Here is a 55565-nt window from a genome sequence, read left to right on the forward strand (position 1 = left end):
TGAGCAGAGTACTTTTGCCCGCACCGTTCAGGCCAGTTAGAGCATAAATCCGTCTCGGCAGCAGCTCCAGGCTCTCTATTGACAGGCTGAAGTTCTCTCCTTGAGTGAACAGGATATCTTTGAGAACAAGGACCGGTTCCATCAGGTCACCTTTGCTGTAACAAGTTCAGAAACAGATTAACCACCAGAGCCACGCTTAACAGAACAATGCCAAGGGAGAGGCCAAAGGCAAATTCCCCCTTGCTGGTCTCTAGCGCGATCGCTGTGGTCATGGTGCGCGTCACACCACGAATATTGCCCCCGAGCATCATCGCCACGCCGACTTCGGCGATCACCCGGCCGAACCCGGCAATCACGGCGGCCATCACCCCGAAACGGATCTCCTTCAGCAGTTGATTCGCGGCCTGAAAGCGCGATGCCCCTAAGGTGATGACCGTGCCCATGATTCGCGGATCAGAGCCATTGACAGCGGCCAGCACATAATTAGCCACAATCGGCGTGGCCAACACCGTCTGCCCGGCGATCATCGCCCAGGGAGTAAAGAGCAGCCCCAGACTACCGAGCGGTCCCTGCCGGCTGAAGACACCAAAAAGAACGAGTCCGACCACCACCGTCGGCAGCGCCATCAGGGTGTTGAGCAGGGTGATGATCAGGCGTCGGCCACGAAAGCGATCAATCCCCAACCATAGGCCAGCCGGAATCCCGACCAGCGCGGCGAACAGGATTGAACAGCTCGACGTATAAAGGGAGGTCCAGACAGTAAGCTGGACCTCCCGATCAAAACTGAAAATCAGCCCGACGGCGGTAATAAATGAGTCGGCCAGATAGCCCAAAGTAACTCCTTATTGGACGTAAAACAGTTGTTCGCCGCTTCTGTGGTAGCCGGTGATCAAAGCCTTGCCCTCAGCTGAGGTCAGAAAGTCGATAAATTTCTGTGCCAGTTTAACCTTGACGGCCGGGTGCCGCTTCGGATTGACCATAATAACACCATAAGGGTTGAACAGTCGTTTATTCCCTTCGACGACGATGTGCAGTGGGGTTTTTTCTTTAAAGGCCAGATAGGTGCCACGATCACTCAGGGTATAACCCTGACGCTCACCGGCCATGATGATAACCTGACCCATTCCGAGTCCGGCGTCCAGGTACCAGGAGCCGGCCGGGGTAATACCAGCCGCTTTCCAGAGTTGCTTTTCACGGGTATTGGTCCCCGAATCATCACCACGCGAGACAAAAGTTGACTTGCTGCTGGCAATTTTACGCACGGCGGCTACGGGATCGCTGGTCCCTTTGATCTTGGCCGGATCACTATCAGGGCCGAGAATGACAAAATCGTTATACATTACGTCACGCCGACCAACCCCGAACCCCGCGGCGACAAACTTGTCTTCCTTGCTGCGGGCATGCACCAGGACGACGTCAACGTCGCCGGTTTCGCCGAGCTTGAGTGCTTTGCCGGTGCCGACGGCGATCACATCGACCTTGCAGTCGTTGGCTTTTTCAAACGGCGGGAGTAGGTAGGCAAGCAGCCCTGAATTATCGGTCGAGGTGGTGGTCGCCAGACGCAGGTGCTCGGTGGCGAAGGCGGGTGTGGCGAGGAGCAGTAACAACAGGAAAATCGATAAACGACGAAACATGGAGGTTCTCCTTCGGATAAGGCCCCGGCAAAGCTGCCGGGGCCGTGCTTGATACAACCATAAAAATCAATAATAGAACTGCGCCTGCAGGCGGAAGATGGTGTCATCCTTGTTGGCCGAACGGTTATCCGAAACCAGGGTGATGTCGGACTGAAGTTTTAGCGCCTGCTTGGCGAAGTAATAGTTGGCACCCAACTGGGTTTCATGTTTATCGAACTTGGCCGAAGCGTTGGCGTCGGTTGATTTGATCGCCGAATAGCGTGCGCCCAACTCCAGAGTTTTTGGAATAACCTGATATCCGGCCTGAACATAGTAGCCGTCGGCTGTCCAGCTGGCCCCGAGCTGCGGAGCAGCATTGAGGTTGTAGTACTCAGCGGCGAAGCTTGCGCCCATCCAGCGCGCGTTGACGTTGGCGGTTAATTGCCGCCAGGTCAGATCGGTACCATAGGCTGCGGTGAAGGTCGTCGGCGTCAAGCCGTCAAGATTAAGGGCCACGTCCATCACGTCGTTATCAGTACCGAACTTTGTGCCGACATCGTTCGGTCCGACCTTCTCCCAGGCAAAGGAACCGCCGATATTCAGCAGCGGTTTGTCAGTCGCCCAACCGGCTTCGTCCATCTTGTAAGCGCCAAAGGGGTTGATGTCGACGCGGCCGGCGAGCATGTTATTATCGTCTGCGTTACTGACGTTCGGACCGTTGCCATTAAACAGACCGATGCGGTAATCGATCAGCTTGTCGGCAAAGCTGCCTGCGGCCTGGATACCCTGGTCACGGCCGAGGTTGAAGGTATCATTGGCCAGCGAACGCTCAGGAAAAAGCTGCTTGCCAGCGCCGGTCAACTCCTGGCGCGCCTGCGGTGGCTTGAACTGGCCAACCTGCAGGGTCAGAGTCGGCGCAAACTTGTATTTAACGAAGACATCTTCAGTGCGGAAGCCGCTCGAAACGTCCCCCTGCAGCTTGTAGCCAAAGTTTTTACTGAACACGTTGCCGTCAACCACCAACTTGAAGCGCCGGATATCGAAATCACTCTTGTTATCTTTTGCCGCATCATCCGTGTTGGTAAAACGGTAGATCAGCTGGGCGTAACCGCCGATATGCATCCTGGAGATGCCGTCCGAGCTGGTTGCAGTCAACCCCTTGCCCGGGGTGTATGCGACCGGGCTGCTCTTACTCACCTCTGCGTAATCGGCAGCCGTAATCACGCCCTTGTCTTTAAGAATGTCCTCCAGCGTCCGCGCCTGAGCATTCATCGCCGGCCAACACAGGAAAACCATCAACCCGCACAGGGCAACCCCCACCAATTTTTGCACTTTCATCTGTTTTGTCCTCCAAATATTAAATAACACGTAAGTCGCTCAAGCCAGTCCTGAGCCATTTATCAACAGCAGGTATCTGTTGAATTTTTCATATGTCTTTATTGCCGCCGAATACCTAAACCAGATCCTATTATCGCGACTCCAAATGAAACCGCACCGGTAACAACACCTCACATGCTACCGGTTGATTGTTGGTTGAAGCAGGGACAAACTTCGCCCGCCTGACCGCAGCCAGGGCCGATTCATCAAACCCATAGCCGGCCGATTCGACCACCTCGGCAGATTGCAATTGTCCGGTCCTGCTCAGCCTCAGCCTCAAGACAACTCGCCCTTCGCGGCCCAGACGCCGGGCATGCAACGGATAGACCGGTCTTATGCTGCCCAGTACCCGAGGCCCGTTAGCGGCACCGAAATGGGTTAGCAGCGGCGACTCCACTGTGCCGCCACTAACCGCCGCTGAGCCATTCGCCGTTAAAGCGACGGGACTGGAGGCCTCCAGCATTGACCTGGGCATTGACCTGGGCGTTGACCCGGGCATCGACCCTGCCGTCACCAGCTGTCTCGCCGCCGGAGAGAACTTTGCCGGAGGTGGTACAACTCTCGGAGGTGGTACAACTCTCGGCGGTGGTACAACTCTCGGCGGTGGTACAACTCTCGGAGGTGGTACAACTCTCGGCGGTGGTACAACTCTCGGCGACACCGGTTGAACACGATGGACGATTTGAGGCGCCGATTTCATCGGGATTAAGGTCCGCCTTGCTGCCGGCCGGGTCGTTACAGACGAACGGCTCGGAGGCAAGCCCTGCAGCCAGAGAGCTGGTTGCTGGCTTGCACTTTTAAGGCGCACGGCAAATATCTGTGACCGACCAGGGAACAACCTATTCAGCGGCGACCAAAATACCAGCAATAATCCTGCGTGCAGAACCAAAGAACAGAGCAAAAAAAACAGCAGTCCCCGATGCCGCCTGACTGGGTTCAACTTCAGTTTCAGAAGCGACTGCCGCTGACCTGTCTCAAAGGAGAAGGCATAAGGTTCTATATGTGACTCAGGTCTCCGATCTGCAGAAGAAAGTCTCATCGGCGACCTCCACTTCGAGATACCGGGTTGACGGCGCATTGTCCTCAAGCCTCATTTTTGCATCCACGCTGGAGCTGTAAGTTCAATGACAAGGTCATTTGTTTCAATAGTTCTTCAACTGCTGCCGCGAACAGGTCCGCCATACCATCCCTCCCTGTTCGCGCACAGCTTCCAGCAACAGTACCGATTGCCCCTCCAACAATACCGTTTTAATCTTCTCACCGAGCACAACCTCTTCACCGTCGGATGGCGTCAGTCCATCCAGGGTACGTACGCAGTCGACCAACGGGTGAGCGCGCAAGGCAGAAATCTTAATCCGCTCCGCCGGCATTCCGAAGCGCAGCTGCCCCTTGAGTCGTCCGTCGTTCCCCCCCAGACGCAGCCCGACACCTGCTAAAGCCCCAATCACCCCCTGACCTGTACCACCATGCTCGGAAAGGTGGATGTCCGTTTGGCGGGCCAGGGTATAGGCCTCATTCTTGGTCAATACCTGCTTTTTGGCTGCCCGACCAAAGGCGAGCAGAGCCGACTCATCACCCAGGTCGGCGGGAATCATTACACATAGACCAGGGTCGGATTCCGGAGCAGATTCCTGCAACAGGAAGCGTCCGGCATAATCAATAAATTGTTCCACTGGGCAGTTTTCATTGAGGGAAGCGGCGAAGCACATGGCGCTGTTGTGCGAGGTGTAAGGGATGTCGGGGTGAACCAGCAACTGATGACGCGTCACATAGCTGCTGCTGCCCCAGCCTTGTTCTTCAAGCTGAAGCGCCAGCATTGAAGCAAGCTCGCCGGTGCCGCGACTCTCGAGGTTATCGGTATCATCGATACAAACCAAAAGATTCATTGTCTCCTCCCATTCGTGGCGGGGCTGAGCACGCTATAAGCCCTCAACCGACGTAAAACCGGTGGGATTCCCATGGCCCCGATACCACCAAAAGCCATGGCAGCAACAGCCTCAAGTAATGAATGGCGCCAGACAATGGCCGGATCCATGCCGATCAATAAATCTAGCCCGGCGGTCCCAAAAAATTTACTCGCCCCGGCTACCGCACCAACCAGAGCACAGAGCAGAACGCTGCCGAACAGCCACGGCAGAAGCAAGGCACCAAGGTCGACTGCCAGTGCCGGCAACAGGAATTTGCTTATCACCAGGGGCCCACCTTTGCCCATCCCTAACAGAGCTGCGGCCATCCCGGCCAACAGGCCAGCGATACTGGCCGCACCACGAAACTGCACACAACCACGCGCCAACAAGAGGAAAAAAGCGGTAAAAAACATGGCATGACCTGAGATCCCCAGGTGCCAGCGCAAAGCGGCCTTGGTGATGATCAGCAACGCCGCACAGAAGCCGAGAAAAAGTGATTCTTTGAGGGATATTTGATTCATGACTACGTCTCCTGATCATCCGGCCAACAGGTCCGGCGGGGAAAACGCCCAAATTCGCGGGTCCGGGCGGCACAAGATATATTATCCGCAATCTCAAGCGCCCGAACGACAACCGGCGCCACCAGACAGTGCAGCAGATCGCCCCAGTGCCCAGGCCAGAGCTGATCCCGTGGTCTGATTCTGGCCCCACGTAACCTTTGGGCCTCGTAAATTGCAGATATTTCCGTCAGCAAAAGGGGTAAAAATTTGAGCGAAGTTGTCAGGACAAAGGCACTTCGCGCCGGCAGGATCTTCCCCAGGGCGTTCAGCATGCGACTGCCCGAATCTCCTGAGAGCAGGATCAATCCAGGCAAAAAGACCAATAACAACTGCCAACTGATCCTCAAACCAGGCATTAACCCCTGCGCCATGCCATAGCGCAACACATAGAGAGCGGTCACCATGCCACCCTGCCACAAACAGACTCGCCCCCCCCGCACCAGGACCTGGCGGTCCAGTCGATGGACAAACAACAACGCCAGGTTGGCCACACTCAGACAACCGAGGGCTACCGGGTCCTGAGTGAGAATTGCTCCGAGAGACAGGAAGAAACAGAGACCAAGAGCCACCCCGGCAGAGAGTCGCGGAGGACTCTTCGGTTGCTTCCTGCGCAGTTGTTGAAACAGTAAGCTAGTGCCGGACAAGACGTCCTCCTGTTATCCCCAAGGTGACATGATTCCACTCACCATCCTGTGGCGGGTGATGACTCGTCCAGAGAATTGTCGTCCCGCGTTCTTTAACGCACAGCTGCAGAGTTGCCATCACCTGTCCCGCCGTCACCGGGTCAAGCCCCGCCAATGGGTCGTCAAGCAACAGCAGTTCCGGTTCCCGGGCCAGTACCGACGCCAGGGCGACCAGATGCTGCTGGCCGTAGCTGAGGTGATGAGGTGAACGCCCGGCCAGATGTCCAAGCTGGCAACCATCGAGGACACGATCAACCAGGATTTTCACCCTCTCACGCCGCATGCCGCGCCGCCGCAGGCTGAACGCGACCTCATCGAAAACAGACGTTTCAAACAACTGCCGGCGCGGGTTCTGGAAGAGATAGCCAATGCGACTATGCGGCCAGTCCACTACTGGCGGTTGGCCACAGATTCGGATGCTACCGCGACAAGGACGTATGAGCCCTGCCAAACAACGCAGCAAAGTTGTCTTTCCCGCCCCGTTTGGAGCACAGAGCAGGGCTTGCTCACCACCCTGCAGCAGCAGATCAACCTCCTGCCAGGCAGGAGAGGCGTCCATGGCGGCGACCGTCACCCCCCGCGCCTCCACCACTGGTGGACCATCCCCTGTCAGCAGCGGATTAGACAGGCACCCCGGATGAAACGGCGGGTCGAACACCTCATCCGACAGCCGACCTGTGGCCTCCAGCCTCCACTGCCGGTCTATCACTGTCCTGAGTGGCCCGGGTCGGTGTTCACAGAGCAAGACGGATAGACCTTGAGTTTTTAACCTGGCGATGATCGCCGCCAGGCTTTGCAATCCCTCTTCATCGAGTTGCCCGGCTGGCTCATCGAGAATCAGCAGCGCCGGGTCCATGACCAGTTGAGCCGCCAGCAGCAGGCGATATTTCTGGCCCATCGACATGCGCACGGTTGGATGATCAAAGGGCAGGTCGAGACCGACAGCATCAAGTGCGGCGCGAACCCGCCTCGGCATCTCGGTCGCCGGTAGGCAGAGATTCTCAAGGCCGAAGGCGACTTCGGCGCCAATACTTTCAGTCAAAATCTGGGTTTCCGGGTTCTGCAACACCAGCCCGACTGCGGTACGTGCTGTTCCGGGGACGCTGGGAAGAAGTAGACTTCCTTCCTGCCGGCCGGGGGGCAACAACTCTTTTAGAGCCAGAGCCAGTGAGGTCTTTCCCGAACCGCTGGCACCGCTCAGCCAGTGACACTCGCCTTGCGGAATTTCCAGGGAGACGTCTCGCAAGGTCCAGTTCGAGGCGCCGGACCAGGCGTAAGAAAACCTTTCCAGCCGAACCACAGTTGTCCCTTCAATCACCCTGTTCAGAAGTGATACTCCGCACCTGCATACAGGGTGCGCCCAGGCTGGGGTAGCCCATAACTCTGTTCGTAATTTTCATCCAGCAAATTGTCAGCTCCGACGTAGAGATCCAGCCGCTGCTTCAACAGTTGCTGGTCGAACTTGGCGTTCAACACCACATAGTCATTAAGACGCTTCTTCTGAGTGCCGGTATTATCATAAAAATATTGCTGCGCCACATAGAGCAGAGAGGCATCGGCAGTCAACCCGAAGGGGAAGAGATAACGCGTTTCGAGGGTGGCCTTATCACGGGGCCGGTACTGTAATTCATCTTTACCGCTTCCGGCAGAGCGATCTTCGCTGTGCATATAGCTGTAACTTCCACGTACAAGAAGATGTTCCACGTAACGATTTTCTATTGTGATTTCAGCCCCTTCAAAGCGGTACTGCTGAAAATTTTCGTAATGATCGGTGATATCATTCTTTTCAATAAAATTCCTGGCATCAATCAGAAATCCGGACAATGACAGGTTGGTAGCACCAGGAAGTTGCTGGTCGATTCCAGCTTCGTAATGCTGGCTACGCTCGGCAGACAATGTCTCGTTGCCACGCGTGACATCATAAAGCTGGCTGATCGAAGGGAAGCGCACCTTACGACTATTGCTGGCATGCAGGCGCGTTTCGGAGGAGAGGTCGTAATTGAGACCAATCAGGTAGGAACCGAGCTGCTCGGTTTTACCATTATCACGGCGTTGTAAATGATCCGCCCCGCCCAGAACCAGACCGAGTTTTGGTAACAACTGGAGTTCATACTGCAGGGCCGCTGAATAGAGCTGTACATCGCGCTGCAGATCGAAAGGTGTTGTCGTCAGCGTGCTGCCGCCACCACCGCCACCACCACCACCGCCACCGCCGCCACCGCCACCGCCGCCGCCGCCGCCCGTAGAAGCCGCGATCTGGAACCCATCTGCATTCCAGTGACTTCGTTCGCCAAGCAGTGCCAGAGTGGTTATACCTTTGGTCTGCCAATCTCCCCGGAGTTGGAGATTAACGCCGGTATTATCGGTGGTGGAGTCACTGCGCGAAGCGCCGCTGGCCACCTGGGTCGTAAATGCAGAATTGTCGTAGCGGTTCTCCAGCATTCTCAAGCGGTTAAAATAAACCCAGCCCCGGCTGCTGAAAGTCCCGGACAGTTGCTGGTCATAGGCAAGCTGGCCAGCGATACCTTCAAGGTCATCGACCCGATCAAACTTGGCGTTTTTGCTGAAAGGGTCAGTTGCGCTGGCGTTCGTTACCGGCGGAACACCATATTTGCCCTTGCGGTATTGGAGACTCGCTGCCAACTGGGTCTTTTCCGAAGGGGCCCACCCGAGGTTGGCAAAGAGGTTCTGACGCCGATTATCACTATTCAAACGCTCTCCGCCATTCTGGGCAGGGGTGGGGAGGAAATCGTCAGAAAGCTGAAAGCTGCCCCCCTGATAGACGCTGCCGCTGACGAAAACATCAACATTATCGCTGCCAGCTCCCAGCGAGAAGTGGGAGAGCGAGTTATTGTCCTCCGCAACCTCAGTGCCAAGGGCTCCATGCAGGCCCGGCTGGCCCTTTTTAGTGATAATGTTGATCACCCCGCCATTACCTCCCTCTCCATAGAGAACCGAGCCGCCGCCGGTCGTAACCTTAATTGACTGGATATTCTCGACGCCGAAAGTGCTCGGATCAAATTGGCCATCGAAGGTCGAATTAATCGGGATCCCGTCAAGTAGCAGTTGAACGTGACGAGTCCTGAAGCCACGGATGTCGATACGCGGTGTCCCCTGATTGCCGGTCTGCACCAGCACTCCAGGGACCAGAGTTAATGCCTCATCCAGAGTACGGGCACCGCTCGCCTTAATCTCGGCAGCCTGAATGGTGTGGACAGTTCCGACAGCTTCGACCCCGGCCTGGGGTGCGGAAACAACGACCTCGCCCAGCGTGTAGAGCTGCGGCACAGACTGATCGGCCAACAGGGGGGACGCCATGCAACAAATAGCCAAGCCCACCACCACAGCAATTAGCAAACGGACACTAACCATAACTTTCATTTTCACCTCCTAAATTACCAATAAATCCAAAGTATTAAATACAGACCGTCACTGTAAAATTAATGGCGGTGCAACCCGAACGGCCGATTAAGGGCGGCCACCGATTCTTAGCAATTGAAGTTTCCTCCTGCTATTCAACGCCGATAATCACGTTCGATGCTTCGATAATTGCGCAGGCCTCGTCCCCTTCGACCACACCAAGGCTGCCAACTCCACCTGCCGTCACTGTGGCCGAGATAGTGTCCCCACCGCCAATATCAAGGACCACCGCTCCCATGACCGCGTCAGTTCTGACACTGACGATTCTTCCAGACAGCTGATTCCTCGCGCTGATGCGCACCGACCCGAGGTCACTCGAGATTAATACCGAGGACGCCTTGATCACGGCATAGACATCTTCACCTTCGACAAGGCCGAGGGTGTCAACGCTCTCAGCAGTGATAATCGAATAAATGCGATGCCCCGATTTAAGTTCAAGACACACCTCCGCAAGAAGATTTTCGACTTTGATGTCTCGAATAATCCCGTAGCAGACGTTCTTGGCGCTGATCCGCATGGAGATTCTACGCATGAGATTCAAGGCACGATCTAGATCGTCCGCATTCTTGCCAATATTGAGCAGGGCCTTACCGTGCTCTTTCTCGACCATACGGAACATCTGGATCAGGCTTCGCCCTTCCTCGGTCAAAAATGTTCCCCCGCCGGTGCGTCCCCCCGTCACGTTAACTGTCAGAGGTTTATCAGCCAGATTATTCATGCTGTTGACCGCATCCCAGGCGCCTTTATAGCTCATACCCGCAGCTTTAGCGGCTTTGGTGATCGAACCATGCTCGGCAATTTTCTCCAGCAACTCGATCCGCCGGCTCTGAAGAAACGCCTTGCGGTTCTTGTTCAGCCATAAGGGGGCTGCGAACTCGACCATTTGATCCGCCTTCTTTTCCATGATGTCCTTTCATTAGCAGCCAGAGCGCTGTATAGACTACTACATAACGCATGATACATCAAAACCTAACAACACTGCCTGAAGACTTATTGTGCAAAGTCAGCCGCCTGGCATAAGTTGTTGTGCCTGGATGAGGGTATTCACACCTGCGAGCGGTTCTTAGACTGGAATCTCGTCAAACTGCATATCCAGCAAATTGATCGACAGCATCCTCTTGCCTAATGGTCGTCCCTGCTCTAACAATAATTTACAAGCTTCGGCTACCTGCAGACTGGCAATCACGGCTGGCGTAAAGGACGGATTTCCCAGCCCGGCTTCAACGCCTTTACCGCCGCTCCAGTTTGCATAGAGCTTTTGCAGTGTTCCATCACCGGGGTAGACGGTGACAACCTGCCCATACCAGCCGGCAATCGCACCATGCACCAGCGGAAGCACCATTTGGCTGCATACATCGGCCAGCTCGAGCCTGGTCGGGATGTTATCAACCGCGTCAATCACCAGGGCGACTCCGTTTAACATGTCACCACCATGCTCAAGATCGAAAGCCGCTTTTATCGGGGTGACTCTGACAGCCGGATTAATTGCAGCGATTCGTGTCACTGCCGCTTCGGTCTTGGCCACACCAAGCGAATCAATGGTCGAGAGCAGTTGGCGATTCATATTGTGCTCTTCGAACACGTCGGGATCGATGGCGACAATCTGACCGACGCCGAGCCGTGCCAACTCTTCCAGAATATATCCCCCCAACCCGCCGCAACCGACCACCGCAACCTTGCTCTGAAACAGCTGCAGTTGTTGCTCTGTCGAGATCATCTGTTGATTACGCTGATAGCGGGTAGGAAGGTAGCCACCCTGCAGGATCAATTCTTCGGCTGCAGCACAATCCAGTTCAAAATGGGACATCATCTCACGTTGGCCAACCCAACTCAGCAGATGGCCTTCAGCTTTTTCGGCCAGAAATCGTTTAACGCTCATCTCAACCTCCACCGACCAGGGGAAAGATCGCCAGGAGATCCCCCTCAGTTAGAGGTTGATCCATTTTGGCATGAACCGCATTGAGGAGCAGGATTCCGACCTCACCTGCAGGAATATTCAATTCCCGGACAACATCGCCGATCAGGGTTTGATCCGGAAATTCCCTGAGTTCTACCTTGAAGCGCCCAGTCTGAAATGAGGCGAAGAGCTTGACGGTCACTTGCATTTTGTTTCTCCCTGCCCCCTGACTCTGATGATACGACGAAATAGTTATTGGCGTGCGTGCTCAACCTGTGAATTCAACCTTGAGAAGAATCTCAGCGTCAGGGTCAGCACCACGAACCCGCTTAATCAAACTGGTGAAATCCAGCGGCAAATCGCCCCAGAAGGCGGCACCTCTCCCCGCTAAGAAGCCATCATCCTGCGCGCTCAAAAAATTATCCAGCTCAGCGCTGGACAGACAAACACCATGACCGAGAAAAATTGCCCCCAGTTCTGTCATCACCAAATTAAACAGTTTAATCCTGATACGGCCGATGCCGCTTTCGATCCGCTGCTGGTCCTTACATGAGATATCTCCGCGCATGGCGGCAAGATGACTTCCACGGCGCATCGTGGTGCCAACCAGACCTGGCATGGCCGAAGAGAGTGCTAACGTAGAGCCATCATTGACATACGAGGTTTTCAAATCGTCTATCGGTTTAAAATCCAGGAACAGCGTCGTAATTCTCTCAACAATATAATCTTCAGCGATACCGAACTGGTCAGTCAACAGATCCGCGACACTGCAACCGGTCTGAACTTGCAACCAAACCCCCTGTTGCAGAAACAAAGAGAAGGCAGGCAACCGCTCAAGGGGCAGAATCAAACGTAATGATTGTTTCTCAGTCATAAACCCTGACCTTCAAGTGCGTTAAAAAGACTGTCTCTTTAATCGATTTTCAGAAAAAAAGGGGAGACCTGATCCAGGCCTCCCCTTCAGCTTAGTTGTTATTACTACCAGTTGTAAACTTCGTCCAGCTCCTCATCGGTCACACCGAAGGTGAGGTTGTGTGGTGGCAACTTTTCAGACTGGAAGAAGCTCGGCAGACGATCATCGGCGGGACCGAAGCCGGCGGCCTTGTTGAACTCACGCTCCACGGACAGAACATTCTTGCCCAAGGCAACCACGTCGTCACCGGTCATCTCAATCCCATAGAATCCGCCCAGCAAATCGAGCAGGGATTGGAAGGTCTCCGGTTGGTCAAGAATCGGGAAGGCGATGAACAGGCAGAGCCCGGTGGAATCGATGGCGGTGGTTGCAATCTGCAAGTTACGCGACAACTCAACCTGGCCTTCAGGTTTCAAGGGATCGACATCGCCGCCGACCTTTAGGATGTTGGTAGCAACGGCATAACCAGCAGTGTGATCAGCGCCCATGGTGCTGGTCGCATAGGTCACGCCGATCCCCTGGACGGTACGCGGATCATAGGCAGGCAGCGCCTGATTCTTGACCACAGGCACACGCGTAACACCGAAGGCCTTGCCGACCATCCCGGCGCCGCCGCCGAGGATACGTCCCAAGGGAGTCCCCTTGGCAACTTCATCGCGCAGCAGGCTGACGGCACCTTTGCCGTCGCCAAACTCAATCACACCACCGTCCATGGCGACGCCGATGGCGACACCCATCTCAATCGTATCGACGCCGACGTTGTCGTCCCAGTAATCAAGAGTCGCGATGGTATCCAGATCGCTGATACCACAATGACCACCGTGGGACCAGACAGTCTCGTACTCGGGCTGTTTGGTCAGGTAGTTACCGTCTTTATCGTTATAGATACCGGAGCACTGAATGACGCAGCCACGATGGCAACCGTGAGTTGCTTTTCCACCGCGTGAAATCTCAAGTTCAGCCTGGGACTCGCCGCTGATCTTGGTCGCGCCTTCAAATTGTCCGCTCTTGAAGTTACGGGTCGGATAGCCGCCAGCTTCGTTAAGGACGTTGGTCAAGACGTTGGTCCCGTAGGCTGGCAAGCCTTCACCCGAGACCGGGTGCTTACGGATCCCTTCAACGAAGGCGCGGTTAGCTGTTTTGAATCTCTCAGCGTCTTTGGGTGCACGGTTCGAACAACCGGCATCATCAAGAATGATAACCTTGACCTTCTTGGAGCCCATAACCGCGCCGACACCGCCGCGACCACAGTGACGGGTCGGGCGCAGCTCAGGATCGGTACAGGCGATGGAAGCCGAAGCCATCAAGCGCTCACCGGCAGTTCCAATCGACATGTAAGCAACCTTGTCGCCGTATTCCTTTTGCAACTTGGCAATCAACGGATAGTTGTCGAGCAGTTTATTGCTGTTGTCGACACTGATTTCAACCCGGTCCTTATTGATATGAATTTTGTAAAGGTCATCCCCTGCGGGTTGTCCCTCAATGACGATCGCAGCGTAGCCAAGACGCGCAAGCACCTGAGCCGCCTGACCACCGGCGTTCGACTCTTTGATGCCACCGGTCAGCGGGCTCTTGCAGCCGACCGAGATACGCCCGGAGATGGCAGCAGCAGTTCCACTGAGCATACCTGGAGCGATAACCAGTTTGTTTTCAGCACTTAAGGGATGACAATCCGGCGGAACCTCTTTACCAACGATCATCGAAGTCGTTGCCCGCCCCCCCAGAGCAGCATATTCCCCGGCGGCTTCAGTACTTTGTTGCGGCCCACCGGCAGCACTCATATTAATTCTTAAAATCTTGTCCATTCTCTTCTCCCTATAAAGTGTAAAAGAGGTTGCACGAAAAACTCCTTTCCATCAGGGAGGCAGAATCATTTCCAATTCTACCCATAGGTCCTTCGCCATGAGGAGATCCCTTTTAGGCAACCGGACTCGGAGCTGTAGGTTTCAAATCATCAGTCGTTAAGACTGTGAATCTGGTTGTTCTGCAATGCAAGTGCCACTTTATAGAACAATGGTTGATATGTGAAAATAAAATCTCAAGTGCATAAATCAGCCGGAAATTAACCGTTTTAATTCTAGCCCTGATACGCATATTGGCAAGCTGCTGATAGAAATTTTGTCAGTATTTACAGGACAAACAAGGGAACAGAAGGCAGAAGAGCTGGGGAGATTATGAACACTGGGGAGGATTTCTACACCACGGGGATAACTTGCTCCCCAAAAACCTGGCCTATATAAAGACGAGAAGATACCAAATATATTTTCTCTATAGCTGAACAGCAGATTTTTGGTCTGCTGGTATTGATCAGGCATGACCTTGTGGGTTTCTCGCCCGATCCCTGATTCTTTGTAGACGCCAAAGGCTGAATGTGCCAGATAGGCATGATAGCAGTTGGTCCGCAGGCGCCCTGCCTTTATCGAAGGCCCATGCAATAAGCGACATGAGTGTATGAGTTCGCTTCCCTTAAAAAAGTGTCACGGCAACCTTTCTGCCGCTGCACGACAGTCGGGTATCAGCCGAATAACCCTGTACTGTAAGCTGAACGAGGGCCACTGACAGTAACCAGGCAGCATAAGCTGAAAGGAAGAAATATCCTGAAATTGAGATAAACTGACTGTGATAGCTTTGAGCAAAAATTTAATTGTCCCTGCCCCGCCGCAATCGGAGCAATACCGCCTATCTTCAGACACTTCTCGCGAGGATCTATCCATGATGCGAAAACGCCACGAAATCGAATCGAAATTAAAGGGTGAGACGCTGGTCAGCAAGGGGCTGATGCATCGTCAGGCAATGATCCCCCAACTGCGTATCGTCCCTGATCTGCACGTCATCAAGATTGGTGGACATGGAGCCATCGACTACGGTCGAGAAGTTTTACTGCCGCTGCTGGAGGAGATCGGCGAGCTGTCGAAGCGCCATCATATTCTGGTTGTCACCGGCGGCGGAGCCCGCGTCAGGCATATTCTGGACGTCGGTATCGATCTGGGGATGCCGACCGGTGTGCTGGCCGAACTGGCCGGCAAAATCAGTGAACAGAACGCCGAGATCGTTGCATTGCTCCTCTCCAAGTGGGGCGGCTCACGGGTCAAGACCGGTGACCTGCTCGAACTGCCAACCCTGCTGCATCTGGGATTACTGCCGGTGATGCACGGCACGCCCCCTTATGGATTATTTGAACATCCACCAGCGCTGGGCCTGATTCCTCCGCACCGTACCGACACCGGGGCCTTTTTGATGGCAGAGGTGCTGGGAGCGAAAAGCTGCATGCTGGTCAAAAACGTCGATGGTCTTTACAGCGCCAATCCCACCATCGACCCACAGGCTGAATTTATCGCAGATATTGAAGTGACAGACCTCATCGCAAGAGACCTGGAAGATCTGGTCCTGGAGCGCAAGCTGCTTTACCTGCTGCAGGACGCACGGCACATCAAAGAGGTTCGTATTGTCAACGGCCACCAGCGCGGTAACATCGAAAAAGCAATTTTGGGAGAAAAGGTCGGAACAAGAATTCACACATGAACCAAAGGAGATCGTCACGATGCCAGGCAAACTGTTTTACCGGGAACGCAAAAAATATGTCGATGGCTCACATACATCACGCTACCAGATTGTTGCCGTTTATGGGGTGGACCTAAAGATGGTCGCCAAACATCTGCGTATGAGTGAAATAAAATTTCTTGCCGAGGCGGTGGACGCAGAACTGGTCGCTTTGCCTCGCGGCCCCAAGCATACAGACGAAGAGGACAAATAAGACAGGACACTCTGTTTTTTTGCCAGGCCCGATACGCTTATGGGGCCTGGCAGGTGAATGAGTCTGCGGTCCAGCGCCGGTAACGGCAATTGTAACAGGAGAGTTCTTCTTCGGCGCACTGCTCGTCTTCATCGTCGGCGCGAAAACTGGGACAGGTTCGGGCTTGTTCGGCAGCCAGGCTCCAGGCTTCGCGGCCCGCACGGAATTGTTTTTTTCCAGATTCATTTCCAAGCCACATAATATCCTCCCTTAATGGCATTTCAGCTGGCGATGCGGCCGGCTCGGGAAACCAGCCCCTCCCCCCTGTTCTTCGGCTCCCGAGAATTTCGCGTCCATGCCTGCCAGAATGTTCTCGCTTCTCCGCGTCTTTCTATCCCGGATTGCCGTATCAAAGATACTTATCCTGACCCATGTGCTTGAACAAGCGAAAAAAGTCTGAAAATCCCATACGCCTCAGGCTGCGTAAACAGCTGAAACCCTCAAATGGCCAGGCGATGCGTTCAAGGCCTGGTTCCGTGCAGGTCAGACACTCGGTAAAGGTGCCGATCTTTTTTCGAAAACAGGCCGCCTCTGAATTTCCCCGCAGAATCTTCAACGATTCCTGTTTAATATTCCCCAGACGCTTTGCAATCACCGGACAGGAAAAAACCTCGCCGTTATTTCGAACAAAAAGCGTGTTGAATCCGGCTGAGCAGGGTTTGCTGACCTTCCCCGTTTTGAAATAATCGAGCAAGGTTTGCCGATGCCCGCTCCAGGCGTGATCCATTTCGAAATAAAAGGTTTCGAGGTTCTCCAGATCGGCGTTGCTGAAATTCAGGTTCTCCTCCAGAGCGACATTGCCGAAACGATTGGCGGTGATTATGCGAGGCGAAATGATCGTGAACAGTTCGTGTTCTCGGGCAAAGGCTGCAATCTGATCAAGTTCCTTGACGTTGTCCGGAATGATGGTGGTTTTGATGCCAAGAATCAGATTGGGGTGAGCTTCGCGCAGCGGCTTAAGTCCCAACAGGGTCGCTTCGAGCTTGTCCCAGGCGCCCGGATAATTACGGATTTTGTCATGCACGGGCCCAACGGCATCGAGACCACATGCCAGGACCAGATCAACCCCCTGCGCTTGCAAAAGGGCGACAACCCTTTCGGTAATCTCAAGAATACGCCCGGTCAAAATACCATTGGTGGTTAAAGCCAGGGTTTTTAATCTGGGGAAAGAGGCGGTCTTCGCGCGGGCGATCCAGGTCAGAAGTTCTTCCAGCTCCGGATGTAAGAATGGTTCTCCCCCGGTTATATCCAGCTCACGCAGAGAGCTGAGCTCCCGTGAAGACAAAAGGTCGGTCCAGGCTGTCAGGGGCAGGTCCGCCACATCCTGGGGAATCTGCCAGATGTTGCACATTTTGCAGCGGCATATACAGCGATGGGTAATTTCGAGGCTGAGCGCCTGGAGCCGGCCGGGTCGGCCAGTGGACTTCAACAGCCGAAACATCAGGCCATTATAGATCAACTTCCTGAGGATTCGGGCTCGGTTCATAGCGCAACTCGAAGGGAGAAAAATGGCTTGACAGAGGTATGCAATCGGACGGCCCGGAGACCAACCCCGGGGATCATGCCTTAATCAGTGTGAGGCGATAGCTGGCAAAATTTTTCATCTTTGAGCAACCCCAGAAAACCCCGCTGCCGTACGAAAGTTGTTCGAGCAGGTAATAGAAACAGAATCCCGGAAAATACATTTTGGGCTTCCGCACTCGAAAATCGACCAGACCAACCCCAAGGAACATCACCAGAAGAGCTACGCCGCAAGGGGGATAGAGCGCGCTTGTCAAGAGCAGGGGCGTCAGGTAGTAGCGTAAAAGATGATAGCCGAGATAATAGCCGAGGCTGCCCACTGCGCGTATCCGGGCGGCGATAATCTTACCCCAGGGTAGGGACAACCCCTGTCTGGACATGCGCTGTCTGGTCAGGGCCGTGTCGCTCAGCAGCAGCAGAGCTGCGATGGGTAACGGCAGCAGTGACAGGGTAGCGAGCGCGGCGACCAGCAACAATAAAATCCCGGTCAGCATCGGCGGGAGCAGCATCTTCTTGGCGCGCACCGGGTGGAGTTGTTGAAGCAGACCTTCCGAGGTGCCGTAATCAAAGCGACGCTTCATAAAGGGCCAGGTGCGGCAGCGATGGGCGTGATAAACCGTTCCCTGCGGCAGATACTGGATTTTCCAGCCAGCATCGCGCAGGCGCCAGGTCAGATCGACATCCTCGCCGACCTGCAGTTCGGGGTTGAATCCGCCTGCCGCAGCAAAAGCGCTTTTACGCATGAGCAGGTTGCAGCTCGGCAGATAAAAGGTGTCCCCGCCTGCCCCGCCGCTCATCTCGCGCCGGCCCAGATTCAGGCTCGACATCACCGCCTCATAGCGATCGAGCGCCGACCCCTCGAACATGCCCGCGACCCAGCCGCCGACTGCGGCCAGACTCACGTCATTAAACGCTGGCAACAGATCTGCCAGCCAGTCGACCGAAGCGCTACAGTCGGAATCGATAAAGGCCAGGATTTCGCCGCTGGCAACGGACGCGCCCTTGTTGCGGGCCAGCGCCGGTCCGCCACCGACCGCCCCCGATCTGACCAAAAGCGCGCCAAGCTCGGTAGCAACCTTGGGGCTGTCGTCACTGCTGCCATCATCAACGACTACGACTTCCAGTATTTCGGAAGGATAGTTCAGCTCCTTTAAGGAGTTCAGGCATTGACGCAAGTCTGCGGCGCGGTCTTTAACCGGGATGACGATGCTGACTGCAGGCAATTGTGCCAGATCGGCCAGATTCTGATGACGCACCACAAAGCCGCTTTTAACCAGGCTCTCCAGAACTGTTGTTTCCGCTGCCGAGGTCGCTTCAATCTCGGCAGCCAGCATACGCTGCGTCAACTTGAGCAGCGCCGGATTCAGGCGCACCATGCGCAAGGGTCGCGCAGAGACCAGAAAACTGCCGCGTACGGAGTCTTCAATAACAATCCCTGGCGCGAGCCCATAGGTCATGAGTCGCTCCCGCTGACGAGCCCCTCTGCGGCAAAAAGCTGCATCAGCTGCTCTACGGTCTGTTCGACGGGAAGGCAGTGTAATTTCCCGGCGCGTGGTTTCAGGCCACCAGAGAGGAGCGCCAGAATCCGTTCAAAGGCGGGGAGGTTTGCATCGGGGGTCACGACCCGCTGTGGGTTCTGACGCGGCAGGCTGCACTGTTCTTTACCGAGTCTTGCCCCGAATTGCCCGAGTTCAGAGACCGACAGACCGAGCTCCGCCACCCCCCAGACTTCGATACCGGGCTCGAGAGATTTCATCAATGCATCATGGTCAGGATAACGTGGCTCGCAACAGCCGTCTTCAAAGAGCAGGGTGCAGGGGAGGCTCGAAGTAATTCGCTGCCGCGCGCCGCGATCACACTTGCGCAGCACCTCGATTTTCCCTTCGAGACAGCCGAGATCGAGGGCGGCCGTCACATAGGGGATCCCTAGTTTTGCAGAGGCCAGCGCCAAAGCCGGATCAGCGCCACGGTCGACCAGTTGTTGCCCGCTGACAAAGAGATCAGGCTTGAGAATTTCGACCAGACGTTCCAGCAGACGCGCATCGGCAACGGCGTCCCCCCCATTAAAGGCGGAGCTCCAGACCCGGATCACTCTGTGCGTCCCCAGCGACAGGGCCAGACGCAAATGATCATCAAGGCGCGGCGGCCCGATGGCCACAGTGGTCACTGTTCCACCCTGGGCTTCGGCTAGAGACAGAGCCTGCTCAAGGGCACAGAGATCTGCCGGGTTAGCGACGCGGCGCAAACCACGCTCACGTACCCCGAAGCCATCAGCGGTCAAACGGACCGGAGGACGCGGATCACAGGCTTCGCGCAGCAGAACGACGATATTCAGTTCTTTTTGACTCATGGAGCTACTCCTCAAACATCAGGACAAACTGTATCATGGGGACAGGCACCCTGCGGGAGCCAGTCCCTCAGGTCATGCGGTAAGAGACGTCAAAGCCGCCGCACCTCACACCTCACGGGGACAGGCACCCTGCGGGAGCCAGTCCCTCAGGTCATGCGGTAAGAGACACCAAAGCCACCACGTGGGTAACGCCAGCGGGTGAAGGCGTCCTTGCGGCAGACAACATAACAGGTGCCGCACTCCAGACAGCCGTCATGCACAAAGGTCATCTTCTGCGTTTCTTCATCCCAGCTGTAACAGCGAGCCGGACAACCGACGACGCAGGCCCGGTTATCGCATTTTTGACAGATATCGGAATCGAGGATGATATGCGGTTCGCGGTCGACGTTGAAGCTCGTCATGTCGAAAATTTCATCAAGATTGATATTCATAGTGCTCTCCATCCGCTGTAGACATCGGCCAGCAGATTTTTCAGCCCGACCTTTTTGCTGGCGAGTCGCAGCAGCATTTTAGTCATCGACTCTTTCGGTTGGCCATCAATGCGATAGATCTGATCCATCATGCTGCAGACCAGATCGGGGTATTGACTGTAGATCCGATCATTGTGGAGCATCTTCGGCGTCCGGCGGTAGAGCTTGAGGTCCTTGATGACATAGCTATCGGCCAACATGGTTCGATAATCGCGCAACACAAAACGGGTGAAGTTTTGTTCGCGATGTGCCTTGATTACTGTCTTACCTGCAATCACGCCAGACTGGGTCGCGAGATTGATCCCCTCGAGATTAAGACCGGTAACGATACACATCGCCGCGGCATCACCGGCAACCAGAATGCCGTCCGCCTCAATCTGCGGAATCATTTCGAATCCGCCCTCGGGGACCAGATGGGCCGAATATTCGAGCAGTTTCCCACCACGCAGCTGTTTGGCCATCTGCGGCTGCTGCATAAACTCATTCAACAGCTCATAAGGGGTCTTCTTCCCCTGGGTGAGGCTGGAGAGGTGCAGCACCAGACCTAGCGAGAGAGAGTCATAGTTGGTGTACAAAAAGCCGCCGCCACGCACCCCCGAGGTGCAACCGACGATTTCACTGGATGCACCCTGATCACGGACCAGCCCGAAACGATCATCAATCACCTCTTTCGGCATATCGATCAGGGCCTTGACCCCGACCGCCAGGTGCGAGGGGTTGAACTTCCCCTGCCGCAGCCCAGCCTTCTTGGCGATAAACGAGAGCACACCGTCGGCGGCAATCACCACCGGTGCCCGGAGCTCGCTGCCGTCGCGCAGCAGGGTAACCCCGACGACCTGACCATTCTCTTTGATGACATCGTCAACCGTGGTGCGGTTGTAGAGTTTGGCCCCGGCCTTAACCGCTTCTTCGGCCAGCCAGCGGTCAAATTTCGGACGCATGACGGTATAACCGTTGTAGGGAGTACGATCAGAGGCCTCGGTATCAAAGTTGACATTAAAACTCGCTTCGCCAGTCATGAACGTCAGCGACTTCTTGACGATATGTCGCTCCAGCGGAGCCTGGTTCCAGAAATCGGGGAACAGTTCCTCAAGCGCAGTCAGGCGATGCAACACACCACCAAACATATTCTTTTCACCTGGAAACTCGCCACGCTCGAGGAGGGCAACGTCGAGCCCCGCCCGAGCCATGGTCAGTGCCGCCGCAGAACCGGCCGGGCCGGCTCCGACCACGATGGCGTCGAAGGTGCGTTTCATGCGGCTTCTCCTGTTGCAGTCTTGAGCCGCTCGATCAACAGCGGCAGCACTTCACGCAGATCGGCGACAAAGGTTTCATCGGAATTGGGAACAATCGGCGCCTTGGCGTCGATATTGACCGCCACCACCCGCCTGGAATCCTTGATCCCGCCGAGATGATGCATCGAGCCGGAGATCCCCAGCGCCAGGTAGAAACGCGGCGCCACGGTCTTGCCGGTCTGACCGACCATCCGTTCAAAACCGGTGTAGCCGAGATCATAGGCGGGCCTTGTCACCCCGAGGGAGGCATTCAGCAGACGGGTCAACTCTTCGACCTGGGCGAAACTCTTCGGGTTGCAGCCAAGTCCGGCGCTGACCATGACCTGCGCTTCCGAGACATCGACCGTCAGCGGATCGGCCGGGATACGTTCAATGATCCGCGTACCCCCGGTCTCCAAATTTACTGCCGGTTGCCAGAGCTCGGTTTTCATCTTACCCGTTTGCATACTCGGCAAGACCACGCTGCTCAGCACGCGCGGGTGCACGGTCAAAACCAGCCTGCCGCTGCCGTCCCAAGTTTTTGATTCGGCGATCTGCTGCCCTAAAATCCGCCGGCTCAAAACCAGCTGGTTGCCATCCACACGAGTGGCGATCGTTTCAGTCAGTAGGGCGGCATCGAGTTCGGCCGCCAACAGCGGTGCCAGGGCGCCGCCCAGGTCGTTATGCGGCAGCAACAGCAGCGCCGCGCCCTGCGCCCGAGCCGCGGCGGCGATCAATCTCCCCTGCAGTTCAAGGGAATCTTCCGCGCCTTCCGGCCCGTCGATCAGGGTCAGCTTGTCGACGCCGTAAGGAGCCATGGCTTGCAGCACATCTTCGGGCGCACCGGCAAATGAGAGCACCGACCAGTCAGCGGCCAGCGTCCTGGCCAGACGTGAGGCCTCCGACAGAATCCCTTTGCCAAAATCGTCCAGTTCCCCCTGTGGCAGGTCGACAAAAACCAGGATTTTAACCTGCTGCCCGGCATGTTGAAGCTTCGCGGTTGACATCAGATGGTCCTCCCTACTTCATGTCCTTCCCAGATCGCCATGTCGACCTTGCGCGGGGCAACGCAATCGCCGATGCGGTGGAGTTCCTTGACCTTCCCCTTGAGGGCGAAATAGAGATCCTCGTCCGCCGCCTGCCCCATGGCCAGCACCAGGGTGTCGTAACCGCTCCATTCGTCCCAGACGTTGTTGTAGACGTTGAAGCCCTTGATGGTTTTATTGCCGATCTCGCCAGAAACCTCCATCACCGCGATATCCGGGGTGAAGCTGACACCTTTTTGCAGCAGGCGCTGGCGAGTCAGGTAGAGATCCTGGGTCGGTCCGAGTTCGGCGCCGATGAAGAGGCTGGAACAGATAATGTGGACTGTTTTGCCCTGATCTGCGAGATATTCAGCCGTGGCGGTAGCGCGATGATGACCATCGTAATCGATGAGACAGACCTTCTGCCCGACTTCGACTTCCTGATTGAGGACCTGCCAGACATTGCACACACCAGGGCCATCACAACCGCCGACCGGATACTGCTTGGGTTTACTCCCAGTGGCAATGATCACCGCGTCGGCACCGGAGTTGAGCACCGCTTCAGCTGTGACCTCAACCCCGAGTTCAACCTTGACCCCGGCCTTGTCAACCTGTTCTTTTTCGTTACGGATAATTACGCCGAACTCGTCGCGTCCGGCACCCTTCATCGCGGTCAGAACCTGACCACCGAGGGTTTCGCCGCGATCGAAAAGGGTGACGTCGTGCCCGCGGCGACCGGCCATTTTAGCTGCCCACATGCCGCCAGGACCGCCGCCGATGACCATGACCTTCTTCTTGAGCGGCGCCAGCTTCAGGGTCCCCTCTCCCCATTTCTTTTCAAGCCCGACCGCCGGGTTCTGCACGCAACCGAGAGAGCGGTTAACGCCCATCCGCCCGATACAGCCCTGGTTGCAGGCAATACAGGAACGGATATCCTCAAGACGACCCTCTTCGGCCTTCTTCGGCAAGTAGGGGTCGCAGATCAGGGCGCGACACATGCCGATCATGTCGGCCTGCCCGGCGGCCAAAACCTTTTCAGCCATGGTCGGATCATTGATACGGCCCGTGCAGAAGACTGGCAGATTGATCTTTTCACGGATGCCGGCGGCGAGCGGGATGGTATAACCGAGCGGGGTGTGCATCGAACCTTCAACCAGATAAAGGTTGTAGAAGGTCGCGATGGAGAGGTCGACGAAATCGATCAGGCCACTCACTTCGAACAGGCCGCAGATCTCCTGCACCTGAGCCAGGTCGAGCCCGCCTGGGATCATCTCGTCGGCGCACATGCGGATGCCGAGGGTAAAGTCGTTGCCGACCGCCTTGCGCACCGCGGCGATAAACATCAAAGGCGCCCGCATGCGGTTTTCCAGGCTGCCGCCGAATTCGTCCTGGCGGTGATTGGTCAAGGGTGAAAGGAACTGACGCGCCAGGCTCGAGTGACCGAACTGCAGCTCGACGCCGTCGAAGCCACCCTGACGCACATGCTCGGCGCTGATGGCGAAGTAGCGGCAGACCTCTTCAATATCCTCAATCTCCATCGCCTTGGGCGTTTCGCGGAACAGGATATCCGGTACCGGCGAGGGCGCCCAGACCGGCAACCGCGAGATGCTGCCGTCGCACTGCTGCCCATTGTGATTCAGCTGACAGAACATCTTGGTGTCGTACTGATGCACGTAATCGGTGATCTTCCGAAACCCGGGGATGACCTCGGGGTGGAAGGCCTCAACCAGCTTTTCGTAAGCGGTGTCGGTCGGATGGACACTCATCTCTTCGGTGGTTATCAGGCCCGCCCCACCCTTGGCCCGCTCACCCCAGTAGTACATGTGGCGTTCACTTGGCAGGCAGTTTTCGGCAAAATTGGTCAGATGCGGCTGAAAAGAGATCCGGTTCTTCACGGTTACTTTGCCGAGCTTCTGGGGCGAGAAAAGATTTTGGAACATCATGATTTATGGTCTCCTGCTAGATTCCGCCGGACTCAGGCGGCACTCACATCGGCTTTGGCATCAGCAATCGAGGTCACGCAACGCTCCAGACACTCCGGGTCGCCTCCCTCGATATCGTCTTTTAAATGATAGGCCACCGCCGGACAGCCACCATGGCATTGGTCGAAGCGCTGACAGTCTTCGCAGGAATGGATACGCAGCCCGCGGAATGAAGCGAAGATTTCCGAGTTATCCCAGATCTCTTTAAAACTGTTTTTACGAAGATTCCCGGCTTCGAAGCGGTCACTCTGCAGAAAAGCACAGGGGTAAACCATGCCGGTCGGGCTGACGCAACAGGTGAGCTTAGCCGCACCACACAGGTTGAGCCCCAGGCCCTGACGCTCCTGAGAGGTCAGCGAGAAGAAACTGTCGCCGGTGCGCACGTTCTGGTTTTTGGCCAGCCAGGCGGAAAAGGCCAGCAGCTGAGTCGGGGTCGGGCGCAACTCCTGCCAGTTGTCGGCGCCACGTCCCGAGGGGCGAAAGCGGCTGATGCGCAGGGTCACGCCGATGCGGCCGGCCAGATCTTGCAGAGCTTGAATTTCGTCGGCATTTTCTCTAGTCAAAACGGTATTTATACTGGTCGGGATTTCAGATTTAGCCAACAGCTCCAAAGCTTTGAGGGCAATATTAAAAGTCCCTTTGCCGCGGATTGCCTCACAGGTGCTCTGCTGGGCGCCGTCGAGGCTGACCTGGATCGCCACCAGTCGATTGCGCGAAAGACGCTCAACCAGTTCCGGCGTGATCAGGGTACCGTTCGTCGAAATACAGGTCATGATCCCGAGCTCGTGACAGGCATCCAGAATATGTAAAAAATCAGGCCGCATAAAAGGTTCGCCGCCGCCGAAGTTGATCTGGAAGACCCCTTCGCCGTGCAGCTGCTCAACCAGGGCCAGCGCCTCTTCAGTAGAGAGTTCACCTTCGGCCGGTTCGGCCGAAGATGACAGGCAGTGCCGACAGCGCAGATTGCAAGCCAGAGTTACTTCCCAGGTAAGGTTGACCGGCGAGCGCAGGCCCTTTTCAACATACTGGTTGCTCACGGAGAAACCCCCTTTCGAGTAATTTGGTAATAAAGTTTTGCAGCACGCTCTGCTGCTGTGCGTTCAGTCCTGCCGGAAGCTCATCCTTGCGCCGCTCGGTCTCAAAAAAATCCGGGGCCAAAAGCTTGCCGGTCGCAGCAAAGAGAAGGCGCGGCCCCCGCGAATCGTAAAACAGGAGGCCGAACCCCTCTTGCCGCACGCGGCAGGCGGGATGCAGCTTGATGCCTGCCGCAGCCATCTCAGTAAACCCCGCAGATACCGTCGATGGCGAGCTCTTCAACCTGGATCTCTTCCAGAATCTGCGGCTCCTCGTTACAGTTTTCGGTCTCTACAACTTCATTCTCAAATTTCTTTTCCATCTTTTTTCTCCTTTGTGATGTTATCTATACGCAACCACTGTTGCGCTCTTACCGAAACTTATTGCAACGGCGGTGCCACAACAGAACGATGGTTTAAGGCCGGATTCCGGGGCTTTAAACCGCCCTGTGGTTTCAGCAGATCTGGACATGTGTGGAGGAATTGGACAGAAGGGCGGTTATCAGCACCAGTGGGCGCAAAGAAAGCTGTGGCCTTTCTCCCCAGTGAACATTTAATCCCCACGCGTGAATAGAACTCTGGTTCTTTTTGGGTTGATTTTCCCCACGCAGGGACATAAAAAACTTAAAATTATTTTTCTCGGCACCAGTGGCCGGCCCGAAAGGGAGGATTTCAATGCCCAGGATAAATTCGCACTGTTCCTATTGCGGGCAGAAATATGTGGCAAAGGCCCCTTGGCCGCGCCGCTGCCTGGCCTGCGGCAACACCAGTTACCTGAACCCGCTGCCGGTCGTGGTTATGCTGCTGCCCATGGGGAATGGCCTTGTCGTTATCCGGCGCAACATTGAACCGCAGAAAGGGACCCTGACCTTCCCCGGCGGTTATCTCGATCTCGGTGAAACCTGGCAACAGGGCGCCTGTCGCGAACTGGAGGAAGAGACGGGGATCGCTATCGGGGCGGAGGAGATCAAACTTTATGATGTACAGAACGGCCTGGATCAGACCCTGGTGATCTTCGGCCTGGCACCGCCGCAACCCCTTGAACAGCTCAAACCGTTCAGTTCAGATGAAACGCAGGAAGTCGTGCTGATTGAAAGACCGATCGAGTTGGGCTTTTCGATGCACACCGTCGCCATGCAGAAATTCTTCGCAGCAACCGGAGCGAGATAAAACAGCATGTCGAACCTCAACTCCAACGTCAGGAAGCTCTATCTTTTCTCCTTTTTACAGATGAGCCTCTTCCCGATGGCGATCATCACCCTGTTCTGGAAGGATCAGATCGGCCTCAGCCTCACCCAGATTCTACTCCTGCAGGGGATTTTTTCCGTAGCGATGCTGGTAATGGAATACCCCTCCGGCTACCTGAGCGACCGGATCGGTTACCGCGCCGCGCTTAACCTGGCGGCGCTGCTCGGGATTGTCGGCTGGGGACTTTACGCCGTCGCCAGCTCTTTCGCCGGAGTGTTGGCCGCCGAGATTATCCTCGGCTTCTCGATTTCGTTTATCAGCGGTTCCGACAGCGCACTTTTGTTTGAGACTCTCAAGAAGAGCGGCGCAGAAGAACAGTACGCCCACCACCAGGGGCGGATGACCGGTCTCGGCCAGATCGGTGAATCATGTGGGGCAATCTTCGCCGGTCTGCTCTACGCAGCCGCGCCTCTCCTCCCCTTTTTTATCCAGGTTGGTGTCTGGGTGCTGGTGCTGCTGGTGACCCGCAGCCTGGTCGAGCCACCGCGTCAGATAAAAGCCACGGTCAGTCATTTGTCCGAGGCCTGGCAGTCGACGCGCTATGCGCTGTTTGACAACAAACGCCTGCGTTACCTTATCCTCTTGAACCTGGTGCTGGGACTCGCTTCTTATTATCCGATCTGGCTGATCCAGCCCTATATGCAGGACAACGCTGTACCCTTGGCCTGGTTCGGTCCGATCTGGGCCGGCGCCAACCTGAGCGTCGCCCTGTTCGCCCTGATCAGCCGGCGCAGTCAGCTGCGCCTCGGTGATCGTTCCATGGTCGTGGTCTTCGTACTGATGATCGTCGTTGGCTACCTGGGTCTGGGTCTGACTGGAGGTCTCTTCAGCTTTCTGTTCTATTATCTTTTGACCAGCATGCGCGGCCTGCGCGGTCCGATGCTGCTCAGTCACGCCCAGCAGCAGATCCCCTCCGCCAACCGTGCCGGCATCCTCTCACTGCAGTCGCTCTGCTTCCGCCTCAGCTTCGTCTGCACCGGACCGCTGATCGGCATGCTCGCCGACAGGGTCGGTGTGCAGCGCACCTTCCTGGTGCTCTGCGTCGCGTTTGTGCTGGTATTACCGCCGGTCGTCTGGTTGTTTCTCAGACAACTTAAAAAAAATATGCCGATATATAAAGAATGAATCGGCCACCGCGTGCACAGGTTTGGATCAGGCTGTTTTGTCGGCTGACGCAAATTGATCCTCGCCCTGACCGGGCCGGGCTGAGCCAGACAAAATCTGCGGGTCGAAAGCCCTCTCGACGGCGGCACCTTTTGGGTCAACATGGTTGATGTTCACGCGAACGAACCAGACCCTTAGCCCCTGTCTCCCTGCCAGACCGGCAACAGCACCGTAAACTGCGACCCTTCCCCCAGCTTGCTTTCAAGCCGGATTTCCCCTCCGTAGCGCTTGACGATATTGTAGGTCAGGGCCAGACCGAGCCCGACCCCCTTACCCACTTCTTTGGTGGTGAAGAAGGGTTCCCAGATCCGTTCAAGGATGTTCGGCGCCATACCGCAACCGGTATCACGGACCAGGACTGCGATCATCTCATTATCACGAGGTTCAGTGGTGACCTCGACCAGCCCGGGACCATCAATGGCATGATAGGCGTTGACCAGCAGGTTCATAAAAACCTGACGCAGGCCGGAGGGGTCGCCAAGCACCGGAGGGAGGTCGGGACTCATTCTGGTGATCACCTGAATTTTCTGATAGCCAGGAAGATACTTGAGTAGCTCGAGGATCTCCTCAAGAACAATATTTATCTCGACCTTGACCGGGCCTCCGTCCGACTTGCGTCCGAAGCTGAGCAGATGATCGATGATCCCTTTGCAGCGATAGGATTCGCGAACGATGACCTCGAGATAACGCGGAAAGTCACTCAGGCGCAGATCCTCTTTCAACTTCGGTTCCTCGCGAAATCGCCGCTGCAGGGCTTCGGCGAAACCTGCGACCGAGGTCAGGGGATTATTGATTTCGTGGGCGATGCCCGTGGCTAAGACCCCGATACTCGACATCTTTTCTGTCTGGATCAGATGCAGCTCCTGCTGACGCTTTGCGGTGACATCGCGAAAAAAAACCAGGGCACGGTTATGTTCACCCTGGGCGTCCTTGATCGGTGTGGCTGTGATCTCCAGTTGGCGGGTCTCCTGTCCTTCACGCTCCAGGGCCAGGCAGCTGTCAACCCTCTCCCCCTTAAGTGCTAATTCAACCGGACAGAGCTGCGGCATATGGTTTTTATCGGGGTGAAAGACCTCGGCGCAAAATTTTCCTGGCAGGATCTCCTGTGGAAAGAGCTGGGGGCTGATAAGGTTGTGGTGCTGAATCATCCCGGTGTGGTCATAAACCGCTATACCATCACCGATCGAATCAAAGATGGCCTGAAGCTCGTTGGTTTTGTTGCGCAGTTCTGATTCGGCCTGTTTGCGCGGGGTGATATCCTGGGTTGTGCCATAAAGTTTGACAACCTTGCCGGCGCTGTTGACCGAAGCCTCAACAATCGTATAGACCCAGCGCAGAGTACCGTCATCAAATTGCAGGCGATGTTCGATCTCATAATTTTTGCCGAACTCAGCCCCCCTGCGCAAATGTTCGAGGACGTTGTCACGGTCATCAGGATGGACCACGCGAGAGAAAGCTTCATCAGTGGTTTCCTCCGGGCGCAGACGCATAATACGCAGCAGCTCCGCGGAGGCACGTACCTCGCTGGTCGCGGGGTCGAAGCTCCAGGACCCGACATGGGTCATGGCCTGGGCTTTTGCCAGATTGTATTCGCTCTGTGACAACGCCTGCTCGGCGCGTTTCTTTTCACTGATATCGACGAGTACGGCAAGGCACTCCGTACCGGATTCAGTGACCAACGCTTCAATTCGCACCGACAAAGGGAGAGGACCTTCTTGTGCCAGTTGCAACCGGCAGGTCTCTTTTTTTTGGCTGATAAAAACTGTTTCGATAAAATCGGCAAAGACGAGGCAATCCTCATAATCCACGAAATGTTCAAACTTCTGACCGATCAATTCGCCGCACTTGAGCCCCAATAGCGCCGCGCCAGTCTGGTTGGCGGCCCGAATGCCGCCGGCACGATCGAAGGTGAAATAACCGACCGGGGCGAAATCATAGAGGAAGGCGTAGCTGTTGCGCGAAGCCTCGATCTCCTCGAGGGCACGGCTCAGTTCTGCGACTTTTAACTCCAACGCGATCTGTTCGGCTGGTTTTTTGCGTTGAGTCTTCACCGAAACATCCTCTTGAATCTCCATGGGTTTGCCTTTGACTACGACTGGCATGCCAGTAGAAGCTATCACTTCTGTTGCGCTATGTAATCTACCCCCAGTGCATCAGCTGCCCAGATGGCGGCCTCGACCATTTCAGCTGTCACCGGAAACCAGGTCGCGTGGATCGTCTCCCCGGCGACTACCGCGTTTTCTGCTACCAGCCTGATCTCTGCTGCCGTCGGGTTGCTCAGGTTCAATTCGGCGAGGCAGATCGGTAGCCCGACCAAGTAACAGAAAGCCTGAACCTCGCGAATATCACACAACGGGCGTCCTTCCAGTACGAGCTGGGCAAGCACCCCGAACGCGACTCATAATGACACCTCTCTCATACTGAACGGCCGTGCCACCTGCCGGGGAAATCCCGATCAGGACCGATCCAGGTACTGATTGACAGGTAAAATGATCATGGCTTTTACTTTTCCGTACCGCCCGCCAGCCCCGTCGATTTAAGTTGCAGACCCCTTTTTCATCTGGATAGTCTCAATCACCCGATAGGCATCGTTGATGGCAGTATGAATCAGGTTCGGATGTTTGTGCTCCTGAATACTGCCGGCGCTGATCCGCATGTAGGACGGAGAAATTCCCCCACCGATGACGTAAATCCCCTTGCGTGTCGACTCAAAGTCAGCCGTCAAGAGCAGCAGGCGATCCCCTTCCTTGGCGACATGGCAAACCCCTTCGGCACAGGCGATGGATTGCAAACCCAGCTTGTCAAAGATCGGCAACGGGCCTTGAGAGCCGATGCAGGCGAGCACATTTTTCATCGGAAAGCTGAGGGCATTGTAAATCTCGATGCCATCGGACTCGCGCACCTCGCTGGTGCGGATCACCAGCCGGTCGACACCATGCTTGTCGACTTCACCGATCCGCGGTTGCGCCCCCGGCAGCAGGCGGATATGGCCACCAAGCAAAATCTCTTCACCGAGGCGCTGAGCTGTATTCTTGTTGACATCAAAGGTTTCGGCGATATGTGCCCAGTAAACTGGTTGATCGTCATTCGCCTGGCGTTTAGCGCATAAAATCGAACTGATAACGTCGGCCGCTGAATTGCCGCCGCCGATTACCAGGGTGCGCATGCCGACATATTTTTGTGGATCGCCAAGGGTCTTGGCCACCATCCTGGCGTCGCCATAGACTGTCAATTCCTTTGGGATACTGCTACCGAAGGAGAGGACGATACGCCGGGCATGCAGTGCCCCTTGGGAGGTCGAAACCAGAAAGCCGTCCTTTTCATCCACGGCATCCTCGAACAGTGACTCGAACTGAATGTTCAGCTGGGCATGCTCGACGAAGTGTTCGACATACTGGAGATATTTCTCCACCGTGACCGGTTTATCCGGCGGACGGAGCTCCTCGATCAGAAAAGGCTCTTCACTGTCCTTGGGGCGCGAAGCGTAAACATCCTTGCCGGCGGGATAGGTATTGGCAATCCCCTGAAAAACCCGGGTACCCGACTCAATCACCAGATAACTCAACCCATGCTGATGACAGCGGTAGGCCGCGGCTATGCCAGCAGGACCTGCCCCAATAATCAAAACGTCATAACTCTGTTGCGGCATAGAGACTCCTGAGGAGATATTTTCGCCTTGACCGAAACGGGCTGACGGAAATTTTTCGCTGTTCCCCTTCAACCGTAATCCCGGTTCACCATCCCCCTCAGATTTTCAATAACCGCCGCAGACCCCGTCACCCGGAATTTCTTTGGTGGGGATCTCTTGTTTAACCGTTGCAAGGACCGCGGCGTAGTCCGGTTCATTAGTGATTTCCGGGACATGCTGGATATAAGTCAGCTTGTCTGCCGCATTCACAATAAAGATCGCGCGCGACAACAACTTCAGCTCCTTGATCACAACTCCGTAAGCACTACCAAAACTATGCTCCTGATAATCGGACAGCACTGTGACCCGTTCGATACCGGCGGCAGCACACCAGCGCTTTTGCGCAAAGGGCAGATCCAGGCTGATGGTCAGGATGACGATATCAGCGGAAAGCTGGGCGGCCTCCTGATTGAAGCGCCGGGTTTCACTGTCGCAGACCGGCGTGTCAAGCGAAGGGACGCAACAGAAAATTTTAGTTTTTCCCTTAAAGTCGGCAAGCGTCACCGGGTTGAGCGCCGAATCGACCACCTGAAAATCAGGCGCCTGATCACCGACTTTCAATTCGGAACCGAGCAAGGTCACAGGATTATTCTTAAAGCGCGTCACACCTGTTCTTTCTTGCATAAGTGTCCTCCTTTTTGTCGCGATGGTTCTTGGTTCTATCGTCCCCGCCCCCCCCCCCGCAGTTTGATCCGGGAATACTTATTATTTCTGGCCCGCGTGGGGTTTACCGATTTCGTCAAGGCTGACAACGCCGTGCCCTCCTTCGATATTTGGTGCGGTTGTGCCTAAATGTGCGGCACAGATGTTCTTGATGCTGTTCGCCATGGCCCCGCAATGTTTGCATTCGACAACCGGCTTATCGGACAAAAGCTGGATACATTCGTCAAGGCCCTGAGCCTTCAAGGCACACATGTGCTTGGTATGATCTTTACTGTCACAACTCATTGTCTTTTCCCTTGTGCGTAATAATTTTACCAGCTGCTTCGCCCGCTCGGATCAAACTCCGGTTCGCTACGTTCGCTGGTGCCACGGTGATAATAATCGCTGGAATTATTGCTGGCGTCTTTGGCCGCCCTGGCTTCGCGCAGCAGCTTACGGTCGATGGGGTGGGCTGTGTCGGCATAGATATCACGCAGCAGGTCTTCGACCACCAGGCTGAGATCTTCGACGGTTTTTACAACTTCGACCTTGTCACAATAAGAGCCGTAGACGTCCATCATGCAGTCGCCTCGGCTCCAGGTGTCGCGTTCTTCCGGAGTCAGCCACAGCATATAACGCGATTTCTCACGAATCTCGTCGAGCACCCAGTCGTTAGGCTCATCATAATTATTGCGTCCGTCGCCGAGGAAAATGAATGCCGGTCGGCCGCGCAGATTTTCCAGATAATTCTTTTTGAATTTTAAAAAGACCTGCCCGAAGCTGCTGTTCTCATCAAGATCAATCAGATCGCCGGTATCGATGGTTTCCATCAGATCATTTACCGGCATATTTGCCAGCATTTCGGTGATCTCAGTGACATCGCGATTATAGATAAAGCTGCGCACATCCAGCAGCTGGTTGTGCAGGGTATGCAGGAGCAACAGCATAAAACGCGATGCATGACTGACAGAAAAGCTGACATCACAGAGAACGACCAGTCGTGGTTTTTCGCGCCGTTTGCGGCGCATTACCACCTGAAATGGGACCATGTCGTGGCGGTAATTTTTTTGAATTGTTCTGATGACATGCAGTTTGCCGCGATTCTGATTGTTCTTCATGCGCTTCATATCTTTGCGCAGACGCAGCATCATCTTTGACACGACTTCCTGCATGGCTGCCTGTTCTTCAGGCGTAAAGGTAATCCGCTGCTCCGGGACCGTATTCTGCCCTAAAGAGATCAGCATCGGATTCTGACCATAGCGCCGACTCGGCCGCGGTGGTTTCTGGGCTTTGCCGCGATACCCTTTCATCTGGATCTGGAGTTCGGTGCCATCTGTGTCGTCGGGATCAATCTCGTTAAGGCTTTTTAGCTCGGCGAGATCCTCCGGGCTAATCTCACTGTCAATCTTGATCAGAGGGCCGGGTTCGTCATCGTGGTCATCTTTCACCACATTGAGGTAGGTAAATTCACCATCCATCTCGGTGATGGCAACATCCATCAGGGCAGAGAGATCCTCGTCAGGTCCGACAAACTGGTAACGGCTGAAAAAAATATTAAAAACTTCATTGAATGTCTTGATATCATTAACATTTTTAACGAGCGTAAGACGCAGAAGCTGGCGGGAAACCTTTCGGCTTTTTACACCACAAACGCCAAGGGCATGTACGGCGTCAATGCTTTCTCCCGGCGATACCCGGAGCCCATGTTCACGTAGAGCGGCGACGAAACTGGTAACAATCCGTTCCATGCCTAGCCTAATTCCTGGGTCGCCAACTCCGTAACTTTCTGCAAGTCTGACTGGTGTTTGGCGATCACACCAACGGTGCCTGCAACGACCTCGGGAGTCAGTTGTTTGGCCCTCATTATGGAAAGAACCTGAGCCCAGTCCAGGGCCTCGGAAACACTGGGTGGTTTACGTAAATTCAGCTCACGGGCCTTGTTCAGAAAGACGATCATCTGGCGCGCGAGCGTTTCGCAGATATCGGGGAACTTGGCGCGAACAATGGCGACTTCTCGTTCCAGTTCTGGATAGCCAATATACAGATACAGACAGCGGCGGCGCAGCGCATCGGAAATCATGCGTGTGCCGTTACTCGTCAAAATGACCAACGGCTTGCGTTTTGCCTCGATGACTCCCAATTCAGGGATTGAGACTTGGAAATCACTGAGACATTCCAGCAACAGAGCTTCGAATTCATCGTCTGACCGGTCAATTTCATCAATTAGAAGCAATGAGCGCTTTTCGGACATGAAGCTCCGTAAGATTGGCCTCTGTACCAGAAAATTTTCAGAAAAGAATAAACTCTCTTCTGACGAGAGTCGCTGGACGGCCTCTTTTAAATCAGCGGATACGGAAAGATAATTATCCAGCTGAGTCCGCAGTAACTGCGTGTATAGGAGCTGCTTACCATACTCCCAGTCATAGAGCGCTTTACCCTCATCAATCCCCTCATAGCACTGCAGGCGCACTTGCGGAAAATCCAGGGCCACAGAAAGAGCTTTAGCCAGACCTGTCTTTCCGACGCCGGGAGGTCCTTCGATCAGGATCGGTTTCTCCATACGCAGGGCAAGAAAAACAGCGGTAGCGATCGCGTCATCGGCAATGTAACCGTTGGCCTTGAGTAGATCTGAAATCGTTTCTTGGGTAATCGTACTAACCATGCCGACCTCGTAGTCTTGTTGGGATTTTCGATTTGAGAGCTGAAAACTTCAAGAAAAAAGCCGTTGGCCTCCACAAGAAAGAGAGAGTTTTCATTGTGGGGCCAACGGCAGTCATTGCTTCAGATCAAGACTACATGCACTGCTTGAAGATGCCGATCATGTCCTGCAGACCGGTATCGGTCGGGTTGCCTTCGGTGCAGATATCATTGACCGAGAAGCGTGACAGCCCTTCGATATCTTTCTCGAGCAGACCGAGGTCGCTGAAGGTTTTGGTGATGCCGAGGTCGGCTTTCAGTTCGAGGCAAGCGTCGATGAACGCATGGCCGGCTTGCATGTCGGACATGCCGCCGGTGTCGATTCCGGCAGCTTGGGCCATCATCTTGAAGCGCTCCGGGCAAGCAGGCAGGTTGAAAGACATAACCGGACCAAGACCAATGGCGTTACACAGACCGTGCGGTGCGTCGTACATACCGCCCAGGGCGTGAGCCATACTGTGGATCAGGCCGAGACCGGCGCTGTTGAAGCTGTAGGCGGCGGCCATTTCGGCCCAGACCATCGCTTCGACGGCTTTGTCATTGTTACGGTTCATTGAGGATTGACGCAGGTTGCCGAAGATCAACGAAATTGCGCTGAGACCCGGACCATAAGCAGAGACCACACCCAGACGGGAGGTGATAGCTTCAACGCCGTGAGCCAGGGCATCCATACCGGTATAAGCGGCGAGGTCGCCAGGCATACACTGATGAATCAACGGATCGTTGACCGACTTGCTCGGGGTACAGTTGGGATCAAACAGTGCCATTTTGTACTTTTTGTCGGTGTGGTTGATGATCGAAAAACAGGAGACTTCCGAACCGGTACCCGAGGTGGTGTTGATCGCGAGCTGCGGGATGGTGTTGGCCTTGGTCGCTTTAAAGGCGCCCTCGAAGGTGCGGACATCCTGGCCGTCATGGCTGTGAACCAGTTTGATTGCCTTACATGCGTCGTGCGAGCTGCCGCCACCGAGGCTGATCAGGCCGTTAAATTTACCCGAAGCCAGAACCTTGGCACCAGCCATAACTTCATGGTCTTTAGGGTTCGGGGTCACGCCGGAGAATACTTCAGAGTTGACGCCAGCGGACTTCAACACACCCTGGATGGTCTCGACAATGCCGGTGCCACGCAGACCGGTGGTAACGATCAGCGCGTTGGTCATGCCAAGGGCCTTGGCATCATTGCCGACCATGGTATGTGCGCCCCAGCCAACGTTGACTGAAGGATAGGCGTGCATCATCTTGATGGGATACTCGAGTCTTTCATTCTTGAGGGTACGTTTAAGGTCTTTATTGTGGGACATGGATACTTCCTCCTGTTGGTTTGTACTCTTTCAGGACAATCAGGTCCGATCAGAGTACGCGTTAGATTGACGTGCGAGTTGGTCATGAGTTGCATATGAGCTGGGCAACAACGCAATAACCTCGTTCTACCTGATACTGCAAAAATCTCTGATTGAGCTGAACACTGTGTCACCAAGGCTCATCAACAACCTGCATGTCGATATAGCAAGCAGAGTGCCAAGCGAAAACATTGTTCTATATCAGTGATCTAGAGGGGTTTTTGAGCGAAACATGTAAAGAGCGCGGGGCGAGATGGGGAGGAAAGAAACACTTTTTGCCAACAACGACCGAGACCTCCCGCTTCCAGCACTAGGGAGAATATCCACACTGGGGAGTTTTACCTCGGAAATACAACCAATTCAGAGTGCAGGAAGGAAGGTTTAGCCTAAAATAAATCAAAAAAATCAGGATTTTTCTTTCCAGCTCATAACGGCCTGCCGTTGCTGGCAGCGATCATCTGTTGCCAGAAAGGCGCCAAAGCTTCCCCAGGCTCGCCCCATGCAACCTGCCGCACAGCTCTGTCTCAGACTACAGTTTTGACAGGCAGGGAGGGCCGTTGCGCGGCCCTGACTGAGCTGCTGGAGCCTGGACCAAAGAGGAGCTCCCTCTCTCAACGCTAGATCAAGCCCCTTTTCGAAAAGACCTAAGACCGAATACTCCTCGGCATGGCACATCAGACAGGGGTAGAGAACGCCAGTCGCAGTCAGGTAGGGATTTTTTATAAAGGTACAGCCCCTTTGTGAGGATTCACAATGGCTCCATTCCAGCGCCGCGACACGTCCGAGTCTGGCATAGAGTTGCTGAAACTCAGAATCCTCGGCGTATTTTTCAACCAGGGGGAGATACTGTTCGGGATCGGGTGGAGCAATGACCTCATCATCACGTGCCCGGCCACAGCGGACCAGGGTACCGCTGCTGAGTGAGCCAACCCCCAGACGGTCAGCCACGAGAAACAACTCGGGAAGTTCGTGCAGGTTATGACGCATTTCGGTAAAGAAGAGGGCGATGTTTTCTCCCAGGCCCTGAGCACACAGCAGTTCAATCCCCCGCATGGTCCGGGCGTAAGCCCCAGTGCCGCGGACCAGATCATGGGTCGTCGCATTCACACCATCGAGACTGATCTGAATCTGAAGATGTTTCAGGTCGAGGCGTTTCAGGGCGGTCACATCTTGAGCGCGGAACAGTATGCCATTGCTCTGGAGGATTAATCGGCTCAGACCAAGTTCTGCGGCATAGCCGAGCAGATCGAGCCAATCCGGATGCAGAAGAGGTTCTCCGCCGGTCAGGCGCAGGCCGCTGCCCCCAAGGCGCGAGAAATCACGCAACAGGGAACGCAGCACCACACCTGGAACTGGTGGCGGCTGAGATTCTCCGGCCTCAACCCAGCAATGTGCGCAGCTCAGGTTGCAGGCCGAGGTAATGGCCAGAGTCAGGGTTTCTGGAAGGGAGAGTCCTGCGTGCTTCAGTTGATCAACTGTTGTGCTCAGGTCCATAACTCACCAAGAATGGCTGATCGCTCATAGCCTGTAGAGATTTTGGCCCGTATCCGCTAAAAAACGTTCGAGACAAGGATTGAGTATGTAGAATATCTCTACAATGAGGATTTTTGCACCACTCCCTCTGCGTTAAAGAAGATCAAGCTTCGACCCTGCCATCACCTCTCCACCACGCAGAACTCTGGCGAAGATCCCCTCCTTCGGCATCACACAATCGCCAGCCTGGTGATAAATGGCACAGTGGCTATGACATTCCTTGCCGATCTGGGTCACTTCCAGCAGGGCATCGCCCAGGGTAAACTGGCTGCCGATCGGCAGAGCCACCAGGTTGACACCACGGGTAGTGATATTCTCGGCAAAAGCTCCAGAATCAAGTTCCAGACCGAGTCGGCGCATCTTGTCGATACTCTCCTCGGCCAGCAGACTCAACTGACGATGCCAGTCACCGGCGTGCGCATCGCCGACAATGCCGTGATTCTCCAGCAATTGAACGGATGGAACGGGGATTTTCTGTTCCCCTTTATTTTTACTGATATTGACCGCAACGACTTTCGCACTCATTTAAGTTCTCCCTCAGAAACCGCGCCGCTCTCAACCACAAAAGATCGGACCCTCTCATCCCCGACGATTACAGCATGAAGCCAGTTGGCAGAGTTGCACATAATTCAGAATTTCAGCATGTTTCAGTGTACCTTCAGCGCTTTCGGGCATGCCGTTGTCAATCTGCGGGATGAGCAAGTCCTGGCCGGCCGTCATCCTCGAAACCGTAGCGGTCGAGCTTGGTATAGAGAGTTTTGCGATCGATCTCAAGAACTCTGGCCGCATGACTCTTGTTCCCCTCAACGGACTCCAGCACCTTGCAGATATGCGCGCGCTCAACCTCCCAGAGGGGCGCAGTGGCGGGAAGAGAACTTTCTGTCCCCTTGCTTAACGGCGGCAATCGGGGTGGTGCAAAGGGGAGCAAGTCCGAAGTGATGAGGTTTTCGGTGGTCAGGATACAGGCACGGCGGATGGTGTTTTTCAGCTCGCGCACGTTGCCCGGCCAATGATAACTGGTCAGAGCCTTTAACGCCTCATCGGTAATTTCGAAGGGTGCGCCACTACGCTCTGGACTATCGCGCAGAAAGTGCATCGTCAGCGGCAGGATGTCCTCGGGTCGCTCGCGCAACGGTGGCAACAGGATCGGTAACAGATTGATGCGATGATAAAAGTCTTCACGAAATTCACCACGATCGACGCAGACCTGGAGAACCTTATTCGACGCGAAGACAAAACGGACGTCGACGCTGATATCGCGCCCCCCTCCCAGGCGGCGGAAGGTCCCCGTTTCGAGAATACGCAACAACTTGACCTGCACTTCGAGGGACATCTCCGAAACCTCATCCATAAACAGGGTACCATTATCGGCGAGTTCAAACAGCCCGGCACGCGCCTTACTCGCTCCGGTAAAAGCGCCCTGCATGTGTCCAAACAGTTCACTCTCGGCGGTGTTGGCGTCGAGGCGTCCGCAGTTGACGGTGACAAAGGACTTGTCCTTGCGTGGGCTGGTATCGTGAACAGCCCTGGCGATCAACTCTTTACCTGTGCCACTTTCACCGTAAATAAGAACGTGCTCATCGGTCGCGCCCCAGCGTTTGACCGTCTCCATAACCTTGCGCATCGACTCACTGCGACTGATCACCTGATGGTTTTCAAGCTTACTGATCTCGAGGCGCAGATTAATATTTTCGCGGCGTAGGCGGTTTTTTTCGTTCGCCTTGCCGATCACCATGTCAAGCTCATCGAGCTTGACCGGCTTGGTCAAATAGTCATATGCACCCAGCTTGATACACTTAACCGCCGTTTCAATATCACCCTGCCCGGTAAACATGATAATTTCTGGGATGCTGGAATGTTCTCTCATGCGCTCAAGAACTTCAACCCCGTTCATTTCAGGCATTTTGACATCGAGCAGAACGACGCTGAAGCACTCTTCGCAGTATTTATTCAGGCCTTCGCGACCATTGGCGGCCACCTGCACCAGATATCCGCTGCGTGCGAGTTCGGCCCCCAGCAGCTCACGCAGAGGGGTCTCATCTTCGACAATAAGGACCTTGGTTTTGTTTTCCATCATATGTCCTGACAGATCGGAAGCCGCACGATAAATTCTGTCCCCTGCCCGAAGTTGCTATGCACCTCTATCTCTCCTTTATGTTTTTCAATAATATCATAGGTGACGGCCAGTCCCAGCCCCTGCCCCTTGCCAACCACTTTGGTGGTAAAAAAGGGGTTCCAGATCTGATCCAGCACCTCCGGAGCAATACCAACCCCGGTGTCGATCACCCTGGCAACGACCTGACCCTCATCAACCCGGGTCAGGATTGTCACGACGCCTTTAACTTCGATAGCCTGAAGTGCATTCAAAATCAGATTCAGAAAGACCTGCTGCAATGCACTGGCATCTCCCTGAACCAGAGGCAGGGGAACGGACAGATCTTCGCGCAGCAAAATCTGATCATCCAACCCCTTGTGGCTCACGAGTTCCAGGACCTCCCCGATAATCTGGTTGAGATCGACCAGGCCGAACACGCCGTCTGACTTGCGGCTGAAGCTTAAGAGGCTTTCGATGATCCCTTTGCAGCGATAGACTTCGCGTACGATAACCTCAAGGTATTTGGGGAAATCAAGCAGGCGAAGATCACCTGCTAAAGTAGCGTCTTCTCGAAAACGTCGCTGCAACGCTTCGGCATAGCCGGCAACCGAGGTCATGGGGTTGTTTATCTCGTGAGCCACTCCCGCAGCCAATACGCCGATGCTCGACATCTTTTCGGCCTGCAGCAGCTGCAGCTCACGGGTACGCCGCTCGGTCACATTGCGGATAAAGACCAGGGCCCGGTTGCCGCTGACTGCATCCTGCAGCGGAGTCGGAATGGGAGTTGCGATCACATCATAAAATTGATTGCGCCCCCCACTTTGGTGCGTGGTCGAAAAGGAGAGCTGCGAACTTTCGCCCTGCAGTGCCTTCTCAACCGGGCAACTTGCTGGTGCCAGCTCCTGCTCCGGATGAAACAGGGCCTGGCAGCTCTTGCCCATCAACGTCTCCCTGGGAAAGAGTTTCGGACAGACATGATTGCGATGCTGGACCATCCCCTTGCGGTCATAGATGACGACGCCATCACTGATGGCATCAAAAACCGCCTGTAATTCAGTCTTCTTGACCCGCAGCCCCAGATTCGCGGCTTCTAGTTCCTGGATCTTCTGCTTCACTTCACCGTAAAAGCCGATTTTGGAACTCTCGATACCGAGCAGGGTGTCGAGAAATTGTTCATCAACGTGAGTCTGCCTAATCTCTTTCATCAGTATGATCGTTTCAAAATACCGAGCAGATCTTCCTGGTCTGTCTGCCTGGGTGAGGTGAGCAGACAGACATCATCAAGAGCGCGCGCAGCCAGGCCTGGGAGATCTTCTTCGCGAACACCCAGATTCCTGAGTCCGCGCGGTGCCTTGCCATCATCGAGCAGACGGTCTACCGTCTCCAGCGCCATCTCCTCGGCAAACCCCTCGTTTCCGACGGGGTTGTGCCCTAGAGCGGCTGCAAATCCCGAAAGCTTTTGCTTCACAACGGGAAAATCATAACGCAGGACTTCGGGCAACAGAACGGCATTTACATGGCCGTGATTGGAATCGTATAAACCACCGATGGGATGAGCCAGGGCATGACTGATCCCCAGCAGCGCATTTGAAAAGGCCATCCCGGCATGTAAACTGGCCCGCGACAGATCTTCAAGATCATCGTTGCGCCGCTCCCTGACTGCCCGGGAAAAACTTTTTGCCAGCAGACTCAGGGCCTGGGTCGCATTAACATCGGTCAAGCTCGAGGAAGCGACCGAAAAGTAGGCTTCGACAGCATGGGAGAGTGCGTCAACGGCGCTGCTGCTGAGATATTCATCGGACAGGGTTGCCAGGGTGTCAGGATCAGTCAGGCTGATATCGGGGGCGACGCAACGACTCATAATGGTGAGCTTACATTTTTCATAGCTGTCATTGATGACCGCAAATTGTGAGACATCAGAACCGGTACCACAGGTCGTCGGGCAGAGCACCAGCGGTGGTAAGGGACGATGGATCTGATCAACGCCCCGGTAATCCTGAATCCTGCCGCCATTGGAGCCGAGGATGGCAATCCCCTTGGCCGCGTCCATGGCGCTCCCGCCACCAAGACCGACGATAACGTCAGCCCCATGGGCCATATATTCATGAAACCCTGCCTCGATCTCATAGTCTTTCGGGTTTGATGTGATCTGGTCAAACAACACGAAATCCAAACCGGCATCCTGCAGGCTTTTCATTACCCGATCGACCCAGCCGGCCCGCACCAGGCCTTCATCACTGACCAGAAAAACTTTTTTTCCACCCAGCCGTTTGGCACAGGATCCGACCTGATTCAGCAGACCGCGTCCAAAAATAATTTCTGGAACCTCAAATTTACAATGCTGATTCAGGCTATATTTTCCCATTTATCTCTTCTTTCATCTCAGCAAGGCGTCATACCTGCCAAACAGATCATCTCATGCAAAATTGCAGAGCAAGCCGTGTACTAATATTCTTAGCAATTCCTGTACCTAAAAATAAACACTGTTCTGTTTATAATTCAATCTTACATCTTTTTCAGCGCAGATATCGGGAGATTCTCTACAGTGTTGATTCTCGCCCCAAGTGGTAAGAATCGCCATAGCAGCGTTCCCTCCAGATATCCAGCATTCCTTCTCAGCCTGCGTACAATAACAATGTAATAATGGTGGGTTAGGACCATTTTCATTCTCCCTGCAGACCCTTGATCTGGACCAGACACCCGATATCCACGCCTTGAATATCCCTCAATCTTAGCAGAGGTCCCCATCCTATTTCTCCACATAATCCTGATTCCTGGCCCCACAACAAAAGCGCGAAACCTGGAAGAACTTGCTAAATAACGGTGTTCTACCGCTTGGCACCCTGGTTGCAGTAGGGCTCACCGTCACCAGGAAAGGCTCAACATTTAGTCAATTTCAATCGAAAGGAGACGCTTGATGCCAAAATATATCATCGAACGAGAAATTCCCCAGGCGGGAAATCTGTCTGCGGAAGATCTGCAATCAATTTCCCAAAAATCCTGCGGTGTCCTCGGCAGCATGGGTCCACAAATCCAATGGGTCCAGAGCTATGTTACTGCGGACAAAATCTACTGTGTCTACATTGCGCCCAACGAAGAAGCGGTCAGAGAGCATGCCCGCCAGGGAGGATTCCCGGCCAACAGTATCGCGGCAATCAAGACGATTATTGACCCGACAACAGCTGAATAATACTTACTCCGCGGCTGCATCTTGCGCCGCGAGACGCAATGGAGACGAGAAATGACTTTAGCAATACTTGTAGCAATCAGTACGATGTGGCTCTCAGTTGGGCTGCTGTTCCTCGGCAAGGGTGAGGCCAAGGGGACCGGTGCGATCTGCGCCTTTGTTGGTCTGACGGTGGTCCTCGGTGCGTTCCTCCAGACGGCCGTGTTCAAAGATCCCTTTACCGGCGGACTGTTGTTTGCCCACGGTCTGCTTTACTGCGCGGTGGCCTACGCTCTGCTGGCAGGCCTTGAAGATCTGCGCTCGGTCGGAAATGCCAGCCTGGCGGCGGCGATCGTTTCGGCAATCTACATGGTTCTGTTCTATACAGGCGGCACCGCTGCTGACGGTACGGTTTTGATCGGCAAGAGCAATTACTTCGCCTTCGCCTGCGCCGGCTATACCGTACTGACCATCGAAGTCTGGCTCAACGCCTACGGCAAACTCAGTGCAACGCTCCTGGCCTGGTCATTAATCATCTGGGTCCCGATCGGACTCTTGGTCCCCGCGTTCATGTTAATGGCCAGCGGGACACTCCCCTTTTGATATTTAATTCTGTTGCCTGCTGTCAGGACGTATTCGCTCCTGACAGCTTTTTAAAGAAGGATAAATTTATGCGATTTCCACGACTGTTTAAAGCCTCGCTCACAGCTCTTATTGTGCTGGCGTTTTGCCTGCCGGCCTCTGCCGCGATCAACCTCTACGACACCGACGGAACGACCTTCAGCGTTGATGGCTATTTTAACGTCTTCTATGCCAACAGTAAGTCGAACAACGCAGATCTGACACAGTCTCGCGTTAAAATGGGTTTCCTGCCCAACACCATCGGCTTTAATTTTGGTAAGCAGACAGGTAACTTGAAACTGGGGGGACGGTCTTCCTTCTGGGTTACCATCAATGACAGTGATTCTTCCGCCGCTACCGCTACCGCTATTGATGTGCGTCAGTTTTACGCTACGGTAGACGGCCCATTCGGCCAGGTCCTGCTGGGAAAAGATTTCGGACTGTTCGGTCGCAGCAATATTTTTAAAGACGAAATCCTGCAAGGTTTCGGCAGAACCGGTGACCTGGCGGGTCCTAACACCACAGGCGTATCCCTCGGCAATATCAATTCAGGCTACCCCTATGCTGCCCCGACTGCTCAGATAACCTACCGCACCCCGGATATGAGAGGTTTCAAACTGGCGGTCGGAATTTTCGATCCGGCCAGAAACGGGGCTACCAGCGTTCAGGAAAAAGCCCCACGTTTTGAAGCCGAAGCCAACTTCGACAAAACCTTTGGCAAGGTCGCGGTCAGCGCCTGGGTTAATGGTGTGACCCAATCCAGTCAGTCCAATACCCCGGGTGTTGATAATTATGACGCAAACGGTATCGGCTATGGCCTCAATGGCAAAGTCGCCGGTTTCAGCCTTACGGCTTCAGGCTTCAGCGGTAAAGGAATTGGTGCCTTTGGCGCGAATCTGGCAAATGCTCTTCACGGTGCTGATAACCGCGACACCAAAGGATATCTGGTACAGGGCTCCTATACCATCGACAAAATTCGCGTAGCTGGTTCTTACGGTAAATCCACATACGATGCCATCGGGACAACGCCGAAATTTGAAGATAAAGCCTATATTGGCGCTGTGTTCTACAGCCTTAATTCCAACCTCACTCTCGAGGCTGAGTACAATGTGGAGAAATATACAGACACCGCTTTCGGCTCGGATGAGAAAATCAGTACCCTGGCCCTGGGTGCAATTGTCACCTTCTAAGCACCTGGGTTAGTTTTTCATAATTCAGGCTTTTACTACTTACAATTTCACTGCGGAGGCGGTTTCCTCCTTACAAGCTGATGATGCGGTCTCTCTCCCGTATGTCTGTTGCCTCCGCAGTGATTTTTTTATGCTGATCGACGGTGCTATCGATTCTGGCCTCAATGGACTCGATAGCACCGTCCTTTCATAAAAAAATAACCCTCATCTGGTATCCTTCGGGGTGGCTATCATTCCTCCCGGATTTTAAGTAAGGTTCATGCAGTAAGGTAATGTCCATCGAATGGTTGGAACCGTTGTGGGCACCGTCCAAATCATTGCATGTCAGAGTAGTTGATAAATGTATGGAGCTCCCCTATGAAAAAGCTGCCCGAGTTCGAGCAGAATACGCCTGCAATCCCCCCAGCCCTCAGAAACTACCCCAGTAAACTGTTTGTCGAAACCACCACGAGCTGCAATCTGGGCTGCTTTATGTGTGTCAAGCAAACCGGCGACTGCGGTATCATCGAAGGCGAGATGCCGCTGAAAACCTTTGCTGCTCTCGAAGCCGCCCTGCCCCGGGCTGAGGCGTTGATCCTTAACGGGGTTGGTGAACCCTTGCTTCATCCTCAACTCGAAACCTTTATCGCGCGAGCGAAGAAACTGATGCCCAGCGGCAGTTGGGTCGGTTTTCAGTCGAACGGCCTACTGCTCAATGACTTGCGTGCCCGTGCCCTGCTTGAAGCCGGCCTTGACCGCATCTGTATCTCAGTCGATGCTGTGACGCCTGAGATGTTGCGCAAGATGCGCGAGGGCGCGGAGATTACCGGGCTGGGGCGAGCCTTTGAGGCCCTGACAAAAGCCAAAGTCAGTGTCGGAAGGCCGGATTTTCAAATCGGTGTCGAGATTGTGATCATGCGCAGCAACCTCGCCGAACTCCCCGATACCCTCAAGTGGGCGGCCAGTCGCGGGGCGACCTTTGCGTTAGTCAGTCATGTCCTCCCCTATGCAGAAAAACACGCGGCCGAATCGGTCTATGAGTCCTGCTCGGGGCAGGCCATATCCCTGTTGTATAAGTGGCGTGAAAAAGCGGCCGCAGTCGGGGTAAATATCGATCAATATCCCAGGATCGTCTGGAATTACACCAAGAGCCCAGCCGAGCAAAAGGTCGTCGAATTTGTCGATAAGCTCAAGGCAGATGCCGAACAACAACAGGTTTTTCTTGATATGAAGAAGTTGTTTCTGGTGGATACCGCCTGGCTTAAAAAGGTCGATAAGATTTTCACCGAAGCTGCGCGGATCGCCAAAAAGGAAGGACTGGAGCTGAATCTTCCGGAAGTGGTGCTCAAGGAGAATCGACGCTGCGAATTTGTCGAAGACGGCAGCGCCTTCTTCTCCTGGCAGGGGGATGTTCACCCCTGCTATTTCCTGTGGCACAATTATCACTGCTTCGCCAGCGGCTGGGCGCAACAGGTCAGGTCCAGGGTCTTCGGCAATCTCAACGACCAACCGATTCTCGAGATCTGGAATTCACCCGAGTTCAAGACTTTTCGCGAAAACGTCACCCGCTACGACTACCCTTACTGCTCCGGCTGCGGACTGGCCCCCTGCGACTATGTGCAAACAGAAAAATTCGAACAGGACTGCCACATCAACAGCGAGCCCTGCGGCAGTTGTCTCTGGTGTATGGGGCTGTTTCAATGCCTGCGCTAACCCAGAACGTTGCAGGATTTTCCGACTCAAACACAAAAATAAAAACAGAAGAAAAAAAGGTTAGCGAAAAATCGCTAACCCTTTAATATTTATGGTGCGCCCGGCAGAATTCGAATCTGCGACCCCTGCCTTCGGAGGGCAGTGCTCTATCCAGCTGAGCTACGAGCGCGCAAGGCGTTACTATATACTGCAATTGTTGTATGATTGCAACTTCAAAACCTCGCAACCCGCCACAATAAAGGCTCTCCAGCATTTATGAAAAATATCCTTTTAAAAATTATTATTATTGCACTGACATTCAGTTTTATTTGGGGTGGAGAGCTTCCCGTCGAGGCGGCTCAAAAAAGCTACACCATTGAGAAGGTTGCGGATGGCGTATACGCTGCGCTGGCAATCGCCGGCGGTGCCGCAACATCCAACGGCTTTATCGTTGACCTCGGATATTACCTCGTCGTCGGAGGCGCCCACTTATCCAAGAAGGCGATTAACGACCTCACCGCAGCCGCCGCAGAGATTAGCCCCAAACCGATTGAATTCTTTGTTGTGGCGCACCACCACAAGGGCTTTTCTTTTGTCGACTTCGATTTTCCCCCGGGGAAAAACATCATCATGACCCTGCAGACACGCCAGGCTATCAAGCAAGAGGTGCGTCAGATAAACGGCCAAATCATCTACTTTCAGGAAGGGTTCACCATCGAAGGGACCGAACGCTCGGTCGTGTTGACCAATATTGGAGCAGCCCACAGTGAGGGAGACCTGATCGCGTATATCCCTCAAAGTAAAACCCTGTTCACCAGCGACCTGGTCTATGTTAACAGTGCTGGTTATTTAGGAGACGGTCCTCTGCGTGGATGGGTCATAGCGCTTGAAGGAATTTCAAATATCGACGCCGAGAAGGTCATCCCCGGGTTCGGGCCGGTGAGCACAATGAAAGAGGTCAGAGATTTCAAAATTTACCTCAAGGACTTCCTTACTGAGGTGCTGTCCCATATCGAAAAGGGCGAAAATCTTGCCACAACTATTCAAAACTTCTCTCTGCCTCAATACGAAGACCTGCCAGGATATGAGATTTTCAAATCTGGGAATATCAAGCGGGCCTATCAACAACTGTCCAAAAAAATGAATTGAGGCTTGAAATACCAATCGCAAGATTGGTGGAATTGTCTTCGATATGCAGTTGATGACTCAACCCAAGATTGCCAGGGTAAACCTGACGCAGCGCAACGAGGATACCCGCTTTGGTGACAAAGCTGTTGATATGGGCTTCCTTACTCAGGAGCAGCTCAAACAAGCCCTGACCCGCCAGAAGAATAGTCATATTTATCTGGAGGAAGCACTTGTCAAGACCGGTGAGAGTGAGAGCTAAAACCAAAGACCAAAGAAGAAAGCCCTACTGTAGTCCCTGCGTAATTACAAACCATTTCAAATTATCCAGAAGTCTGAACAAAAGCTCTTGCCCCAGTCATCCCCTAACGGGAATCGGGGCGCGCAAACCCGACAACATAAGATCTTCCTGCCCGTTTCAATACCCTCTTGAGCGATAAACAAAAAAGCGTGGCACATGCGGTCCTAAGACCGACACTCTGCCACGCTTTTTACTCATGATGAGTCGAATTATTCTTCTTCGTGATAACTCTTGCGGATGAGCATCGCGATGCAACCACCAACGATTAACAGGAGAACCACCAATCCACCAAACATTTTACGCTGCGAAAGATCATCCTCGATTCCATTCATCTGTGCACTAATTTTATCCAACCGGGTGGTAAACCCAGCAGTAGCTGCGTGAATTTTTTCGACGTTGACCGTGTGGAAGAGCCGCCGAAAATTGTTTCGAGTGGAAAAGATCTCGCCGCTGATTTGTTTTGTGTCAATGCCGACCCGATGCAGACCCTCCACCTGACCTTCGAGTTGCTGCAGTTTTGTTTCGGTTTGACTGATTGCGGCTTTGACTTTCGCCGCCCGTTCATAACTGTGGCAGCGCGTACAATTCTTTTCGTTGATCAGGTCAATGGATGCCTTTTGCACTGCATGGTTACTGTGGCAGACAACACATTGGGGACCACCCTTGGTTAAAGCCTTGCCATGGGCGCTACTGCTGTAATCTTTGAGAACACCCACGTGACAACGACCACAAAAGGCAGGAACATCCGCGTATTTAGGTGCGCCTAAAAACCCTTTTGCAGGATCCATTGCCGTAGCGAAATCAGTGGGGTCGCCGCCATGACAATCGTTACAAGAGATACCATTGGCTGCGTGCACACTGGTTTTCCATAATGCGACCGGAGCACTGAGCCGGCCTTCCTGACCACTATGGCACTGCAAACAAACCGTATCCTCAGCGAGTACCGGCGTACACAACACCAGCAGCATCAAAAAAGGCAAAAGTTTACGTATCATGAGAAGTGCCCCCAAATCGACAACCCGACAAACAGCAACGTGCCGAGAAGATAACAGGTAAGAAACAGCGGCCGCTTAAATGGTCGGCGTTCGGGACCGAAATCGATAAACGGCAACAGCGCAAGAAAAGTCATGGCAGCGCCCTGCACAGCCAGGCCAATCAACTTGCTGGGGAAAATCTTCAGGGTCTGATAGGCCCAGAGAAAATACCATTCAGGTTTGATATGTGCCGGAGTGTTAAAGGGATCGGCCGGGACAAGGGCATCAGGGGGGATAAACAACCAGGGGGCATAAAAACTGATCGCCACCAGAATCGCCAGGGCGAAGAAAACCATCCCGATGTCCTTGATGGTGTAGTTAGGATGAAAAGGTACGCCGTCAGGATGATGCTCATGTTCAAAGGCCGCACCAAAAACTCGTGGTTTGTATGCCTCGCCGAAAGGCGGCTGAGAGATCCCCGCCCGGCGAACACAAAAAAGGTGGAATCCGACCAGACCCATTAGCGCCAACGGCAGCACCATGACGTGTAAGGCAAAGAATCGTCCCAACGTCGGGCCGCCGACAGAAACACCACCACGCAGGAAAGCCACAAGGGAATCACCGATGAACGGAACGGCACCGGCCGCATCGGTAGCAACGGTAGTCGCCCAGAAAGAGAGCTGGCTCCAGGGGAGAAGATACCCGGTTAAACAAAAAATAAGGCCGAGATTCAGCAAGGTGAAACCCGAGACCCAGGTCAGTTCGCGAGGACGTTTATAACTGCCCATAAATAGGACAGACATCATGTGCAGGAGCAGAAAGATAATTATCAGATTCGAGCCGACCACATGCAGGTATCGGAACAGCCAGCCGAACGGCACCACATTCATTATTGCGGTCACACTGGCAAAAGCTTTTTCGGTATCAGGTACATAGTAAATAAGGAGCAGGATTCCGGTTAAAAACTGTAACCCAAAAAGCGCCATCAGCACGGCACCCATGGTGTACCAGATATTGACGTTGCGCGGCAGTTTGTATCCACCCATATTCTGATGGATCAGATCCTTGACGCCCAGTCGGTTATCCAACCAGTCAGCGGCCAATTTTGGCAGATTCATCAAGCCCTCCTATCCGACCACAAGGTCAGTATTTCCAATAGTAACGGTATATGACTTAAGCGGCTTTGGCGGCGGACCACCAAGAACCTTGCCTTCGGAAGAGAAGCGGCCACCATGACAGGGGCAAAGGAATTCACCCTTAGCATCGACCCACTTGATGATACATCCAAGATGGGTGCAGACGGCGGTCAGAGCGACAAATTCGCCTGGCTTCGGTTGCAGCAACACCGCAGGATGTCCCTGAAAAGCAAAAAACTTTGCCCCTCCGACCTTTACCTCAGCCTTGGCAACCGTAACTTTGGCCCCTTCGCCCGCTCCGGCTCGCGGCGCCAGAAAACGGAAAATTGGCCAGCTTAAAAAACCGGCCAGAACTACACCGACACCACCCAAGAGAATCCCTAAAAACGTCCGACGTTGTTGATTACTTTCAGAATTTCCATCCATGTGGAACCCTCCTGCTAGATGGGTTAGAAAAAAAACATTCCGGCAACAGATTTACAAGTAAACACTTTAGCAGTTCAAAAATTGTATTTATTTAATCAAGCGACCCGAAACAGAGACACGCAATTGGGGCATCGGCCCGAAGTCTGTTCCAATGACAATATATCCGTTCAGACGTTCTTCTCCGGCACCAAGTTTACCGCTGACGCGTAAAAACGTCTTCTCACCGGGAGGAAGTTCATGTTTTTCCAAAGTCGCAGTCAACTGAGGATTTGTAACCGCAGGAGTTTGAAGTGTAATTTTCTTCTCACTCTGGTTGCTGATGATGATTTGAGTGACTTCAGTTTGATCAACCGCGTGCCAAACCCAGGAGATGTGGTTCATCGAAATACCGAGCAGCTCCTTGACCGTCCCTTCAAGTTTAAAAAACACCTGAGGATGGGTGGCCGCGTTACTGGTCATGGTAATTGTTTTGCTGACATGACCCCGGAAACGGCCTGAATCAAAGGTCGCTTTGATCTCTCCCATATCCCCCGGCGCCACCCTTTTGGAAGAAAGCAGCGCCGCCGTACATCCACAAGAACTGCTCACGGAGGAGATTTCGAGCATCTCATCACCACTATTTTTGAAGCGGAAAGTATAACCGACTTTGTCTCCTTGTGCTACTTCACCGAAATTATAATTTAACACCTTGCTCGTAACATCAGGTGCTGCAAAGGCAGAAATAGGCAGAATCAACAGTAAACAGAGGAGAACGATCAACTTTTGCACAGGGTGAAATCCTTTCACACGAAAAAGTAGTCTAAAACAGAGTCAAAGTTTCGAAATCATAACACAATCCTCGCAAAGTGAACCAGCCCGAAAAAGGTCCCATTTCGTTGACATCACGGTCTTCTAGCTGTTATAGAAAGCGATCAATCACGCAACAAGGAGTCCCCTGTGCCAATCCCCCGCGAAAAATGGAAAATCCTCTATTCACGTGAACGCATCGCCGAGGAGATCCGTCGTCTCGGCAAGGAAATCAGTCGAGACTACTCCCAGAGAGATATCTTGCTGGTCGGTGTTCTCAAGGGGTCTTTTTTGTTCGTTGCAGATCTGATCCGGGAAATCAGCGTTCCGACCATGATTGACTTCGTGCGTCTGGCCAGCTACGGATCGGGAACCCAATCTTCAGGGATCATCGAATTCCGCAAGGAACTCGAAATGCCAATCAAGGGACGCGATGTTATCATCGTTGAAGACATCATCGACAGCGGTTACACTCTTGAAGCCCTGTACAACAAATTGCTGCTGCAGGACCCTCGTTCCCTGAAAATTTGTTCCCTGATCGACAAACGGATTCGACGGGAAGTTAATATCGAAGCCGATTATGTTGGAATGACGATGGACGATGGTTTCATTATCGGCTACGGTCTCGATTACAATGAACATTATCGCAACCTCCCCGATATTTATACCGTTGAAGGTTTTTAGCTTTTTTATACCCAAGCATCGCTACGGCTTAATGAAGTTATATTAAATAAAACAAACAGGAGAGCTACCCATGGTTATATCCTGCCCGGAATGTTCTACCCGCTTCAGGGTCGAGGAAAGTAAAATCCCGGAACGTGGGGCAAAGATCCGCTGTGCCCGCTGCAAACATATTTTCGCAGTCACTCCTCCGGCCCCGGCACCCGCCGCAATTGATGAAAACCCCTTGCAGCAAAGGGAAGAACCATCCGCATGGGAAGCCCCCACGTCACCCCGGGTCGATACACCTTCCGAAGATTCGCCACCGCCTGATAACTTGGCTTCTGTGACCGAACCAGTTCCGGCACAAGCAAATATTCCAGCCCCAGAACCCGCGACTGAAGAAAACGACTTCGGCTTCAACGATCTTGATTATTCTGGAATCGGCTCTGGCAGTAGTGACGAATTGGACCCATCCGCCCTTGAGAACGCCTCAAGCAACGAAGACGATGATGACTTCTCGTTTGGAGATGAATACGGTAACGTTACCCTGAGCGGGGAAGACAGTGATCCTGAAGAAGACGAACCGTTTTCCTTTGGAGACCCTGTTCCGCCATCAACAAATCCTGCAACTGACGTCGAACAAGAGCAATTCAGCTTTAATCCAGAGGGCAACAAGGCACCGCCAAGCCCGGATCCCCTCGCAGCCAGTTTTAATGAAGACGCCAGTCTCGACGATATAACTGCGCCCTCAATCGAAGAAGCAATTAACTTCGACTCGACAGAACCTCCGCTGCCTGCCAAAGCCAGTAAAACTACAAGTCGTGGACCGCTCTCTGCGGTTATTTTTATTATCCTGATGCTGATTCTTGCGATTTTGGTCGCTGGTGGCGTTCTGGTATGGAAGGATGGCCCAGAAGGCCTTGAAAAAGTCCTGTCAACCTTAATGGGACAAAGTTCTGTCGCGGAATCGATAGGTGATATCCATCTTATAAACCTGCAGGGCAGCTTTATAACAAACAAACAGGAAGGCGAGCTTTTCGTCATTCAGGGGGTTGCTGTGAATGACCTCGCCGAGGCGCGAGCGGCCATTCAGGTCAAAGGGGTTATCTTCGACAAATCAGGGAAACAATTGATGCAGAAAACCATTTTCTGTGGCAATCCGATCAGCGACAATGACCTGCGAAAGCTGTCCTACAGCAAAATGGAAGAGATCATGGGCAACCAGTTTGGGGAGTCTCTGGCCAATCTCAACGTCACGACCGGGCAGTCGATCCCCTTCACTATCGTCTTTCGCAAACTCCCGAAAACTCTCTCTGAGTTTGTGGTCGAAGTAGCCGGAAGTAAACCGGCAGCACAATAACCAACGCAGAAACCAATCCCAAAAAGGCCACACCGCGGAATCACGGTGTGGCCTTTTTTTTAACAAGACTACCTCCGGCTAAAAATCAGGCGGAGATAGCGTCAACCGGGCAAGAATCAACGCAAGCACCACAATCGGTGCAGGTCTCTGCATCGATCACGCGAACGTCGCCCTGCTCAGAAATTGCCTCGACCGGGCAAACCGGCTCGCAAGCACCACAGTTGATGCACTCATCAGAAATAGTATGGGCCATCGGTCTTACCTCCTCTAAAGGGTTTGTTTGACACTGGCGAATCGGTCACCAGCCTCTTATTGATTGGGGGTATACATTACTGCAAGTTTTTTTGGGTGTAAAGTAGCCAAATGGAATTTATTTTATGACCAAAAGTCCTTGCATCTGCGGCCCGTTCTGAGCTAGCCTGTTGAACATTTCGGCACGCAACTGTGCGAGATTCAAGGGATTCTTCCGTTTCACTAAAAAAAAATCAGGCAGTTTCAGTCACACTAAAACACGATTCTACATCTTTAGTCTTACCCTCTGTATTTCATACTGCGATCAAGGAGAACCAAAATGGATATTCTTGCCCTCAACTGCGGCAGCTCCTCAGTTAAATATCAGCTTTTCGACTGGACCCGTAAAGAAGTCATTGCCAAAGGAATGGTCGAGCGTGTCACTATCGGAGACTCTTATATCATTCACGAAGTTCCCGGTCGCGAAACCTATCGTGAAGAGTACGAGTGCCCTGACCACAGGGTCGCCGTTCAACTGATCGTCAAAACCCTCACCAGCACTGCCTATGGTGTCGTCAAGGATATGAATCAAATCTCGGCGGTCGGTCATCGCGTGGTCCACGGAGGGGAGAAATTCACCTGTTCGGTGACCATCGACGAGAACGTCCTCAACACCATAAAAGAGGTCCAGCACCTCGCACCCTTGCACAATCCGCCTAATATCTCAGGGATCGAAGCCGCCCAGACCGTGCTTCCCGACGTGCCACATATTGCCATCTTTGATACCGCTTTCCATCAAACCATGCCTGAGGCTGCCTACACCTACCCGGTGCCTTACGAGTGGTACGAGAAACACGGCGTCCGTCGCTACGGTTTTCACGGCACCAGCCACCTCTATGTTTCAAAACGCGCCGCAGTGCTGTTAGGCAAAAGCCCCAAAGATTGCAACATCATCACCATGCACATCGGCAACGGGGTCTCGCACTGCGCGATTAAAAACGGTATCTCTGTGGACACCTCCATGGGATTAACGCCGCTTGAAGGTGCGGTCATGGGAACTCGCTGCGGTGATATCGACCCCGCCTTGCCGATGTTTATCCAAGGAGTTGAAGGCCTGTCGGCCAAAGAGGTCGATTCAGTTCTCAATAAAAAGTCCGGAATTCTCGGAATTACCGGCCAGTACACAGACCGTCGTGACGTAATTGACGCCGCAGAAAAAGGCGACAAGCGCTGCCAACTGGCGATCGACATCGAGGGCTATCGTTTAAAGAAATATATTGGGGCTTATATGGCGGGGCTTGGCGCCCTGGATGCGGTGGTCTTTACCGCAGGGGTCGGCGAGATGGGCTGGCTGATACGAGAAAAAGCGCTGGAGAACCTGTCGCACATGGGGATCGTGCTCGATAAAGCGAAGAATCGCAGCACTATGACACGCAAGCGGGAGACGATGATCTCAACCCCCGATTCTCCAGTCAAGGTCTTCGTCATCCCAACCGACGAGGAATTGGTCTTCACCGAAGACGTGGCCGCGATCCTGGAAGAGACCTACACCGATCACATGAACTTCAAATACTCCTTCGCCGAGAGCAGCTTTCAACGCTCCTGAGAATGAACAAATGACATGAAAACCAAAGGCCGGCGGGAATCCCG

General features: G+C 54.0%; 59 protein-coding genes, 1 tRNA gene, 2 pseudogenes and 1 riboswitch (1 of these 63 only partly in view). Of the genes and pseudogenes, 16 read left to right on the plus strand and 46 right to left on the minus strand.

Annotated features, from left to right (window positions below; genetic code table 11):
* From D888_RS21490 to D888_RS23660, 5 genes are all read right to left on the minus strand, one after another.
* On the minus strand, positions 1 to 142 hold the 5' portion of the coding sequence (locus D888_RS21490; RefSeq protein ID WP_020676724.1) for an energy-coupling factor ABC transporter ATP-binding protein. 551 nt of this gene lie to the left of the window's left edge; only the first 142 of its 693 coding nucleotides appear in the window; its start codon is at positions 140 to 142; the stop codon falls past the left edge of the window.
* A 4-nt stretch (positions 143 to 146) separates the two neighbouring features.
* Positions 147 to 833, minus strand: coding sequence for an ABC transporter permease (locus D888_RS0111600; RefSeq protein ID WP_020676725.1), 687 nt, complete (start codon positions 831 to 833; stop codon positions 147 to 149).
* A 9-nt stretch (positions 834 to 842) separates the two neighbouring features.
* Positions 843 to 1634, minus strand: a complete 792-nt coding sequence (locus D888_RS0111605) for an ABC transporter substrate-binding protein (RefSeq protein WP_020676726.1) — start codon at positions 1632 to 1634, stop codon at positions 843 to 845.
* A 66-nt stretch (positions 1635 to 1700) separates the two neighbouring features.
* Complete coding sequence (locus tag D888_RS0111610) at positions 1701 to 2951, minus strand: porin (protein WP_020676727.1); 1251 nt, start codon at positions 2949 to 2951, stop codon at positions 1701 to 1703.
* Positions 2952 to 3081: 130 nt separating this feature from the next.
* Complete coding sequence (locus D888_RS23660; protein WP_169513283.1) at positions 3082 to 3387, minus strand: energy transducer TonB; 306 nt, start codon at positions 3385 to 3387, stop codon at positions 3082 to 3084.
* Here D888_RS23660 and D888_RS0111620 point away from each other — a divergent pair.
* Positions 3326 to 3658, plus strand: a complete 333-nt coding sequence (locus D888_RS0111620) for a hypothetical protein (protein ID WP_020676729.1) — start codon at positions 3326 to 3328, stop codon at positions 3656 to 3658. The two genes, D888_RS23660 and D888_RS0111620, sit on opposite strands and share 62 nt — an antisense overlap.
* A gap of 474 nt (positions 3659 to 4132) precedes the next feature.
* On the opposite strand, the gene D888_RS0111625 is transcribed toward D888_RS0111620, so the two are convergent.
* The 11 genes and pseudogenes from D888_RS0111625 to D888_RS24880 all read right to left on the minus strand — a co-directional run.
* Positions 4133 to 4876: a hypothetical protein gene (locus D888_RS0111625; protein ID WP_020676730.1), complete on the minus strand. Its 744-nt coding sequence runs from the start codon at positions 4874 to 4876 to the stop codon at positions 4133 to 4135.
* Positions 4873 to 5418, minus strand: coding sequence for a hypothetical protein (locus tag D888_RS0111630; protein WP_020676731.1), 546 nt, complete (start codon positions 5416 to 5418; stop codon positions 4873 to 4875). The genes D888_RS0111625 and D888_RS0111630 overlap by 4 nt, the downstream gene beginning before the upstream one ends.
* 2 nt (positions 5419 to 5420) lie before the next feature.
* On the minus strand, positions 5421 to 6101 hold the full coding sequence (locus D888_RS21495) for an energy-coupling factor transporter transmembrane component T family protein (RefSeq protein WP_020676732.1): 681 nt from the start codon (positions 6099 to 6101) through the stop codon (positions 5421 to 5423).
* Positions 6088 to 7440 (minus strand): ABC transporter ATP-binding protein, encoded by a 1353-nt coding sequence (locus D888_RS21500; protein ID WP_020676733.1) that lies wholly within the window; start codon positions 7438 to 7440, stop codon positions 6088 to 6090. Before D888_RS21500 ends, D888_RS21495 begins: the two co-directional genes overlap by 14 nt.
* Positions 7441 to 7463: 23 nt before the next feature.
* A complete protein-coding gene (locus D888_RS21505; RefSeq protein WP_020676734.1) occupies positions 7464 to 9521 on the minus strand; it encodes a TonB-dependent receptor plug domain-containing protein in 2058 nt (685 codons plus the stop codon).
* A gap of 130 nt (positions 9522 to 9651) precedes the next feature.
* Complete coding sequence (locus tag D888_RS0111650) at positions 9652 to 10464, minus strand: TOBE domain-containing protein (protein ID WP_020676735.1); 813 nt, start codon at positions 10462 to 10464, stop codon at positions 9652 to 9654.
* A gap of 159 nt (positions 10465 to 10623) precedes the next feature.
* The gene (locus D888_RS0111655) at positions 10624 to 11439 is read right to left on the minus strand and encodes a HesA/MoeB/ThiF family protein (RefSeq protein ID WP_020676736.1); all 816 of its coding nucleotides are present in this window, start codon (positions 11437 to 11439) and stop codon (positions 10624 to 10626) included.
* A gap of 1 nt (position 11440) precedes the next feature.
* Positions 11441 to 11665 carry a MoaD/ThiS family protein gene (locus D888_RS0111660; RefSeq protein ID WP_020676737.1) on the minus strand — a complete coding sequence of 75 codons (225 nt, stop codon included), beginning with the start codon at positions 11663 to 11665 and terminating at the stop codon, positions 11441 to 11443.
* A 60-nt stretch (positions 11666 to 11725) separates the two neighbouring features.
* Entirely contained in the window at positions 11726 to 12331 is a 606-nt protein-coding gene (locus tag D888_RS23165) for a hypothetical protein (RefSeq protein WP_020676738.1), read from the minus strand.
* A 104-nt stretch (positions 12332 to 12435) separates the two neighbouring features.
* Positions 12436 to 14175 (minus strand): aldehyde ferredoxin oxidoreductase C-terminal domain-containing protein, encoded by a 1740-nt coding sequence (locus tag D888_RS0111670; protein WP_020676739.1) that lies wholly within the window; start codon positions 14173 to 14175, stop codon positions 12436 to 12438.
* A gap of 25 nt (positions 14176 to 14200) precedes the next feature.
* A riboswitch (molybdenum cofactor riboswitch) is annotated at positions 14201 to 14319 on the minus strand.
* Between the two features lie 297 nt (positions 14320 to 14616).
* Positions 14617 to 14799 (minus strand): annotated as a pseudogene (locus tag D888_RS24880) (aldehyde dehydrogenase); the annotation flags it as partial.
* Between the two features lie 22 nt (positions 14800 to 14821).
* On the opposite strand from D888_RS24880, the gene D888_RS24985 reads away from it, so the two are divergent.
* The 3 genes from D888_RS24985 to D888_RS0111680 all read left to right on the plus strand — a co-directional run bounded on the left by D888_RS24985 (position 14822) and on the right by D888_RS0111680 (position 16124).
* Positions 14822 to 14929 (plus strand): helix-turn-helix domain-containing protein, encoded by a 108-nt coding sequence (locus D888_RS24985; RefSeq protein ID WP_083928845.1) that lies wholly within the window; start codon positions 14822 to 14824, stop codon positions 14927 to 14929.
* Between the two features lie 156 nt (positions 14930 to 15085).
* A complete protein-coding gene (locus D888_RS0111675; RefSeq protein ID WP_026362358.1) occupies positions 15086 to 15892 on the plus strand; it encodes an amino acid kinase family protein in 807 nt (268 codons plus the stop codon).
* Positions 15893 to 15911: 19 nt separating this feature from the next.
* On the plus strand, positions 15912 to 16124 hold the full coding sequence (locus D888_RS0111680; RefSeq protein WP_020676741.1) for a hypothetical protein: 213 nt from the start codon (positions 15912 to 15914) through the stop codon (positions 16122 to 16124).
* Positions 16125 to 16161: 37 nt separating this feature from the next.
* On the opposite strand, the gene D888_RS0111685 is transcribed toward D888_RS0111680, so the two are convergent.
* From D888_RS0111685 to mftA, 11 genes are all read right to left on the minus strand, one after another.
* Complete coding sequence (locus D888_RS0111685; RefSeq protein WP_020676742.1) at positions 16162 to 16362, minus strand: hypothetical protein; 201 nt, start codon at positions 16360 to 16362, stop codon at positions 16162 to 16164.
* 150 nt (positions 16363 to 16512) lie between these two features.
* A complete protein-coding gene (locus D888_RS0111690) occupies positions 16513 to 17649 on the minus strand; it encodes a radical SAM protein (protein WP_083928846.1) in 1137 nt (378 codons plus the stop codon).
* A 73-nt stretch (positions 17650 to 17722) separates the two neighbouring features.
* Positions 17723 to 19141, minus strand: a complete 1419-nt coding sequence (gene mftF, locus D888_RS0111695) for a mycofactocin biosynthesis glycosyltransferase MftF (protein ID WP_020676744.1) — start codon at positions 19139 to 19141, stop codon at positions 17723 to 17725.
* The gene (locus D888_RS0111700; protein ID WP_020676745.1) at positions 19138 to 20034 is read right to left on the minus strand and encodes an electron transfer flavoprotein subunit beta/FixA family protein; all 897 of its coding nucleotides are present in this window, start codon (positions 20032 to 20034) and stop codon (positions 19138 to 19140) included. The genes mftF and D888_RS0111700 overlap by 4 nt, the downstream gene beginning before the upstream one ends.
* 146 nt (positions 20035 to 20180) lie before the next feature.
* Positions 20181 to 20465 carry a ferredoxin family protein gene (locus tag D888_RS0111705; RefSeq protein ID WP_020676746.1) on the minus strand — a complete coding sequence of 95 codons (285 nt, stop codon included), beginning with the start codon at positions 20463 to 20465 and terminating at the stop codon, positions 20181 to 20183.
* A complete protein-coding gene (locus tag D888_RS0111710) occupies positions 20462 to 21760 on the minus strand; it encodes an FAD-dependent oxidoreductase (protein WP_020676747.1) in 1299 nt (432 codons plus the stop codon). The genes D888_RS0111705 and D888_RS0111710 overlap by 4 nt, the downstream gene beginning before the upstream one ends.
* Positions 21757 to 22785 carry an electron transfer flavoprotein subunit alpha/FixB family protein gene (locus D888_RS0111715; RefSeq protein WP_020676748.1) on the minus strand — a complete coding sequence of 343 codons (1029 nt, stop codon included), beginning with the start codon at positions 22783 to 22785 and terminating at the stop codon, positions 21757 to 21759. The genes D888_RS0111710 and D888_RS0111715 overlap by 4 nt, the downstream gene beginning before the upstream one ends.
* Positions 22785 to 24746: a mycofactocin system FadH/OYE family oxidoreductase 2 gene (locus tag D888_RS0111720; RefSeq protein ID WP_020676749.1), complete on the minus strand. Its 1962-nt coding sequence runs from the start codon at positions 24744 to 24746 to the stop codon at positions 22785 to 22787. Before D888_RS0111720 ends, D888_RS0111715 begins: the two co-directional genes overlap by 1 nt.
* Before the next feature lie 32 nt (positions 24747 to 24778).
* The gene (gene mftC / locus D888_RS0111725; protein ID WP_020676750.1) at positions 24779 to 25822 is read right to left on the minus strand and encodes a mycofactocin radical SAM maturase; all 1044 of its coding nucleotides are present in this window, start codon (positions 25820 to 25822) and stop codon (positions 24779 to 24781) included.
* Complete coding sequence (gene mftB / locus D888_RS0111730) at positions 25803 to 26060, minus strand: mycofactocin biosynthesis chaperone MftB (RefSeq protein WP_020676751.1); 258 nt, start codon at positions 26058 to 26060, stop codon at positions 25803 to 25805. The genes mftC and mftB overlap by 20 nt, the downstream gene beginning before the upstream one ends.
* 1 nt (position 26061) lies before the next feature.
* Entirely contained in the window at positions 26062 to 26181 is a 120-nt protein-coding gene (mftA, locus tag D888_RS23675; protein WP_020676752.1) for a variant-type mycofactocin precursor, read from the minus strand.
* 352 nt (positions 26182 to 26533) lie between these two features.
* On the opposite strand from mftA, the gene D888_RS0111740 reads away from it, so the two are divergent.
* Both D888_RS0111740 and D888_RS0111745 read left to right on the plus strand, forming a co-directional pair.
* Positions 26534 to 27028 carry an NUDIX domain-containing protein gene (locus tag D888_RS0111740; protein WP_020676753.1) on the plus strand — a complete coding sequence of 165 codons (495 nt, stop codon included), beginning with the start codon at positions 26534 to 26536 and terminating at the stop codon, positions 27026 to 27028.
* A gap of 6 nt (positions 27029 to 27034) precedes the next feature.
* Positions 27035 to 28231 (plus strand): MFS transporter, encoded by a 1197-nt coding sequence (locus D888_RS0111745; RefSeq protein ID WP_020676754.1) that lies wholly within the window; start codon positions 27035 to 27037, stop codon positions 28229 to 28231.
* A 173-nt stretch (positions 28232 to 28404) separates the two neighbouring features.
* On the opposite strand, the gene D888_RS0111755 is transcribed toward D888_RS0111745, so the two are convergent.
* From D888_RS0111755 to D888_RS0111815, 13 genes are all read right to left on the minus strand, one after another.
* A complete protein-coding gene (locus D888_RS0111755) occupies positions 28405 to 30345 on the minus strand; it encodes a PAS domain-containing sensor histidine kinase (protein ID WP_020676756.1) in 1941 nt (646 codons plus the stop codon).
* A 41-nt stretch (positions 30346 to 30386) separates the two neighbouring features.
* Positions 30387 to 30623, minus strand: a complete 237-nt coding sequence (locus tag D888_RS0111760; RefSeq protein WP_020676757.1) for a hypothetical protein — start codon at positions 30621 to 30623, stop codon at positions 30387 to 30389.
* Positions 30624 to 30806: 183 nt separating this feature from the next.
* A complete protein-coding gene (locus tag D888_RS0111765) occupies positions 30807 to 31919 on the minus strand; it encodes an NAD(P)-binding domain-containing protein (protein WP_020676758.1) in 1113 nt (370 codons plus the stop codon).
* Positions 31920 to 32024: 105 nt separating this feature from the next.
* Entirely contained in the window at positions 32025 to 32582 is a 558-nt protein-coding gene (gene tpx, locus D888_RS0111770; RefSeq protein WP_020676759.1) for a thiol peroxidase, read from the minus strand.
* 81 nt (positions 32583 to 32663) lie between these two features.
* A complete protein-coding gene (locus D888_RS21515) occupies positions 32664 to 32906 on the minus strand; it encodes a hypothetical protein (protein WP_020676760.1) in 243 nt (80 codons plus the stop codon).
* A 26-nt stretch (positions 32907 to 32932) separates the two neighbouring features.
* On the minus strand, positions 32933 to 34348 hold the full coding sequence (locus D888_RS0111780; protein ID WP_020676761.1) for a VWA domain-containing protein: 1416 nt from the start codon (positions 34346 to 34348) through the stop codon (positions 32933 to 32935).
* Positions 34349 to 34350: 2 nt separating this feature from the next.
* Positions 34351 to 35262 (minus strand): AAA family ATPase, encoded by a 912-nt coding sequence (locus D888_RS0111785; protein ID WP_020676762.1) that lies wholly within the window; start codon positions 35260 to 35262, stop codon positions 34351 to 34353.
* A 130-nt stretch (positions 35263 to 35392) separates the two neighbouring features.
* On the minus strand, positions 35393 to 36598 hold the full coding sequence (locus D888_RS0111790) for an iron-containing alcohol dehydrogenase family protein (protein WP_020676763.1): 1206 nt from the start codon (positions 36596 to 36598) through the stop codon (positions 35393 to 35395).
* 444 nt (positions 36599 to 37042) lie between these two features.
* Positions 37043 to 38131 carry a radical SAM/SPASM domain-containing protein gene (locus tag D888_RS0111795; protein ID WP_020676764.1) on the minus strand — a complete coding sequence of 363 codons (1089 nt, stop codon included), beginning with the start codon at positions 38129 to 38131 and terminating at the stop codon, positions 37043 to 37045.
* A gap of 132 nt (positions 38132 to 38263) precedes the next feature.
* A complete protein-coding gene (locus D888_RS0111800) occupies positions 38264 to 38695 on the minus strand; it encodes an MOSC domain-containing protein (protein WP_020676765.1) in 432 nt (143 codons plus the stop codon).
* A 157-nt stretch (positions 38696 to 38852) separates the two neighbouring features.
* Positions 38853 to 40247, minus strand: coding sequence for a sigma-54-dependent transcriptional regulator (locus tag D888_RS0111805; protein WP_156827001.1), 1395 nt, complete (start codon positions 40245 to 40247; stop codon positions 38853 to 38855).
* Positions 40244 to 41470, minus strand: a complete 1227-nt coding sequence (locus D888_RS0111810; RefSeq protein ID WP_020676767.1) for a two-component system sensor histidine kinase NtrB — start codon at positions 41468 to 41470, stop codon at positions 40244 to 40246. The genes D888_RS0111805 and D888_RS0111810 overlap by 4 nt, the downstream gene beginning before the upstream one ends.
* A complete protein-coding gene (locus D888_RS0111815) occupies positions 41470 to 42630 on the minus strand; it encodes an iron-containing alcohol dehydrogenase (protein ID WP_020676768.1) in 1161 nt (386 codons plus the stop codon). Before D888_RS0111815 ends, D888_RS0111810 begins: the two co-directional genes overlap by 1 nt.
* A gap of 552 nt (positions 42631 to 43182) precedes the next feature.
* Between D888_RS0111815 and D888_RS0111825 the strand changes: the two genes are divergently transcribed.
* The 4 genes from D888_RS0111825 (at position 43183) to D888_RS0111840 (ending at position 46934) form a co-directional block, all read left to right on the plus strand.
* A complete protein-coding gene (locus D888_RS0111825) occupies positions 43183 to 43455 on the plus strand; it encodes a DUF4242 domain-containing protein (RefSeq protein ID WP_020676770.1) in 273 nt (90 codons plus the stop codon).
* A gap of 51 nt (positions 43456 to 43506) precedes the next feature.
* On the plus strand, positions 43507 to 44034 hold the full coding sequence (locus D888_RS0111830) for a hypothetical protein (protein ID WP_020676771.1): 528 nt from the start codon (positions 43507 to 43509) through the stop codon (positions 44032 to 44034).
* A 68-nt stretch (positions 44035 to 44102) separates the two neighbouring features.
* Positions 44103 to 45242, plus strand: coding sequence for a porin (locus D888_RS0111835; protein WP_020676772.1), 1140 nt, complete (start codon positions 44103 to 44105; stop codon positions 45240 to 45242).
* A gap of 357 nt (positions 45243 to 45599) precedes the next feature.
* Positions 45600 to 46934, plus strand: coding sequence for a radical SAM/SPASM family putative metalloenzyme maturase (locus tag D888_RS0111840; protein ID WP_020676773.1), 1335 nt, complete (start codon positions 45600 to 45602; stop codon positions 46932 to 46934).
* A 92-nt stretch (positions 46935 to 47026) separates the two neighbouring features.
* On the opposite strand, the gene D888_RS0111845 is transcribed toward D888_RS0111840, so the two are convergent.
* A tRNA-Arg gene (locus tag D888_RS0111845) sits at positions 47027 to 47103 on the minus strand.
* Positions 47104 to 47189: 86 nt separating this feature from the next.
* Between D888_RS0111845 and D888_RS0111850 the strand changes: the two genes are divergently transcribed.
* Together D888_RS0111850 and D888_RS0111855 are read left to right on the plus strand one after the other, a co-directional pair.
* Positions 47190 to 48062: an MBL fold metallo-hydrolase gene (locus D888_RS0111850; RefSeq protein ID WP_020676774.1), complete on the plus strand. Its 873-nt coding sequence runs from the start codon at positions 47190 to 47192 to the stop codon at positions 48060 to 48062.
* Between the two features lie 43 nt (positions 48063 to 48105).
* Entirely contained in the window at positions 48106 to 48300 is a 195-nt protein-coding gene (locus tag D888_RS0111855; RefSeq protein WP_020676775.1) for a hypothetical protein, read from the plus strand.
* A gap of 248 nt (positions 48301 to 48548) precedes the next feature.
* On the opposite strand, the gene D888_RS0111860 is transcribed toward D888_RS0111855, so the two are convergent.
* The 4 genes from D888_RS0111860 to D888_RS23170 form a co-directional block, all read right to left on the minus strand.
* On the minus strand, positions 48549 to 49334 hold the full coding sequence (locus D888_RS0111860) for a cytochrome c3 family protein (RefSeq protein ID WP_020676776.1): 786 nt from the start codon (positions 49332 to 49334) through the stop codon (positions 48549 to 48551).
* Positions 49331 to 50431: a cytochrome b gene (locus tag D888_RS0111865; protein WP_020676777.1), complete on the minus strand. Its 1101-nt coding sequence runs from the start codon at positions 50429 to 50431 to the stop codon at positions 49331 to 49333. Before D888_RS0111865 ends, D888_RS0111860 begins: the two co-directional genes overlap by 4 nt.
* 9 nt (positions 50432 to 50440) lie before the next feature.
* The gene (locus tag D888_RS0111870; protein WP_020676778.1) at positions 50441 to 50875 is read right to left on the minus strand and encodes a QcrA and Rieske domain-containing protein; all 435 of its coding nucleotides are present in this window, start codon (positions 50873 to 50875) and stop codon (positions 50441 to 50443) included.
* Between the two features lie 87 nt (positions 50876 to 50962).
* Positions 50963 to 51643, minus strand: a complete 681-nt coding sequence (locus D888_RS23170) for a DUF1573 domain-containing protein (protein WP_020676779.1) — start codon at positions 51641 to 51643, stop codon at positions 50963 to 50965.
* Between the two features lie 168 nt (positions 51644 to 51811).
* Here D888_RS23170 and hpt point away from each other — a divergent pair, with 168 nt between their 5' ends.
* The 3 genes and pseudogenes from hpt to D888_RS0111885 all read left to right on the plus strand — a co-directional run bounded on the left by hpt (position 51812) and on the right by D888_RS0111885 (position 53684).
* Positions 51812 to 52345: a hypoxanthine phosphoribosyltransferase gene (gene hpt, locus D888_RS0111880; protein WP_020676780.1), complete on the plus strand. Its 534-nt coding sequence runs from the start codon at positions 51812 to 51814 to the stop codon at positions 52343 to 52345.
* Positions 52346 to 52415: 70 nt separating this feature from the next.
* Positions 52416 to 52514: pseudogene (locus tag D888_RS24990) on the plus strand (zinc-ribbon domain-containing protein); the annotation flags it as partial.
* A 54-nt stretch (positions 52515 to 52568) separates the two neighbouring features.
* On the plus strand, positions 52569 to 53684 hold the full coding sequence (locus D888_RS0111885; RefSeq protein WP_245555012.1) for a DUF3426 domain-containing protein: 1116 nt from the start codon (positions 52569 to 52571) through the stop codon (positions 53682 to 53684).
* 85 nt (positions 53685 to 53769) lie between these two features.
* Here the strand turns inward: D888_RS0111885 and D888_RS0111890 are convergent, their stop codons facing one another.
* Positions 53770 to 53937: a DUF362 domain-containing protein gene (locus D888_RS0111890; protein ID WP_020676782.1), complete on the minus strand. Its 168-nt coding sequence runs from the start codon at positions 53935 to 53937 to the stop codon at positions 53770 to 53772.
* Between the two features lie 318 nt (positions 53938 to 54255).
* On the opposite strand from D888_RS0111890, the gene D888_RS0111895 reads away from it, so the two are divergent.
* Positions 54256 to 55521, plus strand: coding sequence for an acetate kinase (locus D888_RS0111895; RefSeq protein ID WP_020676783.1), 1266 nt, complete (start codon positions 54256 to 54258; stop codon positions 55519 to 55521).
* The last annotated feature ends 44 nt before the right edge of the window (positions 55522 to 55565 follow it).

The organism is Geopsychrobacter electrodiphilus DSM 16401 (assembly GCF_000384395.1).
In the GTDB taxonomy this organism is placed as follows: Bacteria; Desulfobacterota; Desulfuromonadia; order Desulfuromonadales; family Geopsychrobacteraceae; genus Geopsychrobacter; species Geopsychrobacter electrodiphilus.

What these genes read in the sequence shown, in the direction of transcription:
- D888_RS0111780 (WP_020676761.1), bottom strand. Translation starts at nt 34,348, where the DNA reads ATGGAACGGATTGTTACCAGTTTCGTCGCCGCTCTACGTGAACATGGG.
- D888_RS0111815 (WP_020676768.1), bottom strand. Translation starts at nt 42,630, where the DNA reads ATGGGAAAATATAGCCTGAATCAGCATTGTAAATTTGAGGTTCCAGAA.
- D888_RS0111865 (WP_020676777.1), bottom strand. Translation starts at nt 50,431, where the DNA reads ATGAATCTGCCAAAATTGGCCGCTGACTGGTTGGATAACCGACTGGGC.
- D888_RS24985 (WP_083928845.1), top strand. Translation starts at nt 14,822, where the DNA reads ATGAGTTCGCTTCCCTTAAAAAAGTGTCACGGCAACCTTTCTGCCGCT.
- D888_RS0111740 (WP_020676753.1), top strand. Translation starts at nt 26,534, where the DNA reads ATGCCCAGGATAAATTCGCACTGTTCCTATTGCGGGCAGAAATATGTG.
- D888_RS0111800 (WP_020676765.1), bottom strand. Translation starts at nt 38,695, where the DNA reads ATGAGTGCGAAAGTCGTTGCGGTCAATATCAGTAAAAATAAAGGGGAA.
- D888_RS0111660 (WP_020676737.1), bottom strand. Translation starts at nt 11,665, where the DNA reads ATGCAAGTGACCGTCAAGCTCTTCGCCTCATTTCAGACTGGGCGCTTC.
- D888_RS0111810 (WP_020676767.1), bottom strand. Translation starts at nt 41,470, where the DNA reads ATGAAAGAGATTAGGCAGACTCACGTTGATGAACAATTTCTCGACACC.
- D888_RS0111890 (WP_020676782.1), bottom strand. Translation starts at nt 53,937, where the DNA reads ATGGCCCATACTATTTCTGATGAGTGCATCAACTGTGGTGCTTGCGAG.
- D888_RS0111835 (WP_020676772.1), top strand. Translation starts at nt 44,103, where the DNA reads ATGCGATTTCCACGACTGTTTAAAGCCTCGCTCACAGCTCTTATTGTG.
- D888_RS0111605 (WP_020676726.1), bottom strand. Translation starts at nt 1,634, where the DNA reads ATGTTTCGTCGTTTATCGATTTTCCTGTTGTTACTGCTCCTCGCCACA.
- mftF (WP_020676744.1), bottom strand. Translation starts at nt 19,141, where the DNA reads ATGACCTATGGGCTCGCGCCAGGGATTGTTATTGAAGACTCCGTACGC.
- D888_RS0111860 (WP_020676776.1), bottom strand. Translation starts at nt 49,334, where the DNA reads ATGATACGTAAACTTTTGCCTTTTTTGATGCTGCTGGTGTTGTGTACG.
- D888_RS0111765 (WP_020676758.1), bottom strand. Translation starts at nt 31,919, where the DNA reads ATGCCGCAACAGAGTTATGACGTTTTGATTATTGGGGCAGGTCCTGCT.
- D888_RS0111805 (WP_156827001.1), bottom strand. Translation starts at nt 40,247, where the DNA reads ATGATGGAAAACAAAACCAAGGTCCTTATTGTCGAAGATGAGACCCCT.
- D888_RS0111825 (WP_020676770.1), top strand. Translation starts at nt 43,183, where the DNA reads ATGCCAAAATATATCATCGAACGAGAAATTCCCCAGGCGGGAAATCTG.
- D888_RS0111785 (WP_020676762.1), bottom strand. Translation starts at nt 35,262, where the DNA reads ATGGTTAGTACGATTACCCAAGAAACGATTTCAGATCTACTCAAGGCC.
- D888_RS0111630 (WP_020676731.1), bottom strand. Translation starts at nt 5,418, where the DNA reads ATGAATCAAATATCCCTCAAAGAATCACTTTTTCTCGGCTTCTGTGCG.
- D888_RS0111675 (WP_026362358.1), top strand. Translation starts at nt 15,086, where the DNA reads ATGCGAAAACGCCACGAAATCGAATCGAAATTAAAGGGTGAGACGCTG.
- D888_RS0111625 (WP_020676730.1), bottom strand. Translation starts at nt 4,876, where the DNA reads ATGAATCTTTTGGTTTGTATCGATGATACCGATAACCTCGAGAGTCGC.
- D888_RS0111655 (WP_020676736.1), bottom strand. Translation starts at nt 11,439, where the DNA reads ATGAGCGTTAAACGATTTCTGGCCGAAAAAGCTGAAGGCCATCTGCTG.
- tpx (WP_020676759.1), bottom strand. Translation starts at nt 32,582, where the DNA reads ATGCAAGAAAGAACAGGTGTGACGCGCTTTAAGAATAATCCTGTGACC.
- D888_RS0111840 (WP_020676773.1), top strand. Translation starts at nt 45,600, where the DNA reads ATGAAAAAGCTGCCCGAGTTCGAGCAGAATACGCCTGCAATCCCCCCA.
- D888_RS0111690 (WP_083928846.1), bottom strand. Translation starts at nt 17,649, where the DNA reads ATGAACCGAGCCCGAATCCTCAGGAAGTTGATCTATAATGGCCTGATG.
- D888_RS0111855 (WP_020676775.1), top strand. Translation starts at nt 48,106, where the DNA reads ATGCAGTTGATGACTCAACCCAAGATTGCCAGGGTAAACCTGACGCAG.
- D888_RS0111710 (WP_020676747.1), bottom strand. Translation starts at nt 21,760, where the DNA reads ATGAAACGCACCTTCGACGCCATCGTGGTCGGAGCCGGCCCGGCCGGT.
- D888_RS0111720 (WP_020676749.1), bottom strand. Translation starts at nt 24,746, where the DNA reads ATGATGTTCCAAAATCTTTTCTCGCCCCAGAAGCTCGGCAAAGTAACC.
- mftA (WP_020676752.1), bottom strand. Translation starts at nt 26,181, where the DNA reads ATGGAAAAGAAATTTGAGAATGAAGTTGTAGAGACCGAAAACTGTAAC.
- D888_RS23165 (WP_020676738.1), bottom strand. Translation starts at nt 12,331, where the DNA reads ATGACTGAGAAACAATCATTACGTTTGATTCTGCCCCTTGAGCGGTTG.
- D888_RS0111685 (WP_020676742.1), bottom strand. Translation starts at nt 16,362, where the DNA reads ATGTGGCTTGGAAATGAATCTGGAAAAAAACAATTCCGTGCGGGCCGC.
- D888_RS0111745 (WP_020676754.1), top strand. Translation starts at nt 27,035, where the DNA reads ATGTCGAACCTCAACTCCAACGTCAGGAAGCTCTATCTTTTCTCCTTT.
- D888_RS0111790 (WP_020676763.1), bottom strand. Translation starts at nt 36,598, where the DNA reads ATGTCCCACAATAAAGACCTTAAACGTACCCTCAAGAATGAAAGACTC.
- D888_RS0111670 (WP_020676739.1), bottom strand. Translation starts at nt 14,175, where the DNA reads ATGGACAAGATTTTAAGAATTAATATGAGTGCTGCCGGTGGGCCGCAA.
- D888_RS0111620 (WP_020676729.1), top strand. Translation starts at nt 3,326, where the DNA reads ATGCTGCCCAGTACCCGAGGCCCGTTAGCGGCACCGAAATGGGTTAGC.
- D888_RS0111650 (WP_020676735.1), bottom strand. Translation starts at nt 10,464, where the DNA reads ATGGAAAAGAAGGCGGATCAAATGGTCGAGTTCGCAGCCCCCTTATGG.
- D888_RS21505 (WP_020676734.1), bottom strand. Translation starts at nt 9,521, where the DNA reads ATGAAAGTTATGGTTAGTGTCCGTTTGCTAATTGCTGTGGTGGTGGGC.
- D888_RS0111870 (WP_020676778.1), bottom strand. Translation starts at nt 50,875, where the DNA reads ATGGATGGAAATTCTGAAAGTAATCAACAACGTCGGACGTTTTTAGGG.
- D888_RS0111680 (WP_020676741.1), top strand. Translation starts at nt 15,912, where the DNA reads ATGCCAGGCAAACTGTTTTACCGGGAACGCAAAAAATATGTCGATGGC.
- D888_RS0111895 (WP_020676783.1), top strand. Translation starts at nt 54,256, where the DNA reads ATGGATATTCTTGCCCTCAACTGCGGCAGCTCCTCAGTTAAATATCAG.
- D888_RS0111795 (WP_020676764.1), bottom strand. Translation starts at nt 38,131, where the DNA reads ATGGACCTGAGCACAACAGTTGATCAACTGAAGCACGCAGGACTCTCC.
- D888_RS21515 (WP_020676760.1), bottom strand. Translation starts at nt 32,906, where the DNA reads ATGAGTTGTGACAGTAAAGATCATACCAAGCACATGTGTGCCTTGAAG.
- D888_RS0111715 (WP_020676748.1), bottom strand. Translation starts at nt 22,785, where the DNA reads ATGTCAACCGCGAAGCTTCAACATGCCGGGCAGCAGGTTAAAATCCTG.
- mftB (WP_020676751.1), bottom strand. Translation starts at nt 26,060, where the DNA reads ATGGCTGCGGCAGGCATCAAGCTGCATCCCGCCTGCCGCGTGCGGCAA.
- D888_RS0111610 (WP_020676727.1), bottom strand. Translation starts at nt 2,951, where the DNA reads ATGAAAGTGCAAAAATTGGTGGGGGTTGCCCTGTGCGGGTTGATGGTT.
- D888_RS0111755 (WP_020676756.1), bottom strand. Translation starts at nt 30,345, where the DNA reads ATGGAGATTCAAGAGGATGTTTCGGTGAAGACTCAACGCAAAAAACCA.
- D888_RS0111705 (WP_020676746.1), bottom strand. Translation starts at nt 20,465, where the DNA reads ATGAATATCAATCTTGATGAAATTTTCGACATGACGAGCTTCAACGTC.
- D888_RS0111850 (WP_020676774.1), top strand. Translation starts at nt 47,190, where the DNA reads ATGAAAAATATCCTTTTAAAAATTATTATTATTGCACTGACATTCAGT.
- D888_RS0111830 (WP_020676771.1), top strand. Translation starts at nt 43,507, where the DNA reads ATGACTTTAGCAATACTTGTAGCAATCAGTACGATGTGGCTCTCAGTT.
- D888_RS0111700 (WP_020676745.1), bottom strand. Translation starts at nt 20,034, where the DNA reads ATGAGTCAAAAAGAACTGAATATCGTCGTTCTGCTGCGCGAAGCCTGT.